Here is a 42232-nt window from a genome sequence, read left to right as displayed (position 1 = left end):
TGTTTGTTGTCCGGAATAAGCTTGATTGACGGTATCTCCAATAGTTTTTGTCCACAAAATACCACCCAAATTATTCGTGCGAATCAAATAAGAATTAAATTCTCCCGCTCCGAAAGAATTGGTAAATCCAGTAATAAAATAACCGCCATCTGTATTTTGCCAAACCGATCTGCCTTCGTCTTGTCCGCTGCCACCGTAGGTTTTCGTCCATAACGTATCGCCTATTGCATTTGTTTTTACGAGATACACATCTTCGTTTCCTTTGCCGTAACTATAGGTTCCGCCAACAATAACGTATCCTCCATCCGTAGTTTGTTTAACAGAATAAGCAAAATCCCAATTGGCTCCACCATACGTTTTTTGCCATTGGAGATTTCCGATACTATCTGTTTTGACAAGATAAAAATCATATCCGCCGGCACCAAAACTATTGGTGTATCCCGCAATGATATATCCATGATCCTTTGTTTGCTGAACACTGAAGCCCATATCAACATTGGTTCCTCCGTAAGTATGCTGCCATTTTACTTTCCCGACAGTATCTAATTTAAAAAGGTAAACATCTGAACTACCATATCCGATGCTGCTTGTAGAGCCCGCAACAATGTATCCGCTATCTAAGGTTTGTTGTACCGATTGCCCGTAATTATCGCCAATGCCACCGTCCACAACCTCAAACTTTCCTTGAGAAACACCTTTCAGTGAACAAAAAAGAAGCATCAAAAAAATAATTTTTCGCATGGCTTAAATGACTTAAAGAATTGCTTTTCTAATTTTCAATAATTGAACCAATAAATTTTCTAAGTGATCTAAATGTAACATGTTCGCTCCATCTGATTTTGCATTTGCAGGATCAGGATGCGTTTCCACAAAAATTCCATCTACACCTACTGCTATTCCTGCTTTTGCTATGGTTGCGATTAATTCTGGTTTTCCACCTGTAACGCCCGAACTTTGATTCGGTTGTTGCAAAGAGTGCGTAATATCTAAGATAACAGGCACTTTGTGTTTTTGCATTTCTGGAATGTTGCGATAATCTACAACCAAATCGTGGTACCCATACATGACACCGCGTTCGGTAAGCATAATGTTGTCGTTGCCGGATTGGCGAACTTTATCTACCGCAAATTTCATGGCTTCGGCAGAAACAAATTGTCCTTTTTTGATGTTTACAAATTTTCCTGTTTTCGCTGCCGCGATTAATAAATCGGTTTGCCTGCAAAGGAAGGCGGGTATTTGTAAAACGTCTACATATTCCGCCGCTAAAAATGCTTCTTCTGCGGTGTGAATGTCTGTAACCGTTGGCAAATCGTATTTTTCGCCGATAGCGCGAATTATTCTTAAAGCTTTTTCATCACCAATTCCGGTAAAAGAATCGATGCGGGAACGATTTGCTTTGCGGTAAGAAGCTTTAAAAATAAAAGGAATTTCAAGTTTGTCGCAAATTGCTTTTACTTTTTCTGCAATGGCAAAAGTAATTTCTTCGCCTTCTACCACACAAGGCCCGGCCAAAAGGAAAAAATTATTTTTCGAAACGTGTTTTATTTTTTTTATCTTTTCTATCATAAATCAATTAAAATATTTAACAAGTTTAACTTGCATTTCGCCACCGGTAGTGCTGTTTGGTAAAATAAATCCTTCGATATCGTTGCTCGCAAAAGTGAGCGTAAAATTATGTTTTAATTTCGCAACAATTCCTAAACCATAACTCATAAAACCGTATCCTCCGTAAGAAATACGTGTTGTCAGACAAAAATTAGGATTGAAAAAATAATTTCCGCCGATGAAATAACACATCGTATAATTGGCATTAAAAATATAATTAAAACCTTTCGTAAATTGAAACTTTCCGTAATTGGTAGTGCTCGAAACATCTAATGTAGCGGGCAATGTAGTGGAGTAGGCTTGCTTTTTTAAGGTAGTTAATTTTTTTAAAACACTGTCCTGTTGTGCCGCGGCAAAGGTCGCATTTTTCAAATCGTAAATATTATTTATTTGAAATCCTTCGTAATGAAAAAGAGAATCTTGTTGGTAGGTAGATGCATTTTTATTCCATTCAATGGCACCAATATTTGTTACGTGAATAGTGATAGAACCTTTGTGTTTATAAGTAATGTATGGCATATAGATAAACAAATTAAGTGCAGCACCAATGCCATTGACTGATCCGAATTTTTTCCGTGCAGTATCGGATTGATTCATCATCACAGACGTATTAAAATTAATGTATTGATCATTTATATCCGTGTACAATTGCGCTGTTTTAGCAGTAATAGACGTGTATTGTTGCCCGTTTAAAATAGCAATGCTGGCACCATAAAAAACAGCTTTGTTGGTTGTGTCTTCTGAAAAAAATATTTTTTTAACGATGCCAAATTCTACTTGTTGGTATTGCAATAAATTGAGATTGAAATTATCAAAATTGGCTGTTTTTCCTTGATATTGTTGATTCCCGTAAAAAGCTACGTTAAATAAATCGGGAGAAAATTGTGTGTCGAAATGCAAACAATTTTTAAATGCGACAAAAAACTTCTCTTCTTTTTTCTTGCTGTAAAATGTATAATAAGCACCTTCCTGAACATCGCCCCCAAAACGATTGGTGCTTTGCAAACGATTGCTAACAGCATCTTTCATCGAATTATCTAAAAAACCGTTTTTTAAAAAAGTGCCCAGAAAACGATTCGTAATGGCGTTTGAATTGTAATCGTAATTGCCGTAAAAACCGATGCTTGCTTTGATGCTATCGTTTGTGCGATTGATGTAAAGCGTGTCGAATTGAGCTCTTGCGTTCATGCCACAAAGAAATAAAATGCCGCCAAAAAAATATTTTTTCACATTCAATGCAATGAAATAGTATAATTAAAATTACCAGTTAGTTTTAAATCCAACGAATAATTGCTATATAATTTTATATACGTTGGTTTATTAGATGTATTGAAAACACTTTTGATAAATATCTTTTTTGTGTTTTGTAATTCGGTCAATTTTGCACTTGTTAAAGGAATGGAGGCTTGCGTTATCAAAGGCGCAATTACTTTATACAAAGCATTTACAGGCGCTGGATTAATAAAATTATTCGCGCAAAGCGAATCCGTAATTTGATTGTTTTGATTGAGCAAATACAATTGAACCTGCGCGCTGAAAGGAAATCCGTTGTTTGCCCACAAAATAAATGTGCCATTGTTGAGATGACTGTTTCCGCTTGCGGGCGCAAAATTAGTGGTAACGGTATCTTCTAATGTTAAGTTATTCGCGACAAGCGCGAGTGGAACTTGAATGTCGAGATTCGCAGAAATTGTATGTCCGGCATACATAAAATCGTTGCCGCCAGAAACATTTCCAAGTGGGTTGGTGGTGATTTTAATTCCGTATCCAAATTGATTCGGTAAATTACCAATCAGGCTCGTAATGTTCGAATTAGTATTGTCCATAGAAACCGTATAAACGCTTGTGTTTACAGGATTGTATGGATTCCCGGTTTCCGTAGCGCGATTGATATTAATGGGAGAACCGATAACAGAATTCGTTAATAAAACGGTGCTTCCAGAATGTGTATTCTCAGAAGAAAGCGTATTAATAACTGCGGTGGCATCTATTCCGAAACCATTGTTAATAGTAATGATCATGCTTGCATTTTGCAATTGAATATTTCCGTTACTGATGTGATTAAAAATATTAACCGCCGTAGTTGCTGGACCTACATTAAATATTTGTTGCCCGAAATATCCGCGTGCATACGAAGGAATCATTTGCTCAAAAGTATTATCAATAATAAGACTGTCAGCAGGATACACCGTTACGCCGCCTACTACGGAATTATCCACACTTGCTTGAAGATTAGTAGTAAGCGTATTAAATGTGTTTTCGCTTGGACCTTTCAAATCTATTTTATAACCCGCCAAACTATACGTGCCGTTATACACTCCAGGTGCTGAGTTTGTTGCCGCAGGCACTTGTACGGTGATGCTAAATGGAATTCCGTTTAATGTAGCGGAAGGAATCGAATATGTATAATCTGTAAGTGCTGGTACGTAACTTTTTATATCGAATTTTACATCACCAGATTGAATGGTAGCGTTGGTTAATTGCGCACCTCTCAAAGAATACATTGTTGTTTTTGTTTGATCCACGATTAATTGTCCGGGAGAAAAAGTATAACTGCCAGAAGGAAGATGGTAGCTATACGCCAGTGTAGTATCAGGAATATTCAATAAACTATCTACCTGAAAAGTGTACAAATTATTATTGTAAACAAGTGTTAGTGAACTATCGGTAGGACTCGATTTCAATAGCGTATCACTCATTAAATTATTAATGTTTAGCGACGTTTTTACAAGCGGAGCTGCCACGTTCATATCCCACGAAGGCTTTCCGTATTCACCATTGCAAGCAGTAAAGCAAGCAAAAAGTACCGTGTAAAAAAATATTTTTCTGAAAACCCTCATCTTTTATTGTTCTCCAAATATACATAAATAGCCATTCGGAAAATTTTTTTCCAAAAATCTCGTATCTTTGTTGCAGGAAATGTGTTGAAAAATTTAAACTTATGTTTACGAAAAAATTTTTTACTGCTTGGATTGTTTCCTCTGTCGTTATGTTCAGTGCTTTTTACCTATGGCACGGCGTACTGCTAAATGATTTATCTCATTCGCCTTATCCTAAAACTATTTTTTTAGCTGTTGCTTCCTTTGTTTATCTGATAATTGGTTTCGCATTAAACAGTGTATACGAATCTCGTTTGATGGAAAAATTTCCAAAAAAGCCACGTTTAAAAGGCTTGATAATAGGCGCTATTTGTGGCGCCATTATTTACTTTATGTCCGTAGTTATAGGCGTTTCTTTTAATGGAGGAATGACGCGGGTAAATGTGCTCATCAACATTACTTGGCAAATGGCAGAACAAGCTTTAGGTGGCATTAGTATTGGTTTTATACACGTTTCTGTTTTCAGGAGAAATCCTTTTGCAGGATAATTGATAGCTTCTTTTTTATATTTGAAAAATTATTTTTTTGAAGCTCTTTTTCCATCAAACATAAAAGTAGCACCTGCTTGCAAAACATAAGGACCGGCTATTGCAGTTTCCAAATGAAAAGCAATATGAGGATTCATCTAAAATAGTTTAAGTTAAATTTGCGTTTTATTTACCACTTGAAATATTAATAACAACTCTAAATCCGACATTGCTTTGTATATAATTCCAATTGGAATAAAGCTCAATTCCTATTCCAAAATCCTTCAGTGGTTTTCCAATAATCTGAATTGTTGTATTTATGCCAATAGTAGAAAAGTGGTTTCCGCTATCTGTTTTATCGCCCCACATATAAGCTGGACCGACAAAGCCACTAAGTAAATAATATCTCGAAAATAATCTATCTCCAATATCTAAATTAATGGTAGATAAATAAGGAGTTGTTGTCAAAATATTACCATTTATGCCAAGCTCAAAATACATTTTATCAATAGCGCGATTATAATCCAACACAAAATTAGCATCGTTGGATTTCGTTTTAAAAAAATCGGTTGATGCATTTCCTACACCAATATCAGTCCAATCAGTTGGATATTTTGAAGTAGTCGCATCTTTATCTTCTTGCGCATAACCAATAAAATGGGACAAATGAAGATAAATAGGAATATTTTTTTCATGTTTTTCATTTTTTTACAGCATAATCAAAATAATGAATTTCGGAAGGCATAGCATCTCCTTTTGGCAACAATAAATAGTTAAAAAAATATCCTAAAATTTGTGAACTAAAGCCAGACTTTGATGCTGTGAATTTCCTCAAAAATAATATTGGGTGATTGTTTTTTGTATAAATCTTACCAGTCCACCTTAGTCCCAATTCTGCATCACCACCGAAATAAAACGCCACACAATTATATTGACTGAAGTCGATAAAAGGTATTGGTTGTGTGCTATTAAAATATGATTCAAAACTCTTTTTATCGGTAAAAATAAGAGCTTGGTTATTAGGTCCTGTAGGATGTGTCGCTCGTATTGTTATAACCGAAACTGAATGCGAGGAGCCTGTTGAATCGGGAAGATTTTTGTCGTGAATTATAGGTGTCGTTTTTTGATTATATGTATAATTAATTGAATAATAAATTTTGGAAGGTAGTGTATCTCCTTTTTGCAGTAATATATAACTGAAATATTCAGCATGCATATTTGAAGTTCCTTTATTGCTGAAATTCAAAAAGATTATTTTACGATTGAATCGTGAAAAACTACCCATCCATTTTGGATTAGTAGATACCTTAGTTTCAGCACAAATTGTGATGCAATTAAATTTATCGAAATCAATAGAAGGAATAGCTTCATGTGAATCTAAACTATAAATGTATGTTTCAAAAGCTTCTTTATTTGCAAAAAAACGCGCTTCGTTCAAATGATTAATGTTAATTAGAGGATGCTTTTCAGTTACGATTGAAAGATATTGAAGGGGTTGCAAAACGTTTGCCATAGGAACGAGCAAGAATTTAATTTTTTGCTGTCCAAACGAATTCAACGACAGAAAAAAAAGAATAGATAAAAAATAAAATCTAAATGGTTTCATGGTACAGAAATTATTTTCTTGCTTTTAAATCATTTACTTGCTTTTGTAAATCGTCTATTTTTTTATTCTGCTGTATCATATACAAAGTAAGTTCTTCTACTTTTTTCAGTAACAATACCTGTGTATCTCCCAAATTATTTCCATTTTGAACTATCCGCTTTTTGTTTTTGTGCAAAAGCAGTTTGGCAAATTATTATTGCGAAAAGAAAATTTATTTTTTTCATTTGCTTAAATTCAACCCAAAGATAAAAAAATAAAAATTATTTTTTGGAGCTCTTTCTCCATCAAACATAAAAGTAGCACCTGCTTGTAAAACATAAAAAATTACAAATAAATAATTATTGCAAAAGCCGACTGAATTAGTGGAAAAACAACAGCTAAAATTAAAATTTCAGCTGTTGTAAAAGCCTATAATGCAATTATTTAGTATATTAATACTAAAAGAAGAATACTTAGGCAAACTAAGATTATAGCCAAAATGGCCAAGCCTTTGTATCTCCCATTGGAATTATGGCGTATTTCGCTCGTTTTTCTTATTGTTATAAAACATAAAATTATCGTCAATATCAATAACAGCAGTGCTGCACCAATGTTTCCCGCTACGAAAGAATATAGAAACAATATAGATGAAAGCAATGATAATCCACCAAAAAGAGGACTTAACCAAGGATTCTTAACTTCTTTTTTGCGTACAGAGTTTATTGGGGATTGATTTGATTTTAATGTATCTCCAAAAAGACTAAAAGGCTTCATTAATTTTGGGAAAAACACTTTTCCGATTGATAAATTTTTGGGAACAACTTTCTCGTTTTTTGATGTTGATATGCTCAAATTATTTTTTTTAGTGATTGCTTTTTGAGATTCAAAAATGTTTTTTTCAGAAATATTTTTCTGTATTTCAGGTTTTGATTTTTTAGCACTCTGAACAGTAGCTATATTTTTAGTTCTTGTGTTCCAATCAATGTGATAACCCGACAGATATTTCCGTTTGCTGATGGAGCAACTTGCCAACAAAGCAATACTTAGAAAGAAGAAAAATATTTTTTTCATCACCTTATTTGCTTTTAACAATTTCTACTGTTTTTTTATCATCCTTAGTTGTCATGGTACAAATATAGGTTCCTGATGCTAAATTAGAACTATTAAATGTAATAGCGTAAGAACCTTGATTGTAAATCTTACACAGAATCAAATGTAGAACACATATTTAATATTCCAAATCTAATGATAATTATTTTTAGTAAAAAAGGGTTATAGGTTTGTAAGTTTTAAGTTTATAGTGTTTTGCCCGCCGTCATTTGTTTGATGAAGCATGTACACCGTGTGATGACGTATGTTACTCGTGTGATGAAGCATATACACAGTGTGATGACGCATGTACACTGTGTGATGGAGCATGTCATTTGTTTGATGGCAGATGTTACTCGTGTGATGGCACATGTTACTCGTGTGATGGCAGATGTTATTTGTTTGATGGCAGATGTTACTCGTGTGATGGAGCATGTACACTGTTTGATGGAGCATGTACGGGTCTGTACAATGAACTGTGTCAAAAAAATATTTTTATGAAGCTGTACTTCATAAAACAAATTACTTCGGCTTTCTAAAAGTATAACTTAGCGTGAGTATGCCAATTCCGTATGGTTTGGATGAAACATCTGCAGAAATAACATTTTGAGGAAGGTAATAATCCCATTCAGGCACAATGGAAAAATGTCCGATAGTATATGTTATCGGCAATGAGAATTCATAATTTAAGGTACTAAAAGCAGTGGGAGATTTTACGGGATTATATGTATATCCTTGTGTATTTTCGGCTTTCTTTTTAAAATATTGATCGTAAGAATTTTGCGTTCCGCCTTCCCAGCTTATTTTTGGTTCAATGTCTAATTCATCTTTTTTCTTTTTCCGAAAAAGGTGATCTATTTCAAATAGATGAGAAATAGCGTAGATTAGAGAAAAATCGCTAAGTGAATTATTCTTTTTTTTAGCTTTCGATTTTATACTTCCAAAATCAGATTCTGCGGTGATGGAAGTATAAATTATATTAAAATCGTAACCTGTTTCGCCGATAATCGAATTGTCTAAAACCGAATTTAATTTTGGCGTTTGAGAATTATAAAATTGATGCGCATAAGCGATGGAGCCATCCCAGCTATCTGTAAAATCAAAATCCCAACCGGCAGTTAAATCTTTTTCATCCCAAATATTATACTTTCCCAATAGTCGGGTAATTGTGAATCCGCAGTTAAAACCAGACAAAGCATTGTATGTAAATCCAGGTTCAGAATAAGGTAATTTACCGTTGATTCTTCCTTTTACAACGCTGTTTGTGCCGTATTCATTTTGAAAAATAAATTCACGGTATTTGATGTCATTGTCGGCAGTATCCGCCGCCGCTGAAGTAGTGTCTTTAGGTGTTGGAAAATAGAAAGAAGAATATAAATGATTCCGATTGGATGGATGTGAAAAAGCGCTAGAATTACCGCAAATAAAAATAAATACGCTAAAAGCAAGTCCTGAAAAAAATATTTTTTTACGATTCATTTTTTATAAAATTTTATCAAAAGTATAAAAAAAGAACTCCTTCGCATTTTGCTAAAGGAGTTCTTTTTTATCTGACAAAAAATTACTTTTTGTCTCCACCTTTGTGGTGTTCGTGATGACCATGGTGGTGTTTGTGGTGTTCTCCTTTGTGTTTTCCATGATCTTTGTCCTTACCATTGTCTTGTGGAGCAGTGGTAATCGTTTTGGATTGAGTTTGAGTTTGTGCCGCAACAGAAACATTTGATTGAAGCATACATACAGCAAATAATGCTGCACATACAATGGAAAGATTTTTTTTCATAATTGTTTTGTTTTAAAAGGTGTAGATTAATTTTTTTACAAAAGTGCATTGGTCATTATGAATTTAAAATGAAGTTCAAAAAAATATTTTTTCAAACCTTAAATTCTTCCACATATAATCACTTAATTGCTATGTAAAAAATCACATTATTTTTTTACTTTTGTGCTTCTCAAAAAAAAACAATAAAAAATGTTTGAAAATTTAAGCGATAAGTTCGATAGGGCATTTAAAATCCTGAAAGGACAAGGCAAAATAACCGAAGTAAACGTTGCAGAAACGCTGAAAGAAGTGCGCAGAGCTTTGTTGGACGCCGACGTAAATTATAAAGTTGCCAAAACATTTACCGATACCGTAAAAGAAAAAGCGCTCGGACAAAATGTTTTAACGGCTATTTCGCCAGGACAATTGATGATAAAAATTACGCATGAGGAATTGGCAAAACTCATGGGCGGACAAAAAACAGATATTAAATTAGGTGGAAATCCGACCGTTATTTTAATGTCTGGGTTGCAAGGGTCTGGTAAAACTACTTTTACAGGTAAGTTAGCCTATCATCTTAAAAATAAGCGAAATAAGAACCCGCTGGTAGTTGCGTGCGATGTGTATCGTCCGGCAGCTGTGGAGCAATTAAAAATACTTTCCGAACAAATTGGTGTGGATGTTTTTTTCGATATCGAAAGTAAAGATCCAGTAAGCATCGCTAAAAAAGCCATTCAGCAAGCAAAAGCAAACGGGAATACCGTCGTGATTATTGATACCGCTGGTCGTTTGGCGATGGACGAAGCCATGATGAACGAAATTGGTGCCTTGAAAAAAGCTATTGATCCAGATGAAATATTATTTGTGGTGGATGCAATGACTGGTCAAGATGCAGTAAACACAGCCAAAGCATTTAATGATCGTTTGGATTTTGACGGAGTTATTCTTACCAAAATGGACGGTGATACGCGTGGTGGAGCGGCGCTTTCGATTCGATCGGTTGTAAATAAACCGATTAAATTTGTGGGAACGGGTGAAAAAATGGACGCGATGGATGTTTTTTATCCAGAGCGGATGGCGGATCGTATTTTGGGAATGGGCGATGTGGTTACGTTGGTGGAACGTGCTCAAGAGCAATTTGATTCGGAAGCGTCACGGAAATTGCAAAAACGCATCGCTAAAAATCAATTCAGTTTCAATGATTTTTTAGCACAAATGCAGCAGATTAAGAAAATGGGAAATATCAAAGATTTGGTGGGAATGATTCCTGGAATAGGGAAAGCTGCGAAAGATATAGACATCAAAGAAGACGCATTTACAGGAATTGAAGCCATTATTTATTCGATGACTCCTTTTGAGCGCGAAAACCCAGATGTATTGAGCGGAAGTCGTAAAAAAAGAATTGCGGATGGCAGCGGGAAAACGATTCAAGATGTGAACAAATTAATGAAGCAATTTGAAGACACACGAAAAATGATGAAATTGATGTCGAATAAACAAAATATGATGAAAATGATGAAAAATATGCCGAAGATGTAATTTTACGGTTTGAAAAATTATTTTTTTGAAGTCGTTATTTTGACTCAAAAAATGGTCTCGAAAAATTATTTTTTCGAACGTTAAATTTTGTTAAAAAAAAGGTAGTGTATTATTAATTCACGACATCCAAAAAGATTTAATTACATTTGCTTCCCTTAAAAAAAACAGAAATAAATATGAACAAAAAATTAATTATCGGTAAAATATTATTGCTTTCAGTAGCAACTTTGTTTTTAAATAGTGTTTCGGCACAAGACAATGATCCCGTTTTGATGACCATCGCTGGGAATAAAATAAAAGTGTCGGAATTTGAAACGATTTATAAAAAAAATACGCCAAAAGATTCGCTGAATAATAAAAATTCCGTCAATAATTATTTGAATTTATTTGTGGATTATCGTTTAAAAGTTCAGGAAGCTGAAGATTTAGGGATGGATACAACAACGGCATTTAAAACAGAATTAGACGGATATCGGAAACAACTTGAAAAACCTTATTTAACTGATAAAAATACCGATACCAAATTGGTGGAAGAAGCCTACGATCGTTTAAAAAAAGACATTCGTGCAAGCCATATTTTAATTCGATTGAACGAAGACGCACTTCCAAAAGACACATTAAAAGCGTATATGAAAATTATGGAAATACGCTCCAAAATATTAAAGGGAATGTCTTTTGATGAAGCAGCTCGTGAATATTCCGAAGATCCATCTGCAAAAACAAATGGTGGCGATTTAGGCTATTTTACAGCCTTACAAATGGTATATCCTTTTGAAACAATGGCTTACAAAACAAAAGTAGGCGAAATTTCGATGCCGGTTCGCACTCGTTTTGGTTATCACATTATAAAAGTGAACGATATTCGTCCTGCCGAAGGAGAAATTCATGTGGCGCACATTATGATAAAAACGTCTTCTAAAATGAATCCAGAAGATTCGTTAAAAGCGAAACAAAAGATAGATGAAATTTACCAAAAACTTCAAAATGGAGGTAATTTCAGTGAATTGGCAAAACAATTTTCGGACGATAAAGGTTCTGCACCAAGAGGTGGAGAATTACCTTGGTTTGGAACCAATCAAATGCCTCCTACATTTGAAAAAGCAGCTTTCGAATTGCAAAAAGACAGCACGTATTCAGAACCAATCAAAACACGTTTCGGATGGCATATTATTGAGCGTTTAGGTAAAAAAGAGTTGGCTCCTTTCTCAGACATGGAAGCAGATTTGAAAACAAAAATTTCGAAAGATTCTCGTTCGGAAGCTGGGAAAACAGTCTTTATTGCAAACGTGAAAAAGAAATACGATTTTAAACAAAATTTGAAATTGCGTGATGAATTTTACAAAGTAGTGGATTCTACTTTTTTTGAAGGAAAATGGGATGTTGCAAAAGCAAAAAAATTAGATAAACCGATGTTTAATTTACAGAAAAAAGAATTTACACAAGCTGATTTTGCTCGGTTTTTAGCAGATCACCAAGTAAAAAGAGCAAAAACGGATTTGAAAATAGCGGTCAATATGATGTATGATCAATTCGTAAACGACAATTGCGTGGCGTACGAACAATCGCGTTTGGATGAAGAATATCCAGATTTTCATGCCTTGATGCAAGAGTATAAAGATGGTATTTTATTGTTTGAATTAACCGATAAAAAAGTGTGGACAAAAGCCATTCAAGACAGCGTGGGCGCGAAGAATTTTTATGAGCAAAACAAAACAAAATATATGTGGAATGAGCGAGCAGACGCTTCTATTTACACGTGTTTGGACGAAAAAATCGCGAAAGAAGTAAAAAAAATGTTGAAGAAAAAAGAAACCGATACTGCTATTTTAGCGAAAATAAACAAAGACTCACAATTGAATTTAAAAATTGAAAGCCAAGTTTATCAGAAAAAGGAAAATCCATTAATAGATGCCAATTGGAAAGAAGGAATTTCTGAAAATACCAATGTAGATAAAAACGTGGAATTTGTAGATGTACACAAAATAATTAAACCAGAACCAAAATCGTACGAAGAAGCGAAAGGTTTGATTACGGCAGATTATCAAACGTATTTGGAAAATGAATGGATTACTTCATTGAAACAAAAATATACTGTGAACATCGATCAAAAAGTGCTTTCATCCATTCAATAATAGATTTAATTTTTACACAATAAAAACAAAAGCCTGCCGTTTTTTGCAGGCTTTTGTTCATTTAAAAAAATATTTTTTGAAAACCTTTTTTATCTCTTCTTTTTGTTGTTCGCTGCTTTTGAGTTCTTGTTCGTATTTTAAAAAACAGGAAAAAAACACGTCGAAAATTTTAGCAAAAGTTTATACCACTTCACTTTATGAAACAGATGTTGCGGGAATTGTTCCAAAAGGTATGGCAGCAGCAGATAGCATTGTATTAATCCGTAAGTATGTAGATAATTGGGTGAGAGAGGAATTATTGATTCATCAAGCTGAAACCAATTTGCCCGAGAATAAAAAAAATGTAGATAAACAATTACAGGATTATCGGAATTCCCTCATTACCTATGCCTACGAAAAGGAATTGATTCGCCAGAAATTAGATACTTCTGTAACGGATGCCGAAATTGAAAAATACTACAACGACAATACAGCCAGCTTTTTGTTAAAAGATAATATTCTTAAAGTTATTTATGTAAAAGTAAAACACAATGCGCCGCAACTTGATAGACTTCGTAAATGGTATAAATCAGACAATATTAAAGATCGTCAATCGCTCGCCAATTATTGTTATCAATTTGCCGAAAATTATTATTTAGACGACAATACGTGGTTGTTATTTGATGATATTCTAAAAGAAATTCCCATCGAGACATACAATAAAGAACTATTTTTACAAAATAACAGATTTGTAGAAGTAGCGGATTCAGGAAATTATTATTTTTTGAATATCAAAGGATTTAAAATTAAAGACAGTACATCGCCTTTAGCTTTTGAAAAAAATAATATCCGAAGCATAATACTTAATAAACGAAAATTGGAATTAACAAATAAAATGAAAAACGATATTTATCAAAACGCCTTGGCGGATAAAAAAATAGAAATCTATACGAAATGAACGCAAAAAAAATATTTTTTAGTAGTCTTTTAATTTTTTCGACAATTTTTGCTGCAAAAGCACAAAACAGTCTAAAACCTCAAGATGTTGATAAAATAATTGGAATTGTGGGCAAGGGAATCGTGCTGCAATCCGAAGTAGAAACACAATATTTGCAATTAGTTGCACAAAGTGCCAGCGTAACACCTACCACGCGTTGCAAAATATTCGAAGATTTATTGTACCAAAAATTATTGCTCAACCAAGCGGAAAAAGACAGCTTAACTGTTTCGGACGAACAAGTGGATGCGGAACTAACCAAGCGGATGGATTACTATATTTCGCAATTTGGATCGCAAGAAAAATTTGAAGCTTTTTATGGCAAATCTGTGGATGAATACAAAGCGGATTTGAAAGATAAAATTCGTGATTTGTTATTGGAACAACAACAACAATCAAAAATTACTGCCGACATCAGCGTTTCTCCACTCGATGTGCGCGATTATTTTAATACCATCCCGAAAGACAGTATTCCATTTATCAATGCGCAAGTGGAAATTGGGCAAATTGTAAAAAAGCCAAATATTACATCCGCAGAAAAAAAAGTGGCTTTCGATAAAATTACTGAATTACGAAAAAGAGTGCTGTCGGGAGAAGATTTTTCTACGCTTGCCGTACTTTATTCGGATGATCCTGGGTCTTCTAAAAATGGTGGAGAATATAAAAATATTCAACGTGGACAATTTGTTCCGGAATTTGATGCCGTAACTTTTAATTTAAAAGAAGGTGAAATCTCCCCTGTATTTGAAACACAATACGGATACCATTTTGTGCAATTAATTAAACGCAGAGGCGAATTTGTAGATTTACGTCATATCCTAATTGCCCCAAAAGTAGACCCAGACGACATGTTAAAAGCAAAATTATATTTAGACAGCATTAAAAAAATTATCACAAAAGATAGCCTTCCTTTTTCCGAAGCCGCTATGAGGTATTCCGACGACGATGATTCCAAAAATGATGGTGGTTTAATTATGAACATGCAAACAGGATCCACTAAATATGATATGGATCAACTGGGACAAGTAGATCCGAATTTAGTCTTCAGTATTGATAAAATGCAACCTGGAGATATATCAGACCCAGAACCAATGGCAACAAAAGATGCCAAACAAGCTTATCGTATTTTGTATCTCAAAACTAGGACGAAACCTCATAAAGCCAATTTGCAAGACGATTATCAAGCAATACAAAACCAAGCACTTTCCGTTAAACAACACAAAACAATCAACAATTGGATTAAAAGTAAATTAACGGATACGTATGTTCACATAGACGAAGATTATTTGGATTGCAAATTTGATAATCCATGGAAAAACACAACCATAGCCGACAAATAAACACTCATAGAACATGAATTATAAATCAGATGTGGAAGCGGTAAATGCTTTTGTAAGCAAATACAAAGAATTAAATGCGGAAATCCGCAAAGTCATTATTGGACAAGAAGACACTGTAAAAAATGTATTGATTGCCATTTTCAGTAAAGGACATTGCTTATTAATCGGTGTTCCTGGATTAGCAAAAACACTTTTGGTAACAACCATTGCTGACACGCTCGGCTTGTCTTATAACCGAATTCAATTTACACCAGATTTAATGCCGTCTGATATTATAGGAACGGAAATATTAGATGAAAATCGCCATTTCAAATTTATCAAAGGATCTTTATTTGCCAATATTATTTTAGCCGACGAAATCAATCGTACTCCTCCTAAAACACAATCTGCTTTGTTAGAAGCCATGCAAGAAAGAGCTATTACAACTGCTGGAAAACGCTATGTACTTGAGCATCCTTTTTTTGTATTGGCAACGCAAAATCCCATTGAGCAAGAAGGTACCTATCCTTTACCGGAAGCGCAACTCGACCGTTTTATGTTTAATGTTTGGTTGGATTATCCAACCTATTCTGAAGAATTACAAGTAGTAAAAAACACCACTTCCGATCATAAAATGAGTTTAAATAAAATTCTCACAAACGAGGAAATTATTTATTTTCAAGAATTGGTACGCCGAATTCCAATTACTGATAATGTATTGGAATACGCTGTAAAATTAGTTGCCAAAACGCGCCCTGAAAGCGAATATGCGACAGATGAAATTAAACAATATCTTTCTTGGGGAGCAGGTCCGAGAGCCTCGCAATATTTGGTTATAGGAGCAAAATGCCACGCCGCGCTTTCTGGAAAATATGCACCAGACATTGAAGATGTGCAAGCAGTTGCCATTCCGATATTACGTCATCGCATTGTGCGAAACTACAAAGCCGAAGCTGATAATATTTCGGTAGAAACATTGATTAAAAATTTGTTGCAGAGTAAATTTTAACAGAAACTAAAAAAATAGCTTTCAAAAAATATTTTTTCAGCAAGCTAAATCAATTTCATTTTCTCTCTCAACCAATCCATTGCTGCTTTTTCTGTTTGAAATAACTGAGCGGGTACAGGAGGTTTATTGAATTTGATGTAAAAATTCCCCATTAATTTATTGGCAAGCGAATTTACTAAAATAGCTTGTGCCAAAATGTTCGGGTATAATTCAGGCAAAGCACCATAAGCTCTGGCTTCTGGCGAAGCAGAAATAGTTGCGCGAGCATCTATTAATACAGCATATTTTTTCCCTTCTGTAAGCATTAAGGCGGCTTCGTGCTGTTCCTTTACTTGAGCCACGTCCACTATGGCATTTTCATTCATTTTCACAATAAGTATTCCATCGTCGTTTAGTGAAACAACTCCAATACTTATTTCTATTTTTCGAAGAATAGATACCACGGAATAGCAATTTATTTCGATAAAGGTAGTAAAAATATAGATTAAAAATAAAATTGACTCAGTATTTTTTTTCATAGTTATTTGAGAGATGAGGAATAATAGGTTTCTGAATAAAAAAAGTGCTTTGAAAAAATATTTTTTCGCAACGTATTATTTCCAATTAAATTTCATCGTTCAAAAAAATAATTTTTCGAACGATTCTTTATTTCTACATACTTATTTTTAAGGATCTGCGTTCTTTTTCAGATAAGAAAAATAATGTGTTACTAAAAAATAGGAGGACGTATGAAAACAAGCATTTTTCAAAAACAAATGCAATCGACCAAGTTGGTAGCATTGGCAGTATTTATTTTATTTTTTTCTTCCCAAAAAATTTTCGCAATAGATAAAACAAGTATAAATAGCGGAAATTGGTCTTCAGCAACAACTTGGGATCCCGCAGGTGTACCATCAGCAAGCGATAATGTAATTGTTAAATCGGGAACGACGGTAACGATGGACATGAGCGCAGCCGTTTGCCTGTCATTATTGATAGAAGGCATCGCCGAATGGAAATTAAATAAAACACTTTTTGTGGGAACAGGCGGCGCCATTTTAAACGGCGGAATGCTCACCGTTAACGGAACGCTCGGCACTTTGGATGTTTCGGGAGATTTGCGCGTTATAAACGACACTTCCGTGATTAATGGTGTTAATTTAAAAATAAGCGGTGCTACCATTGTAGATGCTGGAGCGGTTGTTAAAATAACTTCTACGAGTGGCGCGAAACAAATAACGGATTTAATCATCAATGGAACTTGGGATTGCACCGTTAGCGACAGTTGGCAACTGTCTGGAAATTTAATTTTTAACGGAACGGATTTTATTTCGGGCGGCGGAACGTACACGTTTACAGGAATCAATAAAAGCATTAGCGGGAAACCAATTGCCATCCAAAATATTAAAGTGGATGTTGGCGCAGTGTGCATAAATGCTACTTCGCTCGTAATAACAGGAGGTTTGACGGGCTCCGGAATTTTTTCGCAAGGAATAAATAGCGTATTAAATATCAGCACACAATCTGCAAAATTTAATGTAAGTGGATTTAATTCATCTGCTGCAGGAAACACTGTTATTTATGATCGATTGGGCGTACAAACCATTCACAAACCAGACGATGGAGCTTATTATAATTTAGGTATTTCTGGAAATAATATCAAAACAACTTCGGGCACTTTAAAAATAAATGGAAACCTAAATATACAAAGCACACTGGATGTTTCCACGAGCAACGATTCGCTAAAACTGGGCGGTAATTGGCTAAACACAGGTTCTTTTGTAAAAAGGAAAGGCACCGTTATTTTGGATGGAAATTCTTCTCAAACAATTACAAATACGTCTGATGAGTTTTTTTACAATTTGACTTGTGCAGGAAACGGAACAAAAATTCTTACCGGAAATATCAATGTAGACAGTACTTTTCAAATAAATGCAGGAAATAATTTAGATGTCAGTAATTCCTTTTACGCTATTACCTTGAAAGGAAATTTTATAAATAAAGGTGTTTTTAAGGCACAAAAAGGCACTGTCATTTTTAACGGAACAGGCGCTCAAATAATAGGCGGAACAAGTATTACTTCTTTTTATAATATTATTTTGAATAATTCTGTTGGGATAAATTTGACAAATTCAGAAAATTTAATCGGAACTCTAACGCTGATGAAAGGAACCTTTACAAGTACAGGGCAAAACCTTACATTAATTTCTGATGCTGCTGGAACTGCAAGTATAGCAAGTATTCCGACGGGCGCTAATTTTGTCGGAAATATTACGATGCAACGTTATTTACCGCCCGGACAAACAGGTTGGCGTTTTCTCGCATCTGCGGTAAGCGGCGCAACACTTCAGCAATGGACAAATTGTTTTTACACAACAGGTTTTGTTGGATCCAACGATCCTGGAAATGCTTTCGTTTCTATTTATACATATAACGAATCTGCTCCAGGAGTTTTTTCCAATGGCTACGTGGGCGCAACAAATACCAGTAATTCTATTTTAAATACCGGTGGATATTGGTGTTACGTGGGTCCAACACCTTTAACAATTAAAGTTACAGGTCCGCCCAATAAATTAACGCAAACCTTCTCTCCAACTTATACAGCAAGTGGGGGCGCATCGCAAGACGGATGGAATATGATTTCGAACACGTATCCTTCCGCCATTGATTGGAATGCTGCGAGCGGTTGGACGAAAACAAAAATCAATAACGCCATTTATATTTGGAATTCTCAATTGCAGCAATACGCCAGTTATGTGAGCGGAATCGGCACAAATGGAGGAAGCAATATTATTCCTTCTTCGCAATCCTTTTGGGTGCAAACAAATGGTAGTAGTCCGAAATTGGTGATGACAGAAAATGTAAAATCCTCCAGCAATAAGCCTTTCACTAAAATAGAAAATAATCATAATGTGCAATCGCTCAGTATTCATTTACGAATTAATGGAAATTCGTACAGCGACGAAACATTTATTTTATTTAATAAAGAGGCAACAATGGCTTTTGATAGTTTGTTGGATGCCTATAAAATAGTTAGTACAAGTACGGCAGTTCCAAGCATTTCATCGCTTTCGCAGAATGCAGATTTTTCAATAAATAGTATACCAGAACTCGATTCCTCACTCAGCATTCCCTTGCGAGTAAAAGTAGGTACATCTGGAACGTACACAATTAGTTCTGATAATTTGACAAATATTCCGAAAAATTCTTGTTTGGTTTTAGAAGATCTCTTGACAGGAATAAAAACCGATTTGAAAAATACGAACACTTATTCTTTCACGATTTCTGACACGACAAATGCTCCGCGATTTTTACTTCACGTAAGTGCTGGAATGGAAACCAAGTATTTTCCGACAGATTGCGAACACGCTACAGCTCTTGTTAATTCAAATGGAAACGGCACATTTATCTTTACGTGGAAAAATAATTCCGGAATTGTTTTAAAAACAATTACAACAACAAATACTTCGGATACGCTGGCGCATCTCACTTCCGGAACATATTACGTTACCGCAAACAATCCCAATTTTATCTGTGGAAGTATTACTGATACAATTACAATTCCAGCACAGACGCCCGTACTTGCTGAATTTGATGCAAACAGCGACACGAGTTATTTCGCAATTGGTCACTCCATTTCATTTAGTAATTATTCTGCCGGTGCGAATTCTTTTTTATGGAAATTTGGCGATGGAAATACAGATATTAATTTTGATTCGCAGCACACTTACAACGTCGCCGGAATTTACACTGTAACGTTAATTGCATCCAACGAAAACTGCGAAGATTCTATCCAAAAAATAATTACTATTTTGGATAATTCAACAGGAATAAAAAGTATCAATCCGCTTCAAAATTTAGTTAAATTAGTAACGACGCCAAATGGATATTACTTGAATTTTTCTTTCCAAAACCTTTCAGACGTTATAATTAGCGCGATCAATATGTTGGGACAAAAAATTATTTCTGACGAGGAAATAAAAGTGCAAAACAACAATGTAAAAATTAATTTTTCGCCAGCTGCAAAAGGGATTTATTATATCAACGTCCGAAAGGGCAACCAAAATATAGGTTTTAAGGTGGTTCAATAATTTGGTTCACTTGGGTGATATTTTCATAATTTTGGTATTATCTCCAAAGGAGATATTTTTAACCACATTTAATTGATACTGATTATGACAAAAAGTCCAACTTTAAACGACGACAACAACATTCTTACAGCTCTTCGAAACAAACAGGAAAAGTATTTCGAAATTCTTTATGTCCAGAATTATCCTATTGTTAGAAAATTTATATTGAACAACAGCGGCTCTGAAAACGATGCAATGGATATTTTTCAGGAAACGATGATTGTGTTGCTGAAAAATATTTCTGAAGAAAATTTCCAATTAACAGCTTCTTTAAGCACTTATACCTGTGCAATAAGTAGGAATCTTTGGCTCAAAGATTTGCGTAACACCAAGCATTTTAGAAATACACAATCGCTTGATTTTGTTAGCGAAACTGATTTTATTACTTCACAAGATGAAGAGCAAAAACCACTTGATAAATTGATGAAACAAATATCAGAACATTGTCAAAAATTAATTAATCGAATCTTTTTTCAGAATAAAAAAATCAGCGAAATAGAAAAAGAATTTAATTATTCAAACACTCATACTGCTCAAAATCAAAAATATAAGTGTTTGAAAAAGCTGAAAGAAGAGGCTTTCAAAAAATAATTTTTTGTTGATTGGGTGATTTTATTTCGTTTGTGGTATAAATAGGTGAACTAAAAAAATATAATTATGAAAACCATGAAAAAATTAATGTTGATGTTTGCTTGTACTTTATTTATGACTGCAACATCTTTTGCACAAAGCAAAACAAGCACTGAAAAAACAGCCACCAAAAAACATGCAGTTGTTTATGTATGCCCGAAATGCGGCACAACAAGCGACAAATCGGGAGAATGTATGAAATGCCATGTTAAAATGTTAAAAGAAGGCACTTATTACTGCCCAATGTGCGGTGCTACAAGTAACAAAGCTGGCGAATGCAAAAAATGCCATAAACCAATGGTAAAAGTTGCTGCTGGTATGAAGGACATGAGTATGTCTGACAAAAAGACAATGTAAAATTTTGTTTTGGTTTGTTAATTTCAAAAGCCCACAATTTGTGGGCTTTTTTAACAGAATTTTTTTTAAGATTTGCTTTTAAAATCCCAACTTGCTTTTCAGCATTCCAATTTTAGTTCATTTTTACCTCTAACTTCTTTATTAAAATCAGTATTTTTGATTTTTAAAATAATTCATTTATGAAATTAAAACAAAAATTCTTCTACATCTGCTTGTCTTTATTGATAAGCTTTTGCTGCACCGAAAAATCTTTTTCTCAAATATATAATCCTGTAAAATGGGAGTTTAGTGTAAAAAAAATCAGCGATACACAATCCGCACTTGTAACCAAAGCAACTATCGGAAAAGGCTGGCATTTGTATTCGCAATTTATGCAGGGAAAAGACGGACCAATTCCTACCACATTTTCTTACAGTCCTTCTGCCAATTATGTTTTAGCTGGAAAAACAGAAGAAAGTAAAGCCATTTCGAAATACGAACCGCTGTATGAAATGAACTTAAATTATTTTGAAGACAATGCAACATTCACACAAAAAATAAGTGTAAAATCCGAGAAAGACTTTACGCTTACCGGAAAATTAAATTTCATGGTTTGTAATGATTCCATGTGTTTGCCGCCAAAAGACGTAGATTTTTCTTTTAATATCAGCGCCAGCAAAACAAAAACAGCAATAATACCAACAGAAAAAATAAACCAAACAACTACAGTTGATAGCAATGCGTTAAAATCATCACAACTAACTTTACCTGCAAAAACGGATAGCAACAAACAAACAGTAGTTGTTTCTGCTCCAACAATAACGAACAGTATCGAAGATGCTTCAACAGCACAATCTACGGGACTTTCTGGCTGGATGATTTTCTTTCTCGGATTTTTGGGCGGCTTGGCTGCTTTGGTTACGCCTTGCGTTTTTCCAATGATTCCGCTCACCGTTAGTTTTTTTACAAAACAAAGTTCTGATCCAAAAAAAGGATTGCGAAAAGCTATTTTTTACGGACTTTCCATCATTTTTATTTACGTTTTACTTGGTGTAATTATTACGCTCGCTTTTGGCTCATCTGGCTTAAACGCCATATCTACCAACGAATGGATGAATCTTTTTTTCTTTATTATTTTCGTGATTTTCGGAATTTCTTTTCTCGGAGCTTTTGAAATTACTTTGCCAAGTTCTTGGGCAAACAAAGCCGATCAGGCTTCTGAAAAAGGAGGCATTATCGGTATCTTTTTCATGGCGTTTACACTTTCTTTAGTGTCGTTTTCTTGTACGGGTCCTATTATTGGTTCTCTGCTTGCCAACGCGGCTACAGGCGGACATTACATCAATTTAATTATTGGCATGTTTGGTTTTTCGCTTGCTTTGGCTTTGCCATTTACACTGTTTGCAGCCTTTCCGGGATGGATGAATTCTCTGCCAAAATCGGGCGGATGGCTTAACAATGTGAAAGTTGTTTTAGGTTTATTAGAGATTGCTTTTTCATTGAAATTCCTTTCAGCTGTTGATTTAGCAGGTTTGCATTGCGATTGGTTACACATTCATCTCAACGGTCCTTTGGGAATTATGGGCAGAGAAATTTTTATTTCCTTGTGGATTGTTATTTTTATTATTCTCGGATTTTATCTGCTTGGAAAAATTAAATTTTCTCACGACAGTGATGTTAAATACGTAAGTATTCCGAAATTATTTTTAGCGATTTTCTCGTTTGCATTTGCCGTTTATTTAGTTCCAGGCTTATGGGGCGCACCGTTAAAGCTTATCAGCGGATTTGTTCCGCCATACAGCGAAGGTTGGCAACAAAATGTTTCTTCAAACGTCACAAATTCCAATGTAGTAAATAGTATTCCGCCAAACAATGACGGAATTGAATGCCCGAATAATATTTCTTGTTTTCACGATTACGACAAAGCGCTTGCTTACGCGAAACAAATGAACAAACCTTTATTGATTGATTTCACAGGAATTAATTGTGTGAATTGTCGTAAAATGGAAAAAAATGTATGGAGCGATCCTGAAGTTTTAAAACGTCTCAACCAAGATTTTGTGGTAGCAATGTTGTATGTGGATGAGAAAAATGAATTACCGCAAAATGCGCAATACATCTCCAAAACAACCGGGCAAAATATAGAAACCATCGGCGATAAATGGAGCGATTTGGAAACTTCTAAATACAATACAAATGCAGAACCTTGGGATGTTTTAGTGGATGCAAATGGAAATACGCTTAATACGCCGAGAGGTTACAATCCCGATATCCAAATTTACATTCAGTTTTTAGATCAAGGAAAAGCGGAATTTTTAAAGCGTTCAAAAAAATAATTTTTCGAGCCGTTGAAAAATTATTTTTTTGGGAGATGAATTATCAAATATCCAAACGATAGCCGATTCCTCGTACCGTTTCAAATAGATTGCTGCTACAATGTACAGCCAGTTTTTTTCGAAGATTTTTGATGTGTACATCAATGTAATTCGAATCGTAATCGTCTTCTAAAACATTTCCCCAAATGTGTTCCGTTAGTTGGAGTCGAGTAACTACGCGGTTTTTATGTAAAAGCAGATAATGTAAAATATCAAATTCTTTTTTTGTCAGATTAATAGCTGTGTTTTTATGATGCACCGAACGGTTTTGAATATCAATTGTAAATTCTTGAACCTCGATAGTGTTTTTCTTTAATCCATGTTTTCGTCGCGTAATAGCTTGCATTCGCGCATGTAATTCGAGCAATGAAAACGGTTTTGCTAAGTAATCATCCGCGCCTAAATCCAGTCCTGTAATTTTATCGTTTGTGCCAGTGCGAGCCGTAAGAATAATAATAATTGCTTCCTGATTGGATTCTTTCGTTTCTCGTAATAAATTCAAGCCTTCGTAGTCGGGCAAACCCAAATCGAGCAAGATAAAATCATACGGTGTAACGAAAATTTTTTCGGAAGCATCTTTTCCTGTGTGCGCTACCTCGCAGAGAAATCCTTCCTTTTTCAAGAAAATACTCATTTCTTTTGCTAAACTTTTTTCGTCTTCAACAATTAATACATTCATAAATTTCGATTTAGAAAATTATTTTTTCAGCAAAACAATTCAACAAACTTAATCAAAAAAATAAGTAATACTTTCCGTAATTATTTGGCAAGCTTTTTTAATTTCTTCTTTTGTAATAATCAGCGGAGGCGCAATGCGCATTGCATTCGAACAAAATAAAAACCAATCGGTAATTACGCCCTTTTCAATACAGCGATCAATTATTTTTTTATTGATTTCGAAATTTTCAAATTCGATGGCTAACAACAATCCCTTGCCTCGAATGCTTTTAATAACAGGGTGTTTTAAGTATTGTCTAAATAGTTTTTCTTTTTCAAGTACTTGAAAATTATTTTCTGAAGACGTTAAAATTTCCAGATTTGCGAGTGCTGCGGCGCAAGAAACAGGATGTCCGCCAAAAGTAGTAATGTGTCCTAAAACAGGATTATTAGAAAGCATCGACATTATTTTCTTAGACGAAACAAAGGCTCCAACTGGCATTCCGCCGCCCATGGCTTTTCCTAAAGTGAGAATATCCGGAATAATTTTATAGTCTTCAAACGCAAAAAGTGTTCCTGTTCGTCCGAAACCAGTTTGTATTTCATCAAAAATTAAAAGTGTTCCCATCTCGGTACATCGCTCACGAAGTGCTTTCAAAAACTTTTTTTCAGAAGCAATAACGCCCGCTTCGCCTTGTATTGGTTCAATAATAACGCAAGCCGTTTTTTTAGAAATATTTTTTAATTGAGATAAATTATTGATTTCTATAAAACGAATATCTGGCAACAAAGGACGATACGCTGTTTTCATTTCTTCGTTTCCCATCACGCTCATAGCGCCATGCGAACTTCCGTGATATGCATTTTTAAAGGAAATGATTTCAGTTCGTCCGGTAAATCGTTTGGCTAATTTTAGTGCACCTTCCACCGCTTCGCTACCCGAATTGACGAAGTAAGAACAATTTAAATTATTGGGTAATAATTCGGAAAGTTTTTTGGCTAATTTTATTTGTGGCGACTGAATATATTCGCCATACACCATTAAGTGCATGTAATCTTCGAGTTGTTTTTTTATAGCGCTTATTACTTTTGGATGTGAATGTCCGACGTTACTTACGCTGATGCCAGAAATTAAATCCATGTATTTTTTTTTCTGCGTACCGTACAAATAAATTCCTTTTGCTTTTTTTATTTCCAGTGCAAGTGGCGCATCGCTGGTGGGTGCTAAATGTTGCAAAAAGAGTTGGCGATTTGTCATCATAAAAACAAAAATAGAAAATTAATTTTCGAGTAGCTGAAAATTACTTCAGCTTCACTGAATTTATTTTTTTTACGGCAATCAGCTGATCATAGGTGCTACCCAGCGGACGATTGTAAACATAAATGGTATAGTCATTCTCCGTTTCGTAGTGCATTCCTTCAATCAAAGTGGCATCCGCAGCAGTACTTCCATCCTTCAAAAAAACATATTCGTAATTGTAATAACCTTGTTTTAGATACATGGAAAGTGTGTATCCATGAGCTTTATAATCATAATTCATTTTACAATCGTCGGTACATTGCCACGCGGATAAAGCGCCAAAAACATATAAATTCCCATCCGTTATAGGAGCATCGTAAGGGAGAAAAAAATGGACATTTACATATTCACTTTCTAATTCGCTGTTGGTGCCATCGTGTGTTTTTATGAGGTAATTTCCGTTGATATCGGCATCGGAAAAATAGCGTTTGAAATTACGGGTTTCATCGTCTGTAAGAAAAACTTGATTGTGTTTATTCGAATCTAAATTAATGACGGAAATGCGATCTGTTTTATAGCGCAAACTTTGCAAATCGAAATGCCGAAACTCGTTATCTCCTGTAAACTCATTGTCTTGATCATAATTGTAATCTAAAAAATTTTCTTTTATGTACAAAGGTTTTAGCGTGCTGATGGCATTATCCCAGCGTCCATTTTGAGTAATTACTACGGTCAAACTTCCGTAAGGATCTGCAATATTATAACCGGTATAATCAATGGAAAATTTAACAGCTTGTTTGTAATACATATCGTTCGCATCTACGGGTTTTGTTACTTGCGCGTTCACCGTTACTTTTTGTTCAAACACCATAAAACGTTTTGTGAAAACGAGACTGTCTGGATCATTATCGGTATAAACTTCTAATAAATAATTTCCAGATTTAGTAATTTGCATATTCTCATTTGGGAAAATTAAATTGTAATGCGTATAATGTTGCAACGTATTGTAAGAGTAGGCGTAATCAATAATTTGATCTTGTGTAAAACCATTCAAATAATCCATCGGATGCAAATCAGAAGGTTGCCAATTCGCATCGCAATGCACTAAGGTGTAACTGTATGATTTCATGTCGCCATCCAAATCATCAAAACTTAATTTTAACCGTTGCTCAGAGTTCAATTGAATTAGGGGAGGGGAGAGCTCCCAACTTTTTTCGTATAGCTCAACGGTACGGATATTTGATTTGTAAATATGATCCGAATATCTGAGATAATTGGCGTTGAAGTATTGGTTTCCGGAATCTTTTTCAGAAATAAAATTATTTTTTTCCAAAGCGGAGATGTTGTTTGTATGCCGAAAAATTATTTTTTCAAACCCTTTGGAAGACAAATGAAAAAGCAGTAAAAAAAAGAAAATAAAATTTATTTTTTTCATTATAAAAGGGATTATTAATTTGAAAATCCAATTCATCGTTTAAATGGAAGGGTAAAAGTACTGAAAAATTATTTTTTCAAACTCCTTTTTATGTTTCATCTACGCAGCGCGGATGCTTAGCGTGTCAGCTTCCCTGAAATGAATGTTTTAATTCTTTTGAAGACGCACCGTTAATACTCAAAACATTAAATTTTATTTTTGTAAATTATTAACTCCGCCTGAGCTTTTTCACAAACTGCTTTAACATTATCAAAATGTTTTTTAATTAAATCCAGAGTAATTCCATTTTCTTGGTGTTCCATTAAATCCAAATCGGAACCAATTTTATCAGTAAGCCCGATAAAACTGATGGACGTTTTCATTTTATGTGCAATAGCTTTTACCGTTTCTAAATCTGATTTAGCGATGGCTTTTTCAATAACTTGTAAGTCAATAGGATTTTGTTCTAAAAAGATATGAATCATTTCCAGTATAAAAGATTTTTTTCCTTTTGTAAGTTCAAGCAAGTAGCTTAAATCCACAAGTTCCGCAGGCTTTCTTTTATTTATTTTCGGTATTGCTTCGTTGTTATTTGTAGCAGAACTTGGTATTGTATGATAAATGTTTTTAATAATAATAGTATGAAGTTCTTCTTCTTTAAATGGTTTGGTTATAAAATCATTCATGCCACTACTAATGCACTTTTCCTTTTCATCAGGTAAAACATGTGCAGTCATTGCAATGATAGGAATTGTAGAATTAAGTTCATTCCGTATTTTGCGAACTGCCATATATCCATCAAGTACTGGCATTTGTAAATCCATAAGAACAATATCATAATTATTATTCTTCTTCAACATATCATAAGCTACTTGACCATTCTCTGCTAAATCAACTTTAAAACCCAAATCAGTCAGAACAGTTAAGGCAAGAGTTTGATTCATCTGGTTATCTTCAGCCAATAAAACCCTAACATGAGCATCTTCCGTTTTTAATTTAGGAGATAAAGATAATGGCGGTGTATTAACGACATCTTTACATTTTTTATACGTAATGGTAAAGCTAAACGATGAACCTTTTCCATGCGTGCTTTTGACATTTAATGTTCCATACTGAAGCGTTACGAGACTTTTTACGATTGCAAGTCCAAGACCAGTACCACCATATTCTCGGGTTGTCGTAACATTACCCTGATTAAAGCGATCAAATATTTCTTCTAATTTATCTTCTGAAATACCGATGCCAGTATCTTGGATCGTAAACTCAAGAAGCATATTGTCTTCAGTTGAATTTAAAAGTTTTGAGCTAATGTTGATCTCTCCATTTCGTGTAAACTTTAGTGCATTACCGAGCAGATTAACAATTATCTGGGTAAGTCTTGTTGGATCTCCCAAAATTGTTTGTGGAATTTTTTCATCAACAGATAATGTCATTGTAAGTTTTTTGGCTTTAGCTTTTTCCAAGAACATTGTATATACAGAATTCATAAGTTCAGGTACACTAAAAGGAATATTTTCTATTCGAAACATTCCAGCTTCTATTTTTGAAAAATCCAAAATATCATTAATGAGATTTAAAAGATTTTCACCTGCACTTTTGATTGTTTTTACATATTCATTTTGTTTTTCATTCATCGGTGTTTTTTGAAGTAAGCTAGTAAAACCGATAATTGCATTCATTGGGGTGCGTATTTCATGGCTCATATTAGCCATAAATTGTTCTTTTATAATTACTTTTTTATCTGCTTTTTGTTTAGCCTGCATTAATTGTTCTTCCAAAATATTCCGGTGATCAACATCTTTATAAATAAATGACAAGAAAAGAAGTGCGATGGACATTTCTCCAATTGTACTTATAATAATAAATAGCCTCATTTTTATCACATAATTTTTTCCATCGCTAACCGTATTATTCATAATCACTTTAGTGGATGCGTTCAGCTTGTTAATCTCTTCGTTTATATCTTCCATTAAACGCGTTCCTTGCCCGTACTCCACCTCATTTGTTGCTACTTTTATACCCTTTTCATTATAAATCCTAACAACATTATTTACATTATCAATTTTATCGTTTACAAGTTTATTTAACACGGTTACATTTTCGATATTTTCTTTTTGTAAAACATTTTCTGGCAGAAATTGCAATTCAGATTTTATATTGTCCTCATTTAATTCTAAATTATTCAAATAACCCTCATCTCCAGTTATAATATACCCTCTGCTACTGCTTTCAATATTTAGTACTTCGGCTTGTAGTTCTCGTAGTGATTTTAAAAATTCAGCCCCTTGAAATAAAACTTTGTCATTTTCAGATCCTTTGCTAATGTAACTCATAGAGATGAAACCGTAAACAATATTTATTGCGAGTAACAGGAATAAGCTAAAAGTTGTTGTCGTTTTTGTTTTGAATATATGTTTCATAATGTGTTTTACTGGAGTAAAATTATAAGGCTGTTATAAGTGGCACGATTATTTTACTTATTGTCCATTTCATCCCGTATTTTATCAATGGTTTCAACTAATTTATCAAGAGCAGAGTTGCTTTTCTTTATATAAGTATAGGCACCTAATTGTATTAAATCTACCGCTACATCAATATCCTTTTGTACAGACATAATTATTACATAACAGTTCGGCAGTGCTTGCTTTATCTTGATTAATGCTTCCTGCCCATTCATCCCTTTCAGCATATAATCAAGTATAATAATATCGGGGTTAAGATAAATATTTTCAAGGCACTTTTCAGCAGAATCAAAATCTGTTATTTGATAATTAAATCTATCTTTTAAAGTCAAATCCAAAGCTAATGTGTACATAGCGTTATCTTCCACAGTAAATATATGTAATTTAGGTGATGGTTTCATGATAGTTAAATTTTTGTTTTGTTTACTAAATCTATTAATTCATCAATAATAAAGGGCTTTTCAAAAAAAGCAATGTAATCGAGATCCATTTTTGTTAGTAGCTGTGGAGCATTATTAAGTGTTGACATAACGATAACAGGAATTCCTTTGTTAAAATAGCCTTTCAGTAAACTTAAAAATGTTAGCCCAGACAATACCGGCATCATCATATCACAAATAATCAGTTCGATTTTTTGATCGCTTATTACGTCGCAAGCAATGTTCCCATCTGCAGCGGGAAATACGTGATGACCCGCTTCGGTCAACCTTAATGACAATGCTTTTAAAAGCATTCTGTCATCTTCTACGATTAATACTTTCATAGTGTTTTAGATTATTTTGTTTAATACGTAAAGCGTGAATAATAATAAGAATAATAAAAGGAAAATAAATTCTCTCTTTCTCTTTTCTTTTCTTTTAACAACATCAGACACTATGGAAGAAACTTTAGTAAATTCTGTTTTGTCTTTAACAATGTATTCTGTAGCTCCACTTTTAATTGCATTAAGAGCCATTTCAATGTTGTTTTGTGATGAAAGCATAATAACCTTTGCCTTTGAAAACCGATACATTATTTTTTTTAAAATGCTGAGCCCATTTCTCGCTTGCTGTAATTTCCCATTGAGGTAAAAGTCAAGAAAAATAAGATCCGGATTCTTTTTTAAATTTTGAAGCATTTTCTCGCCTGTCGAATAAATAGTAATGTCCGCACTTGTTGAACAATTATTCTTAATGTAAAACTTCAGTACAGAAGCATAACTGAGGTCGTCATCTACAATAAATATTTTTAGCGTTTCCATGATTTCAAATTTTAATTATACAAAGTACCCAAGTTTAATTGCACAATGTGAACTCTTACATCTTTAAAACAAACCCTTCCACTTCCAGCCCTTTGTAAGAGTATCTCTCTCTTTAACTACCTTCTCCATATTACTTTTAAGGGCACTCATCAATTCTCTTTTAGTTTTCATAATTAATGTCTTCTTTAATAAAAAAGACGATTACCAAAAGTAAGAAGTTAAATAGCCGCATTAGTAAAAATGGGATGAACGGGAAGTAAATCGTGTTAAAATAGGGTAGAAGTAGGCTAAGATAATAGATCAATAGATTTAATTCTACCAGACTTTTAGAGGAGATTCAGTTTTTTAAGAAGTTCCGATCGGTAAATATCGCCAATTGGAATAAGATTTTTATTGATAGATGCGGTATTGGCTTCAATAGAATCCACTTTGTCGACAGCAATAATGAATGAACGGTGGATACGCATAAATTTTTCGGAAGGAAACTTTTCTTCGGCAGTTCCTATACTATGGCGTATCGTGTGCTTTTTCGCCTTGGTATGAATTGTAATATAATCACCAAGAGCTTGAATGTATAAAATATCTGTCATGTTGATTTTAGTAAGAATCCCTTTGTCGCGTATAAAAATGAAATCATTATTGGGCACTTCTATTGTTTTGTGTGCGCCTTCATATAATTCCTGTGCTCTGTTCAAGGCTTTTACAAATCGTTCTTCTTTAACAGGTGTAACTAAATAATCTACCACATTATATTCAAAGGCATCAACTGCATAATCTGTTTTGGCTGTTATTAAAATAACAAGAGGTCGTTTTTCAATACTTTTTAAAAAATCTAATCCGCTCATTTTGGGCATTTCAACATCTAACAAAATAAGATCAACACTTTTCCGCTTCATCACATTTATCGCCTCTATCGGATTTCCACATTCTGCAATCAGTTTAAAATAATCAAATTGGTCAATCATTTGTCGAATTACTGCACGAGCCATTTTATTATCGTCCACTATAATGTAATTCATACTTAAGTTGTAATTGATAAAAATGTTTATGGTGTTATTTTCAACCTTACTCTTTTTATGTAACGAGAAAATTTAAAATAAGTTTTTTTTAGCGTGAATATAATATTAGTTCAAAAAAATAATTTTTCGAAGTAATAAAAAAGCCTTCATAATGAAACGCTTTAATTATTTTGTGATGACAAAGATACAATTATCGAGTTCGTTATTAGACAAATTAAAATCCATTTACTTTCAAATACAAAGCGATGCACTTTATCTGAAAAGATATACAATACAATGTTACTAAGGATTGTCGACTGTTACATCCTCTGCTAATTCTGCATCGTCTGGAGTTGTTTGCAAATCTTTATTTAATTCATACAAGGCATTGCTTGTTGCTTTTTCTCCGCCTGCAATTTTTATTTTATCTAATAAACTGATGGCAAGATTTTCTTCTTCTGTTTGTTCTTTTACAAACCACTGCATGAAATTCCATGTAGCCCAATCTTCTTCCTTGAGTGACATCTTTACAAGTTTATAAATGGCTTTTGTGTTGCCACATTCTTGCTCAAATACTTTTTCAAAACAATTGTTTACACTTATCGGATCGGCAGTCGGGGCTGGGATAGTAGTTATTTTTACCTTTGCTCCTCTTTTTAAAATATATTCTAATATTTTCATCATGTGGTTGCGCTCTTCTGCTGCATGACGGAAAAGAAAATTTGCAATACCTTGATATCCTTGATTATCTGCCCATGCAGCATAAGATAAATAGATTTGTGAAGCATGTGCTTCTTTGGTCATTTGTTCGTTCAATGCTATTGTTAGCTTTTCTGAAATTCGGTTGATTTTCATAATTGTTTTTTAATTAAACTCGGTTATTTAGAACTATTACATTTTTTTACATTCCTTTTGACATTCAGTTGCCTGTTCCAAATGCTTTTTTAATATAGGAAGTGTTGTTATTGCCATTTGTCTGATAGCAGGATCGGACGCATCGGTAGATTCCTTTTCAAAGAGAGCAATAGCTATTTTATGTCCACTTACCATCATATCGCAATAGTGCGTATCAAACTCATTTCCTGACAGTTTACTTAATTTTGTAGAATCATTTTGTGCATTACTATCTAATGATGTTGGTAGCGTTATTGATTTTTTCAATGCAAGAGTTGTTAATTCATTCAAGGATTTCGTGTGGTCATTTTCCATCATTTCTCCCAATTCTTTAAGATCCATGGTTGTTCCCATTTGCTGAGCTAATTTTCCTAATTGTATTTCTTCCAAGTTGATTTCAGCAAATTTGACAAGGAATTGCGCATCTTTCCCGATATTAAGAGTGTCGGATACCATTCCAATCGAAGCTCCTGCCGATTTTGGTATATTATTGCATGATGCCATGCTAAATACAATGACAGCGAATGCGGCTGCTTGAAATCCAGTTCTTTTAATAATTGCGATTTTTTTCATTGAAGATTAAGGTTCGGTATATTTTATTTAGTGCGAATGAATTTTGACAGCGCAAAGTTGTGGCTATAAATTTCGGGAAGTATTATATTTTTTTTGAAAAATGTTATATAATTCACACATCATATATAGTATAATAGGTTAACTTAGTGTTCATGCCTGTCAGGTCATTTTATAATGAAAAAACACCATGCTTTTGACATGGTGTTTTTGAAAAAGTACAAACAGACTTGCTTAGTTTTTTGAAGCGTGGTACTTTGCGTCTTCTTTCTGGCAGTCGTTAGCAAGACTTGTATGTCCATGTGCTTCAACCGTACTTTGAGCCGCTTTTTCATGATTACCTGCTTCGTGATGTTTTGCAGCATCTAAGTGAGATTTCGCCGCAGCTTCCAAATGAGTTGCTGCTTTTTTGTGATTTTCAATTCCCTTTTTATTTTCAGCAGGAGTTACTGTTGTTTTTTCTGGTTTTGTTTGATTAGTGCTCATTGTTTTTTTAGTTTAAATGATTAATAAATAATTTATGCAACAAAAGTGAGTGTAAGTCGAGTATAATAAGTTACATCTCAATTGAAACGTTTTGTATATATCACAGTTTGTTTAAATACTCTAAAATTGATTTCTCGTAGGCAGGTGATTGATCCCATAAATTATTGGATGTTTTTTTTAATACATCTATAGATAATCCATAAACATCTCTAAAACGCTGTTTAAGTTCGCCTACACTCATCTCCTGAGAAATGGTAATAAATCCATCGTTGTGCATAGTTCTGCATTCTTCAAGTGTTTTGCTACTCTGTTTTTCTAATTTTTCGGATGGAGAACCTCCTGATTTATTCGACTTCTCATAGAACTCTATTTTTAAATTCGGAAAAAAATGATTGAATTCTTCCTGTACGGCAAAAACTTTTCGGCGGTTGTTAATCTCAATTTTCATATTGATTTTTTTAATTATTAAATTTATGGTTAGAGAAAATATAAACTATTTTAATTCTTAGTTATGATAAAAGCCGGACAACAAATAGGCATACCCGCACTCAAGCAGTTTAAGCTATTCGCTGTCTGCTCTTAATTATGGTTTGGTCCTCTTATTAAGTAAAGGATTACCAAGACTCTTTAAATAGTTCTTCATGTGTTACCGTCTATGCAATACGTGTTATAGGAATTGCTAATAAAAAAAGACAGGCTACTTTGATCAGACAATTCCATGAAATATATTTTTAATTTTTATCATTAAAATAACTTCACAAAAGTGGTAGATCTAAATCTTAAAGAGTTATACAAATAGAAAAATATGTTACACAAATCACTTGTCAAGAATTAAATTTTAGTTTGCTTCTAAAAAAATGTTGCAATACAGAAGAAGATTTTAAACGACGTGTAAAAATGGCTAAGTAATTAGTTAACTGTTTAACTAATTAAAGCATCGTGTTTCTCGTAGGATACTTTTTCTTTTTTAATACATGTAACTTATATAACTTATTTCTGAATTTGTATAAGAGCTTAGGGAAGAAAGAGGCGGATCTTCGTACTATAACAATTACGTTATAAATTAAAACAAAACAAAATGGGAACTACAAAAACATCAGGCGAAGAGAAACAGTCAAATAGTTCATCCGCTGAAAAACAACAAAAAATTGAAAATCACAAAAAGGCGGCAAAGTGTCATGAAGAAGCTGCTAAGCATCATCACGAAGCTATTAGGTACCATGAAGCAGGAGAACATGATAAAGCGAACGAGAGTACTCTGAAAGCGCATGCTTATCATAGCATCGCAGGCGAAGTTGAAAGAGAAGGCTTAATACATAATGTTGTACGTATTTAAAAGAATTGGACTTTTTAGATAAGCCAATCCCGTAAGATTAGCCGATCTTTAAATAAAAAATCTACCCAGTAAGGTTGGTGGAAGTCCCGTAAGGTTTCCAACAAACGAAGAAAACCCAGTTCATGAGGCTGGGTTTTCTCGGTTGTAATTAAGGAATGATTACGATGAATAATTAAAATAAAAGTGAAAACTAAATTCGTTTAATAACAAATGATTATTGCTTTATATGCTGGTATGGGATTTTAATTTCACGCATAATCAGATAAATTGATATACTGATAATAGAGGCAAAGAAACACCATACGGATACGGTATAATGCTTATAAAACAGAACGGTAATAACACAGGAAATTAAGATTGCCAAACCAACAATCCACATTCTTTTAATACTTGTAAAGAATGGAGAAATAATTGTAGCTGCTATGTAAAATGCCGATTCGGTGTATTTAATTGCTGCTGACATGTGATAGTCAAGCTGGTAATAAATGTGATGTCCTATTATTTGTGAGTGAACCGGATAAGTGAATAAGCAATACGTTTGGAATATAGCTTCAGTTAGTCCAATCACGACAAATAATCTTTGTATTTTTCTTCGTCTCCCTTTATTTTCAACCATTATCATAGCAATCGGTATCCATAGGGGCCAAACTATTTGCGAAAAAAGAAGGAAGATATAGGTTCCATACAAATTCATTGTGGCATTAAACGGACTGGCGAAAGATAACCACACCAAGCCTTCCGTAAACTGTTGCAAAGAAAAAAATATGGGAATACATGCAAACACAATTTGTGATTTATGTTGTATTTGCTTTACTGTAGCAATACTAATTACTGCAAGCACAGCACTTGCGCCGAAACTTCCGCTGGCAGAAAAACACATATTAGGTATTGTTATTGTAAATGTGAACGTAAGAACCAAGCCATTTTTTCATGATCTTCCATAAGACCAGTTATAAAATCGCTCGTGCCTACATCTTTTAAGTCATTTGCAAAATGGTGAATGTTCTCACGAAGTTTAATGATAATCGCTTCATGGTCGGAGAGCAATTCTTTTATGAATCCTTGTCCATCATTTTTTTCTCGTATCATTTCTGTTAATTGTGTAAGTTCCAAAAATGATTTCAATGTTGCGGGTGTGTAATGTCCTATTGAACGAATACGTTCTGCAACACTGTCAATAAATTCATCTAATTGTCCAAACTGGATTTCGAAAAATTTATGTTTGTCATAAAAATCAGCTCCAGTTACATTCCAATGAGCATTTCTTGTTTTTGTGTATAAAACATATTCATCTGCAAGTATTTTCATCAGCTCATTTGCTACTACTTGCGTGTTTTTAATGGTTATTCCTATTTCTGTTTTCATGGCTTTTTTATTTCTTAAGTATAGATTTATGTTCGATATATTGTTCTTTTGTAATTTCTCCCGAAGCAAAACGCTTTTTCAAAATATCAAGTGGGGTGTCCTTTTTTGTTCTTTGTCCTGGAATATTATAAGGTGTTGCGAAAATCCAAAAGATTAGAATCACCCAAACTAACCACCATATTAAGTGCATTCCCCAAAAGCTGAAATCGTTGTAATTCATAATTTCATTTTTTTTAAGTGTAAATTATATTTGTTGTGTTCTTAATTTGTCTATCACTTTTTTTAATAATTTTTATTTGATAGTGATAACGGGTTCTGAAATAATTTTTGTTTTAATTGAATTTGCTATTGCACATGCCTTTTCACTCATTTCAAGCATCCGCTTAGCTTTTGTTTCATTTTGAGTAGAGGGTATTACTAATGTGGGTTTAAGAACAATTTCTGTTACAATAAACTTTCCATCTACTTTTTCAATTTTACCAATTGCATTGCAATCAAAACTAATGAACTGAAATTTGGAGTTACCTGCAACCAATAGAAATGTTGACATTAAGCAGGAATTTACTGCTGCAACAAATAGATGTTCAGGAGTCCACTTTTCCTTTATTCCGTTGGGAAATTCAGGAGGAGTGCTAACTTCTATTTTATTCGGTATAACAGGAGAACTCAATGTTCCCTTTGTTAGGGAATCCCATTTTAAATTCACCTCATAGAAATGTGTATCAGTCATAAGTATAGATTAAAAAGGATTGAAGAAGTACTCTCTTCAATTTTTTGGTTAGTCAATTAAAGCATAATCGTAATCAACTACTAATTCGTTTTTTACATGCCAAATTCCTGAAGTTTTCCAAGCAATGCGTTCAGCTTCTTCCTTTTGATACCAAGAAGTTACAGATCCATAAAGAGTTACCGTTGTTCCAGAAACTTTTACTTGGATGTCGTTATCATCAACCGACCAACTTCTTGCGATTGCATCTTCAATTTCTTCCTGATCAATAACATCATGAGATTCTGATTTGATTTTAATGTTATTGGTTACACCTTTAACACCAGAAAGATAATTGACAGCATTTTTAGCTGCTTCTCTTTGGTAGTTCCAAGGCAGTTCTCCTTCTAATGTTACCCAACCGTCTTCTACTATTACAGTTAGCTTGTCATTAGGTAAAGTCCAGTTTGATTTCAAAGCACTTAAAACTTCTTTCGCAATTTCATTATTGGTTCTTGTCCACGCGCTTGGAAATTTCACTTCGATTTTTTCAACCAACGCTTTAACGCCAATTACTTTTTTAGCTGCATTTTCAGCTTCCATTTTTTTTACATAGCTGTCAACAACTCGTGTAAGAGATACAACACCATCTTTAGCAGTAACTCCGATTTCTGCTGCATTCAATAACGGTTCCCATTTAATGGCGTTTTGAACATCAGTTTGCAATTCTGAATTATTTTTCATCTTAATTTATTTAATGCTGTTACTGAATTGTAGCAACGGCACAAAAATGCTAACATTCTTATGGTGGACTATTACATAACAATGTAAAGAAGTTGCAACATTCACATGTTTTGGTTAAGGAGCCATTGATATTGTATATTCCGCATCCTTTATTGTCACAGGCCCGTTTAGCATTGGTAATAAACAATTGCGGAGTTTAGCGAGTTATTGGTTTTCTTGACTTTTATTAAGATTTGTTTTTTTTAGCATTATTTTGAAACGAATGTGTTATATTGATGTTAAATAAGTGTTAAGGTTTTTACAAGTCATAGTTTGCTACCATTATTTTACAGACCTTTATCATTAATCTTCAAAATAAATTGTAAGATGGATAAAAAGGAACTTAGAAAAGAGCTTGAATTTTTATTGATACACTCTATAGAAAATACATTAAATAAGCGCGATTGTTTAGTTACAAGAAAAATTAGAGAAACTACTTTTGAAGCAGCTAAAATAGTTGCCAAAAAGTTTTATAAATCAATAAAAGCGGGAACATTTGCGAAAAAGAAACCGCTTACCCGAAATACAACAAAGAAAATGGTAAAACCTTCTTCTGCGAAAGCGAAAAAATAAATTTTAATTGAATGCTGATAGCGTTATCTGTGAAGTATGAAAAAGCAAGGTGTTTTATTAATCAATCGTGAATTAAGTTGGTTGTCTTTTAACGAGCGCGTCTTACAAGAAGCTCAAGATACGAGTGTTCCGCTAATTGAGCGACTAAAATTTTTAGGAATTTACTCTAATAATTTAGATGAATTTTTTCGTGTGCGCGTTGCCACGTTAAAACGCTTGCTCAAATTTCAAAAAAAAGCAAAAGAATTGATGGGACAAAATCCACAACTTTTGTTGGATAAAATTCAGAAAGTAGTTATTGGTCAGCAGCGTAAATTCGAAAATACCTATCAACGTATTTTAAAGGAATTGAACCAACACCATGTTTTCATTATCGATGAAAAACAATTAAACATGGAACAATCCGGTTTCGTGAAAAAATATTTCTCAGATAAAGTAATGCCAACACTTTTTCCGGTAATGCTCAATAACACATCTAATTTTTCTTATTTGTTTAAGGATAAATCCAGTTATCTAATTATAAAATTGGGCAAAAACGATAAAGCGAAAAAAAATAAATACGCCTTGTTGGAAATTCCTACCGATACGTTATCGCGCTTTTTTGTGTTACCGAAAGAGGACGACAAAATTTTTATTATTTTATTGGATGATGTAATTCGATTTTGTTTGAAAGACGTTTTCCCAAATTTTGAATATGATTTTATAGAAGCATACAACATAAAGCTAACCAGAGATGCCGAGATTGATATTGATAACGATTTGTCAAAAACTTTTATTGAAAAAATTTCTAAAGGATTAAAAGATCGAAAAAAAGGACAACCCGTTCGGCTGGTTTATGACAGCCAAATTCCGCCTGACATGCTCGATTTCATTATGAAAAAAATGATACTCGGAAAGGAGGACAATCCGATTCAGGGAGGACGTTATCACAATTTTAAAGATTTTATTTTCTTCCCAACTATTGGTATTCCGGGATTGAATTATAAAAAAATTCGCCCGCTTAAACATCCTGATTTAAAAAATCAAACCAATATATTTAGGGTGGTAAAACAAAAAGATGTGTTGCTCACTTATCCTTACCAATCGTACGAACACATTATTGATTTTTTAAGAGAAGCTTCCATTGATCCAAAAGTGCAACACATAAAAATTACATTATATCGAGTTGCGAAAAATTCGACCATTGTACAAGCACTTATCAATGCGATTAAAAATGGAAAACAAGTTACTGCTGTAATTGAACTTCAAGCACGATTTGACGAAGAAGCAAATATTTATTGGTCGAATAAAATGCGCGATGAAGGAGTAAATGTAATTTATGGCGTTCCTGGGTTAAAAGTACATTCCAAAATGTTTTTAATTACACGAAAAGAAAATGGAAAACTCATTCAGTACGCACATATTGGAACTGGAAATTTTAATGGCGCAACGGCTCGTATATATACCGATCACAGTTTACTTACATCCGACAAGCGCATTACCGAAGAAGTAGCTAAAGTGTTTGACTTTTATTCTGATAATTTAAAAATCGGAAAATTCAAACATTTATTGGTTTCTCCGTTTTTTATGCGAAAACAATTAACCGAACTTATCAACACCGAAATTCGAAATGCAAAGAAAAAAAAGCCAGCTTATATCATTTTGAAATTAAATAATTTAGTAGATGGAGATATGATTAAAAAACTCTACAAAGCAAGCGCACAAGGTGTAAAAATAAAACTAATAGTGCGCGGAATTTGTTCGTTGGTAGCCGGTGATAAAAAAATGAGTAGCAATATTGAGGCAATAAGTGTGGTAGATAAGTTTTTAGAACATAGCCGCGTGTTCATATTTTGTAACAACGGGAATGAAAAATATTTTACATCTTCGGCTGATTGGATGATGCGAAATTTGGATTATCGTTCGGAAGTGGCGGTTCCTATTTATGACAAAAAAATACAACAACAAATACGAAAAATGATAGATGCGTTTTGGGAAGACAATACAAAAGCACGTGTATTAGGAAGCAAACAAAATAATGAATACAGGCAAACCAAAAGTAAAATACCCGTACGTGCACAAGAAATAATTTATGATTTATTAAAACCTAAAAAAAACATAAACGCCATTGAAATTTGCAGCAATTGATATAGGTTCTAACGCAGTAAGATTATTGTTTTGCAATGTTTATGACGATAACGGAAAAATATCGTACAAAAAAGCAGAGTTAATTCGAGTGCCTATTCGCTTAGGCGAAGATGCCTTTTTACACGGAAAAATAACTCCTGAAAAAATTGACAAATTAATTACCGCGATGAAAGCCTTTAAATATTTAATGGATGTTTACGAAGCTTTTGGTTACAGAGCTTGTGCTACATCTGCTATGCGTGAAGCTACGAATCGCGATGAAATCATTTTACGAATTAAAAATGAAACAGGAATAAACATTGAAATTATTGACGGCAAAACAGAAGCCGACATTATTTATTCCAATCACATCGAAGAGCATTTAGATAAAAATAACAATTATTTATATGTTGATATTGGTGGCGGAAGTACTGAAATTACTTTGTTCTCAAAAAATAAAGCTGTTGTTTCGCAATCGTTTAATGTAGGCACAATCCGGATGCTTCACAATCAAATTGAGAAAGAATATTGGAGTGAATTTAAAAACTGGATTCAGGAAAATACAAAAGGGTATAAGCCACTTATCGCAATAGGTTCTGGCGGGAATATTAATAAACTTTTTAAAATGTCAGGACGGAAAACGAATAAACCGGTTTCAACTGTCAAAATAAAAAATTTGTACGAAGAACTCGAATCGCACACATACGAAGAACGTATGCACATTTTCGGATTAAATCCAGATAGAGCAGACGTAATTATTCCAGCTTCAAAAATATTATTGACCGTTCTTAAAAAAGCAGCTATTGAAAAAATTATTATTCCACAAATAGGTTTATCTGACGGGATTGTTCATCAATTATACGAAAAATATAAAAAAGAAAAATTGGAATTAAAAGTGTAAAACGCTATGTTTTTTCGAAAATTATTTCTTTGAAAAAAAATAGAGTATCCCCATTGAATTAGCATCCTTACATTCAAGTTTTTATTTTTGACTTAGAAAGAATAACAAAACAACGAATTGTGAGTTCGATATATCCCGAAATTTGATTTTTGAGAAAAATGAATCTCGAACTTCGAAAGCATTAAATGTGATTGGTCTGTTTAATAGATTTAGCAAGGAAGCGATAGAAAACAATAGAGGGAAGAATTACTAAAAAGTATTCTTCCCTCTATTCGTCTCTTCAGAAAAGCTTGCAAACTCTTTGGTACAAGAACTTCAACTTTTAGCGAGTTTAAAAGTCTATTTCTAATCTCAATTGAAAATGAATTTTTACTACTTTGAGCTTGATAGAATGTAAAATCACGTTTAAAAAAATAATTTTCCGAAGCATTTATTTTGCATTACATTTGTTATATCATTTTTAGTCCCCGATAAAAATGTCGTAATTTAGAGTTCGAAAAATATTTTTTGATGGAAAATAAAACGACCAATTTGAAGTACTCGAAAAAATATTTTCTTATTGCTCTTTTATTTTGTTTCGCGTTTACCGCGAATGCGAAAATAAAAACTTCCGTAAAAGCCGATCCTGCTTTAACTGCCAACGTAAATAAATGGATGCAAAACAGTAGCAATTTGCGTTTCCTTGAAAACAA

44 protein-coding genes are annotated in these 42232 nt (G+C 33.7%); 16 read left to right on the top strand and 28 right to left on the bottom strand.

Features of this window, described 5'->3' with window-relative positions; genetic code table 11:
* From ABIZ51_05270 to ABIZ51_05255, 4 genes are all read right to left on the bottom strand, one after another.
* The coding region (locus ABIZ51_05270; GenBank protein MEO7088188.1) for a hypothetical protein at positions 1 to 741 on the bottom strand (741 nt) is incomplete at its 3' end.
* 12 nt (positions 742 to 753) lie between these two features.
* Positions 754 to 1566: a 3-deoxy-8-phosphooctulonate synthase gene (gene kdsA / locus ABIZ51_05265; GenBank protein MEO7088187.1), complete on the bottom strand. Its 813-nt coding sequence runs from the start codon at positions 1564 to 1566 to the stop codon at positions 754 to 756.
* A 3-nt stretch (positions 1567 to 1569) separates the two neighbouring features.
* Positions 1570 to 2793, bottom strand: coding sequence for a DUF5723 family protein (locus ABIZ51_05260; protein ID MEO7088186.1), 1224 nt, complete (start codon positions 2791 to 2793; stop codon positions 1570 to 1572).
* A 44-nt stretch (positions 2794 to 2837) separates the two neighbouring features.
* Positions 2838 to 4445, bottom strand: a complete 1608-nt coding sequence (locus ABIZ51_05255; protein MEO7088185.1) for a hypothetical protein — start codon at positions 4443 to 4445, stop codon at positions 2838 to 2840.
* Between the two features lie 101 nt (positions 4446 to 4546).
* On the opposite strand from ABIZ51_05255, the gene ABIZ51_05250 reads away from it, so the two are divergent.
* Positions 4547 to 4972, top strand: coding sequence for a hypothetical protein (locus ABIZ51_05250; protein ID MEO7088184.1), 426 nt, complete (start codon positions 4547 to 4549; stop codon positions 4970 to 4972).
* A 165-nt stretch (positions 4973 to 5137) separates the two neighbouring features.
* On the opposite strand, the gene ABIZ51_05245 is transcribed toward ABIZ51_05250, so the two are convergent.
* From ABIZ51_05245 to ABIZ51_05230, 4 genes are all read right to left on the bottom strand, one after another.
* Positions 5138 to 5617, bottom strand: a complete 480-nt coding sequence (locus tag ABIZ51_05245) for a hypothetical protein (protein ID MEO7088183.1) — start codon at positions 5615 to 5617, stop codon at positions 5138 to 5140.
* Positions 5618 to 5651: 34 nt separating this feature from the next.
* Entirely contained in the window at positions 5652 to 6557 is a 906-nt protein-coding gene (locus ABIZ51_05240; GenBank protein MEO7088182.1) for a hypothetical protein, read from the bottom strand.
* A gap of 10 nt (positions 6558 to 6567) precedes the next feature.
* Positions 6568 to 6732, bottom strand: a complete 165-nt coding sequence (locus tag ABIZ51_05235) for a hypothetical protein (GenBank protein ID MEO7088181.1) — start codon at positions 6730 to 6732, stop codon at positions 6568 to 6570.
* Between the two features lie 248 nt (positions 6733 to 6980).
* Positions 6981 to 7607: a lipoprotein gene (locus ABIZ51_05230; protein ID MEO7088180.1), complete on the bottom strand. Its 627-nt coding sequence runs from the start codon at positions 7605 to 7607 to the stop codon at positions 6981 to 6983.
* Between the two features lie 255 nt (positions 7608 to 7862).
* Here ABIZ51_05230 and ABIZ51_05225 point away from each other — a divergent pair, with 255 nt between their 5' ends.
* Entirely contained in the window at positions 7863 to 8126 is a 264-nt protein-coding gene (locus ABIZ51_05225; GenBank protein MEO7088179.1) for a hypothetical protein, read from the top strand.
* 21 nt (positions 8127 to 8147) lie between these two features.
* On the opposite strand, the gene ABIZ51_05220 is transcribed toward ABIZ51_05225, so the two are convergent.
* The gene (locus tag ABIZ51_05220; GenBank protein ID MEO7088178.1) at positions 8148 to 9104 is read right to left on the bottom strand and encodes a hypothetical protein; all 957 of its coding nucleotides are present in this window, start codon (positions 9102 to 9104) and stop codon (positions 8148 to 8150) included.
* A gap of 82 nt (positions 9105 to 9186) precedes the next feature.
* Positions 9187 to 9405 carry a hypothetical protein gene (locus ABIZ51_05215; GenBank protein MEO7088177.1) on the bottom strand — a complete coding sequence of 73 codons (219 nt, stop codon included), beginning with the start codon at positions 9403 to 9405 and terminating at the stop codon, positions 9187 to 9189.
* A 189-nt stretch (positions 9406 to 9594) separates the two neighbouring features.
* Between ABIZ51_05215 and ffh the strand changes: the two genes are divergently transcribed.
* The 5 genes from ffh (at position 9595) to ABIZ51_05190 (ending at position 16359) form a co-directional block, all read left to right on the top strand.
* Positions 9595 to 10923, top strand: a complete 1329-nt coding sequence (gene ffh / locus ABIZ51_05210) for a signal recognition particle protein (GenBank protein MEO7088176.1) — start codon at positions 9595 to 9597, stop codon at positions 10921 to 10923.
* Between the two features lie 176 nt (positions 10924 to 11099).
* Positions 11100 to 13055 (top strand): peptidylprolyl isomerase, encoded by a 1956-nt coding sequence (locus ABIZ51_05205; GenBank protein ID MEO7088175.1) that lies wholly within the window; start codon positions 11100 to 11102, stop codon positions 13053 to 13055.
* Between the two features lie 118 nt (positions 13056 to 13173).
* Positions 13174 to 13992, top strand: a complete 819-nt coding sequence (locus ABIZ51_05200; GenBank protein MEO7088174.1) for a hypothetical protein — start codon at positions 13174 to 13176, stop codon at positions 13990 to 13992.
* Positions 13989 to 15371: a peptidylprolyl isomerase gene (locus ABIZ51_05195; GenBank protein MEO7088173.1), complete on the top strand. Its 1383-nt coding sequence runs from the start codon at positions 13989 to 13991 to the stop codon at positions 15369 to 15371. The genes ABIZ51_05200 and ABIZ51_05195 overlap by 4 nt, the downstream gene beginning before the upstream one ends.
* Positions 15372 to 15384: 13 nt before the next feature.
* The gene (locus ABIZ51_05190; protein ID MEO7088172.1) at positions 15385 to 16359 is read left to right on the top strand and encodes an AAA family ATPase; all 975 of its coding nucleotides are present in this window, start codon (positions 15385 to 15387) and stop codon (positions 16357 to 16359) included.
* A 44-nt stretch (positions 16360 to 16403) separates the two neighbouring features.
* Here the strand turns inward: ABIZ51_05190 and ABIZ51_05185 are convergent, their stop codons facing one another.
* Entirely contained in the window at positions 16404 to 16877 is a 474-nt protein-coding gene (locus ABIZ51_05185) for a hypothetical protein (protein MEO7088171.1), read from the bottom strand.
* 210 nt (positions 16878 to 17087) lie between these two features.
* Here ABIZ51_05185 and ABIZ51_05180 point away from each other — a divergent pair, with 210 nt between their 5' ends.
* The 4 genes from ABIZ51_05180 (at position 17088) to ABIZ51_05165 (ending at position 23770) form a co-directional block, all read left to right on the top strand.
* The gene (locus tag ABIZ51_05180; protein MEO7088170.1) at positions 17088 to 20429 is read left to right on the top strand and encodes a PKD domain-containing protein; all 3342 of its coding nucleotides are present in this window, start codon (positions 17088 to 17090) and stop codon (positions 20427 to 20429) included.
* Between the two features lie 84 nt (positions 20430 to 20513).
* Positions 20514 to 21059 carry a sigma-70 family RNA polymerase sigma factor gene (locus ABIZ51_05175; GenBank protein MEO7088169.1) on the top strand — a complete coding sequence of 182 codons (546 nt, stop codon included), beginning with the start codon at positions 20514 to 20516 and terminating at the stop codon, positions 21057 to 21059.
* A gap of 66 nt (positions 21060 to 21125) precedes the next feature.
* Complete coding sequence (locus ABIZ51_05170; protein MEO7088168.1) at positions 21126 to 21455, top strand: hypothetical protein; 330 nt, start codon at positions 21126 to 21128, stop codon at positions 21453 to 21455.
* Positions 21456 to 21634: 179 nt separating this feature from the next.
* Complete coding sequence (locus tag ABIZ51_05165; GenBank protein ID MEO7088167.1) at positions 21635 to 23770, top strand: cytochrome c biogenesis protein CcdA; 2136 nt, start codon at positions 21635 to 21637, stop codon at positions 23768 to 23770.
* A gap of 43 nt (positions 23771 to 23813) precedes the next feature.
* Here ABIZ51_05165 and ABIZ51_05160 read toward each other — a convergent pair whose 3' ends face one another.
* From ABIZ51_05160 to ABIZ51_05105, 12 genes are all read right to left on the bottom strand, one after another.
* Entirely contained in the window at positions 23814 to 24488 is a 675-nt protein-coding gene (locus ABIZ51_05160) for a response regulator transcription factor (GenBank protein MEO7088166.1), read from the bottom strand.
* 48 nt (positions 24489 to 24536) lie between these two features.
* The gene (locus tag ABIZ51_05155) at positions 24537 to 25724 is read right to left on the bottom strand and encodes an aspartate aminotransferase family protein (protein ID MEO7088165.1); all 1188 of its coding nucleotides are present in this window, start codon (positions 25722 to 25724) and stop codon (positions 24537 to 24539) included.
* Between the two features lie 43 nt (positions 25725 to 25767).
* Positions 25768 to 27141 (bottom strand): DUF5103 domain-containing protein, encoded by a 1374-nt coding sequence (locus ABIZ51_05150; protein MEO7088164.1) that lies wholly within the window; start codon positions 27139 to 27141, stop codon positions 25768 to 25770.
* Positions 27142 to 27326: 185 nt separating this feature from the next.
* Positions 27327 to 29540: a response regulator gene (locus ABIZ51_05145; GenBank protein MEO7088163.1), complete on the bottom strand. Its 2214-nt coding sequence runs from the start codon at positions 29538 to 29540 to the stop codon at positions 27327 to 27329.
* A 53-nt stretch (positions 29541 to 29593) separates the two neighbouring features.
* Positions 29594 to 29983 (bottom strand): response regulator, encoded by a 390-nt coding sequence (locus tag ABIZ51_05140; protein MEO7088162.1) that lies wholly within the window; start codon positions 29981 to 29983, stop codon positions 29594 to 29596.
* A 5-nt stretch (positions 29984 to 29988) separates the two neighbouring features.
* Entirely contained in the window at positions 29989 to 30345 is a 357-nt protein-coding gene (locus tag ABIZ51_05135; GenBank protein MEO7088161.1) for a response regulator, read from the bottom strand.
* A 6-nt stretch (positions 30346 to 30351) separates the two neighbouring features.
* Positions 30352 to 30822 (bottom strand): response regulator, encoded by a 471-nt coding sequence (locus ABIZ51_05130; protein ID MEO7088160.1) that lies wholly within the window; start codon positions 30820 to 30822, stop codon positions 30352 to 30354.
* Between the two features lie 326 nt (positions 30823 to 31148).
* Positions 31149 to 31841: a LytTR family DNA-binding domain-containing protein gene (locus ABIZ51_05125; protein MEO7088159.1), complete on the bottom strand. Its 693-nt coding sequence runs from the start codon at positions 31839 to 31841 to the stop codon at positions 31149 to 31151.
* A gap of 282 nt (positions 31842 to 32123) precedes the next feature.
* Entirely contained in the window at positions 32124 to 32675 is a 552-nt protein-coding gene (locus ABIZ51_05120; GenBank protein ID MEO7088158.1) for a ferritin, read from the bottom strand.
* Positions 32676 to 32711: 36 nt separating this feature from the next.
* On the bottom strand, positions 32712 to 33218 hold the full coding sequence (locus ABIZ51_05115; protein MEO7088157.1) for a DUF4142 domain-containing protein: 507 nt from the start codon (positions 33216 to 33218) through the stop codon (positions 32712 to 32714).
* A 300-nt stretch (positions 33219 to 33518) separates the two neighbouring features.
* Complete coding sequence (locus ABIZ51_05110) at positions 33519 to 33770, bottom strand: hypothetical protein (protein MEO7088156.1); 252 nt, start codon at positions 33768 to 33770, stop codon at positions 33519 to 33521.
* 100 nt (positions 33771 to 33870) lie between these two features.
* Positions 33871 to 34218, bottom strand: a complete 348-nt coding sequence (locus ABIZ51_05105; GenBank protein MEO7088155.1) for a hypothetical protein — start codon at positions 34216 to 34218, stop codon at positions 33871 to 33873.
* A 630-nt stretch (positions 34219 to 34848) separates the two neighbouring features.
* On the opposite strand from ABIZ51_05105, the gene ABIZ51_05100 reads away from it, so the two are divergent.
* The gene (locus ABIZ51_05100) at positions 34849 to 35106 is read left to right on the top strand and encodes a hypothetical protein (GenBank protein ID MEO7088154.1); all 258 of its coding nucleotides are present in this window, start codon (positions 34849 to 34851) and stop codon (positions 35104 to 35106) included.
* A 214-nt stretch (positions 35107 to 35320) separates the two neighbouring features.
* On the opposite strand, the gene ABIZ51_05095 is transcribed toward ABIZ51_05100, so the two are convergent.
* From ABIZ51_05095 to ABIZ51_05075, 5 genes are all read right to left on the bottom strand, one after another.
* The gene (locus tag ABIZ51_05095) at positions 35321 to 35986 is read right to left on the bottom strand and encodes a DUF6629 family protein (GenBank protein ID MEO7088153.1); all 666 of its coding nucleotides are present in this window, start codon (positions 35984 to 35986) and stop codon (positions 35321 to 35323) included.
* Positions 35987 to 35997: 11 nt separating this feature from the next.
* Complete coding sequence (locus ABIZ51_05090) at positions 35998 to 36471, bottom strand: DNA starvation/stationary phase protection protein (protein ID MEO7088152.1); 474 nt, start codon at positions 36469 to 36471, stop codon at positions 35998 to 36000.
* A gap of 7 nt (positions 36472 to 36478) precedes the next feature.
* Positions 36479 to 36691 (bottom strand): SHOCT domain-containing protein, encoded by a 213-nt coding sequence (locus tag ABIZ51_05085; protein ID MEO7088151.1) that lies wholly within the window; start codon positions 36689 to 36691, stop codon positions 36479 to 36481.
* Positions 36692 to 36763: 72 nt separating this feature from the next.
* Complete coding sequence (locus ABIZ51_05080; GenBank protein ID MEO7088150.1) at positions 36764 to 37201, bottom strand: OsmC family protein; 438 nt, start codon at positions 37199 to 37201, stop codon at positions 36764 to 36766.
* 48 nt (positions 37202 to 37249) lie between these two features.
* On the bottom strand, positions 37250 to 37921 hold the full coding sequence (locus tag ABIZ51_05075; GenBank protein ID MEO7088149.1) for a BON domain-containing protein: 672 nt from the start codon (positions 37919 to 37921) through the stop codon (positions 37250 to 37252).
* 366 nt (positions 37922 to 38287) lie between these two features.
* Here ABIZ51_05075 and ABIZ51_05070 point away from each other — a divergent pair, with 366 nt between their 5' ends.
* The 4 genes from ABIZ51_05070 to ABIZ51_05055 form a co-directional block, all read left to right on the top strand.
* A complete protein-coding gene (locus ABIZ51_05070; GenBank protein ID MEO7088148.1) occupies positions 38288 to 38533 on the top strand; it encodes a hypothetical protein in 246 nt (81 codons plus the stop codon).
* Positions 38534 to 38569: 36 nt separating this feature from the next.
* The gene (gene ppk1, locus ABIZ51_05065; protein ID MEO7088147.1) at positions 38570 to 40660 is read left to right on the top strand and encodes a polyphosphate kinase 1; all 2091 of its coding nucleotides are present in this window, start codon (positions 38570 to 38572) and stop codon (positions 40658 to 40660) included.
* Positions 40641 to 41540, top strand: a complete 900-nt coding sequence (locus ABIZ51_05060) for an exopolyphosphatase (protein MEO7088146.1) — start codon at positions 40641 to 40643, stop codon at positions 41538 to 41540. The genes ppk1 and ABIZ51_05060 overlap by 20 nt, the downstream gene beginning before the upstream one ends.
* Before the next feature lie 510 nt (positions 41541 to 42050).
* Positions 42051 to 42232 (top strand): hypothetical protein (locus ABIZ51_05055; GenBank protein ID MEO7088145.1); only part of this gene is annotated, 182 nt, incomplete at its 3' end.

Source organism: Bacteroidia bacterium (assembly GCA_039924845.1).
In the GTDB taxonomy this organism is placed as follows: Bacteria; Bacteroidota; Bacteroidia; order DATLTG01; family DATLTG01; genus DATLTG01.
Note: the sequence above shows the minus strand (reverse complement) of the source record. Positions and strands in the feature narration are given on the sequence as shown.

What these genes read in the sequence shown, in the direction of transcription:
- ABIZ51_05185 (MEO7088171.1), bottom strand. Translation starts at nt 16,877, where the DNA reads ATGAAAAAAAATACTGAGTCAATTTTATTTTTAATCTATATTTTTACT.
- ABIZ51_05255 (MEO7088185.1), bottom strand. Translation starts at nt 4,445, where the DNA reads ATGAGGGTTTTCAGAAAAATATTTTTTTACACGGTACTTTTTGCTTGC.
- ABIZ51_05240 (MEO7088182.1), bottom strand. Translation starts at nt 6,557, where the DNA reads ATGAAACCATTTAGATTTTATTTTTTATCTATTCTTTTTTTTCTGTCG.
- ABIZ51_05135 (MEO7088161.1), bottom strand. Translation starts at nt 30,345, where the DNA reads ATGAAAGTATTAATCGTAGAAGATGACAGAATGCTTTTAAAAGCATTG.
- ABIZ51_05215 (MEO7088177.1), bottom strand. Translation starts at nt 9,405, where the DNA reads ATGAAAAAAAATCTTTCCATTGTATGTGCAGCATTATTTGCTGTATGT.
- ABIZ51_05260 (MEO7088186.1), bottom strand. Translation starts at nt 2,793, where the DNA reads ATGAACGCAAGAGCTCAATTCGACACGCTTTACATCAATCGCACAAAC.
- ABIZ51_05205 (MEO7088175.1), top strand. Translation starts at nt 11,100, where the DNA reads ATGAACAAAAAATTAATTATCGGTAAAATATTATTGCTTTCAGTAGCA.
- ffh (MEO7088176.1), top strand. Translation starts at nt 9,595, where the DNA reads ATGTTTGAAAATTTAAGCGATAAGTTCGATAGGGCATTTAAAATCCTG.
- ppk1 (MEO7088147.1), top strand. Translation starts at nt 38,570, where the DNA reads ATGAAAAAGCAAGGTGTTTTATTAATCAATCGTGAATTAAGTTGGTTG.
- kdsA (MEO7088187.1), bottom strand. Translation starts at nt 1,566, where the DNA reads ATGATAGAAAAGATAAAAAAAATAAAACACGTTTCGAAAAATAATTTT.
- ABIZ51_05190 (MEO7088172.1), top strand. Translation starts at nt 15,385, where the DNA reads ATGAATTATAAATCAGATGTGGAAGCGGTAAATGCTTTTGTAAGCAAA.
- ABIZ51_05075 (MEO7088149.1), bottom strand. Translation starts at nt 37,921, where the DNA reads ATGAAAAATAATTCAGAATTGCAAACTGATGTTCAAAACGCCATTAAA.
- ABIZ51_05175 (MEO7088169.1), top strand. Translation starts at nt 20,514, where the DNA reads ATGACAAAAAGTCCAACTTTAAACGACGACAACAACATTCTTACAGCT.
- ABIZ51_05145 (MEO7088163.1), bottom strand. Translation starts at nt 29,540, where the DNA reads ATGAAACATATATTCAAAACAAAAACGACAACAACTTTTAGCTTATTC.
- ABIZ51_05155 (MEO7088165.1), bottom strand. Translation starts at nt 25,724, where the DNA reads ATGACAAATCGCCAACTCTTTTTGCAACATTTAGCACCCACCAGCGAT.
- ABIZ51_05220 (MEO7088178.1), bottom strand. Translation starts at nt 9,104, where the DNA reads ATGAATCGTAAAAAAATATTTTTTTCAGGACTTGCTTTTAGCGTATTT.
- ABIZ51_05170 (MEO7088168.1), top strand. Translation starts at nt 21,126, where the DNA reads ATGAAAACCATGAAAAAATTAATGTTGATGTTTGCTTGTACTTTATTT.
- ABIZ51_05250 (MEO7088184.1), top strand. Translation starts at nt 4,547, where the DNA reads ATGTTTACGAAAAAATTTTTTACTGCTTGGATTGTTTCCTCTGTCGTT.
- ABIZ51_05100 (MEO7088154.1), top strand. Translation starts at nt 34,849, where the DNA reads ATGGGAACTACAAAAACATCAGGCGAAGAGAAACAGTCAAATAGTTCA.
- ABIZ51_05120 (MEO7088158.1), bottom strand. Translation starts at nt 32,675, where the DNA reads ATGAAAATCAACCGAATTTCAGAAAAGCTAACAATAGCATTGAACGAA.
- ABIZ51_05195 (MEO7088173.1), top strand. Translation starts at nt 13,989, where the DNA reads ATGAACGCAAAAAAAATATTTTTTAGTAGTCTTTTAATTTTTTCGACA.
- ABIZ51_05130 (MEO7088160.1), bottom strand. Translation starts at nt 30,822, where the DNA reads ATGGAAACGCTAAAAATATTTATTGTAGATGACGACCTCAGTTATGCT.
- ABIZ51_05090 (MEO7088152.1), bottom strand. Translation starts at nt 36,471, where the DNA reads ATGAAAACAGAAATAGGAATAACCATTAAAAACACGCAAGTAGTAGCA.
- ABIZ51_05095 (MEO7088153.1), bottom strand. Translation starts at nt 35,986, where the DNA reads ATGTGTTTTTCTGCCAGCGGAAGTTTCGGCGCAAGTGCTGTGCTTGCA.
- ABIZ51_05125 (MEO7088159.1), bottom strand. Translation starts at nt 31,841, where the DNA reads ATGAATTACATTATAGTGGACGATAATAAAATGGCTCGTGCAGTAATT.
- ABIZ51_05080 (MEO7088150.1), bottom strand. Translation starts at nt 37,201, where the DNA reads ATGACTGATACACATTTCTATGAGGTGAATTTAAAATGGGATTCCCTA.
- ABIZ51_05110 (MEO7088156.1), bottom strand. Translation starts at nt 33,770, where the DNA reads ATGAGCACTAATCAAACAAAACCAGAAAAAACAACAGTAACTCCTGCT.
- ABIZ51_05070 (MEO7088148.1), top strand. Translation starts at nt 38,288, where the DNA reads ATGGATAAAAAGGAACTTAGAAAAGAGCTTGAATTTTTATTGATACAC.
- ABIZ51_05230 (MEO7088180.1), bottom strand. Translation starts at nt 7,607, where the DNA reads ATGAAAAAAATATTTTTCTTCTTTCTAAGTATTGCTTTGTTGGCAAGT.
- ABIZ51_05180 (MEO7088170.1), top strand. Translation starts at nt 17,088, where the DNA reads ATGAAAACAAGCATTTTTCAAAAACAAATGCAATCGACCAAGTTGGTA.
- ABIZ51_05105 (MEO7088155.1), bottom strand. Translation starts at nt 34,218, where the DNA reads ATGAAAATTGAGATTAACAACCGCCGAAAAGTTTTTGCCGTACAGGAA.
- ABIZ51_05225 (MEO7088179.1), top strand. Translation starts at nt 7,863, where the DNA reads ATGAAGCATGTACACCGTGTGATGACGTATGTTACTCGTGTGATGAAG.
- ABIZ51_05150 (MEO7088164.1), bottom strand. Translation starts at nt 27,141, where the DNA reads ATGAAAAAAATAAATTTTATTTTCTTTTTTTTACTGCTTTTTCATTTG.
- ABIZ51_05115 (MEO7088157.1), bottom strand. Translation starts at nt 33,218, where the DNA reads ATGGCATCATGCAATAATATACCAAAATCGGCAGGAGCTTCGATTGGA.
- ABIZ51_05160 (MEO7088166.1), bottom strand. Translation starts at nt 24,488, where the DNA reads ATGAATGTATTAATTGTTGAAGACGAAAAAAGTTTAGCAAAAGAAATG.
- ABIZ51_05165 (MEO7088167.1), top strand. Translation starts at nt 21,635, where the DNA reads ATGAAATTAAAACAAAAATTCTTCTACATCTGCTTGTCTTTATTGATA.
- ABIZ51_05085 (MEO7088151.1), bottom strand. Translation starts at nt 36,691, where the DNA reads ATGAATTACAACGATTTCAGCTTTTGGGGAATGCACTTAATATGGTGG.
- ABIZ51_05140 (MEO7088162.1), bottom strand. Translation starts at nt 29,983, where the DNA reads ATGAAACCATCACCTAAATTACATATATTTACTGTGGAAGATAACGCT.